This is a genomic window from Arthrobacter sp. NPDC090010, assembly GCF_044748305.1.
Taxonomy (GTDB): domain Bacteria; phylum Actinomycetota; class Actinomycetes; order Actinomycetales; family Micrococcaceae; genus Arthrobacter_E.
Window position 1 is genome coordinate 1 of sequence record NZ_JBIVFT010000001.1, and the last position, 57400, is coordinate 57400.

48 protein-coding genes (1 of these 48 cut by a window edge) are annotated in these 57400 nt (G+C 66.4%); 22 read left to right on the forward strand and 26 right to left on the reverse strand.

Features of this window, described 5'->3' with window-relative positions; translation table 11 throughout:
• Nucleotides 1-1168 (reverse strand): SdrD B-like domain-containing protein (locus ACIPXZ_RS00005; RefSeq protein WP_400589960.1); only part of this gene is annotated, 1168 nt, incomplete at its 3' end.
• A gap of 246 nt (nucleotides 1169-1414) precedes the next feature.
• Complete coding sequence (locus ACIPXZ_RS00010) at nucleotides 1415-1759, reverse strand: winged helix-turn-helix transcriptional regulator (protein WP_400589961.1); 345 nt, start codon at nucleotides 1757-1759, stop codon at nucleotides 1415-1417.
• Between the two features lie 83 nt (nucleotides 1760-1842).
• Between ACIPXZ_RS00010 and ACIPXZ_RS00015 the strand changes: the two genes are divergently transcribed.
• Nucleotides 1843-2703, forward strand: coding sequence for an SDR family oxidoreductase (locus tag ACIPXZ_RS00015; protein WP_400589962.1), 861 nt, complete (start codon nucleotides 1843-1845; stop codon nucleotides 2701-2703).
• Between the two features lie 19 nt (nucleotides 2704-2722).
• Here ACIPXZ_RS00015 and ACIPXZ_RS00020 read toward each other — a convergent pair whose 3' ends face one another.
• The 7 genes from ACIPXZ_RS00020 to ACIPXZ_RS00050 are packed head-to-tail and all read right to left on the reverse strand — an operon-like array spanning nucleotide 2723 to nucleotide 11194.
• Nucleotides 2723-3373 (reverse strand): HAD-IA family hydrolase, encoded by a 651-nt coding sequence (locus tag ACIPXZ_RS00020; RefSeq protein ID WP_400589963.1) that lies wholly within the window; start codon nucleotides 3371-3373, stop codon nucleotides 2723-2725.
• Between the two features lie 53 nt (nucleotides 3374-3426).
• Nucleotides 3427-4101: a response regulator gene (locus tag ACIPXZ_RS00025; RefSeq protein ID WP_400589964.1), complete on the reverse strand. Its 675-nt coding sequence runs from the start codon at nucleotides 4099-4101 to the stop codon at nucleotides 3427-3429.
• Complete coding sequence (locus ACIPXZ_RS00030) at nucleotides 4098-6644, reverse strand: DUF4118 domain-containing protein (RefSeq protein ID WP_400589965.1); 2547 nt, start codon at nucleotides 6642-6644, stop codon at nucleotides 4098-4100. Before ACIPXZ_RS00030 ends, ACIPXZ_RS00025 begins: the two co-directional genes overlap by 4 nt.
• Nucleotides 6645-6681: 37 nt before the next feature.
• Nucleotides 6682-7293 carry a potassium-transporting ATPase subunit KdpC gene (kdpC, locus tag ACIPXZ_RS00035; RefSeq protein ID WP_400589966.1) on the reverse strand — a complete coding sequence of 204 codons (612 nt, stop codon included), beginning with the start codon at nucleotides 7291-7293 and terminating at the stop codon, nucleotides 6682-6684.
• A 10-nt stretch (nucleotides 7294-7303) separates the two neighbouring features.
• Nucleotides 7304-9454, reverse strand: coding sequence for a potassium-transporting ATPase subunit KdpB (gene kdpB / locus ACIPXZ_RS00040; protein WP_400589967.1), 2151 nt, complete (start codon nucleotides 9452-9454; stop codon nucleotides 7304-7306).
• Nucleotides 9451-11091, reverse strand: a complete 1641-nt coding sequence (gene kdpA / locus ACIPXZ_RS00045; RefSeq protein ID WP_400589968.1) for a potassium-transporting ATPase subunit KdpA — start codon at nucleotides 11089-11091, stop codon at nucleotides 9451-9453. The genes kdpB and kdpA overlap by 4 nt, the downstream gene beginning before the upstream one ends.
• A 4-nt stretch (nucleotides 11092-11095) precedes the next feature.
• Complete coding sequence (locus ACIPXZ_RS00050; protein WP_400589969.1) at nucleotides 11096-11194, reverse strand: potassium-transporting ATPase subunit F; 99 nt, start codon at nucleotides 11192-11194, stop codon at nucleotides 11096-11098.
• Between the two features lie 331 nt (nucleotides 11195-11525).
• On the opposite strand from ACIPXZ_RS00050, the gene menD reads away from it, so the two are divergent.
• Nucleotides 11526-13184, forward strand: a complete 1659-nt coding sequence (gene menD, locus ACIPXZ_RS00055) for a 2-succinyl-5-enolpyruvyl-6-hydroxy-3-cyclohexene-1-carboxylic-acid synthase (RefSeq protein WP_400589970.1) — start codon at nucleotides 11526-11528, stop codon at nucleotides 13182-13184.
• Nucleotides 13185-13312: 128 nt separating this feature from the next.
• Here menD and ACIPXZ_RS00060 read toward each other — a convergent pair whose 3' ends face one another.
• The 4 genes from ACIPXZ_RS00060 to ACIPXZ_RS00075 all read right to left on the reverse strand — a co-directional run bounded on the left by ACIPXZ_RS00060 (nucleotide 13313) and on the right by ACIPXZ_RS00075 (nucleotide 17656).
• Complete coding sequence (locus tag ACIPXZ_RS00060; protein ID WP_400589971.1) at nucleotides 13313-14086, reverse strand: amino acid ABC transporter ATP-binding protein; 774 nt, start codon at nucleotides 14084-14086, stop codon at nucleotides 13313-13315.
• Between the two features lie 5 nt (nucleotides 14087-14091).
• Nucleotides 14092-15030 carry an amino acid ABC transporter permease gene (locus ACIPXZ_RS00065; protein ID WP_400589972.1) on the reverse strand — a complete coding sequence of 313 codons (939 nt, stop codon included), beginning with the start codon at nucleotides 15028-15030 and terminating at the stop codon, nucleotides 14092-14094.
• A 27-nt stretch (nucleotides 15031-15057) separates the two neighbouring features.
• On the reverse strand, nucleotides 15058-16014 hold the full coding sequence (locus ACIPXZ_RS00070; protein WP_400589973.1) for an ABC transporter substrate-binding protein: 957 nt from the start codon (nucleotides 16012-16014) through the stop codon (nucleotides 15058-15060).
• 283 nt (nucleotides 16015-16297) lie between these two features.
• The gene (locus ACIPXZ_RS00075; RefSeq protein ID WP_400589974.1) at nucleotides 16298-17656 is read right to left on the reverse strand and encodes an isochorismate synthase MenF; all 1359 of its coding nucleotides are present in this window, start codon (nucleotides 17654-17656) and stop codon (nucleotides 16298-16300) included.
• A 220-nt stretch (nucleotides 17657-17876) separates the two neighbouring features.
• Here ACIPXZ_RS00075 and ACIPXZ_RS00080 point away from each other — a divergent pair, with 220 nt between their 5' ends.
• Genes ACIPXZ_RS00080 through ACIPXZ_RS00090 form a run of 3 tightly spaced genes read left to right on the forward strand, consistent with a single transcriptional unit; the run spans nucleotide 17877 to nucleotide 21085 of the window.
• A complete protein-coding gene (locus ACIPXZ_RS00080; RefSeq protein ID WP_400589975.1) occupies nucleotides 17877-18620 on the forward strand; it encodes a demethylmenaquinone methyltransferase in 744 nt (247 codons plus the stop codon).
• 10 nt (nucleotides 18621-18630) lie between these two features.
• Complete coding sequence (locus ACIPXZ_RS00085) at nucleotides 18631-19971, forward strand: geranylgeranyl reductase family protein (protein ID WP_400589976.1); 1341 nt, start codon at nucleotides 18631-18633, stop codon at nucleotides 19969-19971.
• Nucleotides 19972-19981: 10 nt separating this feature from the next.
• Complete coding sequence (locus ACIPXZ_RS00090) at nucleotides 19982-21085, forward strand: polyprenyl synthetase family protein (RefSeq protein WP_400589977.1); 1104 nt, start codon at nucleotides 19982-19984, stop codon at nucleotides 21083-21085.
• A gap of 383 nt (nucleotides 21086-21468) precedes the next feature.
• Here ACIPXZ_RS00090 and ACIPXZ_RS00095 read toward each other — a convergent pair whose 3' ends face one another.
• From ACIPXZ_RS00095 to ACIPXZ_RS00105, 3 genes are all read right to left on the reverse strand, one after another.
• On the reverse strand, nucleotides 21469-21891 hold the full coding sequence (locus tag ACIPXZ_RS00095) for a hypothetical protein (protein ID WP_400589978.1): 423 nt from the start codon (nucleotides 21889-21891) through the stop codon (nucleotides 21469-21471).
• Between the two features lie 117 nt (nucleotides 21892-22008).
• Nucleotides 22009-22950: a hypothetical protein gene (locus ACIPXZ_RS00100; RefSeq protein ID WP_400589979.1), complete on the reverse strand. Its 942-nt coding sequence runs from the start codon at nucleotides 22948-22950 to the stop codon at nucleotides 22009-22011.
• Between the two features lie 190 nt (nucleotides 22951-23140).
• Nucleotides 23141-23779: a trimeric intracellular cation channel family protein gene (locus ACIPXZ_RS00105; RefSeq protein ID WP_400589980.1), complete on the reverse strand. Its 639-nt coding sequence runs from the start codon at nucleotides 23777-23779 to the stop codon at nucleotides 23141-23143.
• Between the two features lie 106 nt (nucleotides 23780-23885).
• Here ACIPXZ_RS00105 and ACIPXZ_RS00110 point away from each other — a divergent pair, with 106 nt between their 5' ends.
• From ACIPXZ_RS00110 to ACIPXZ_RS00135, 6 genes are all read left to right on the forward strand, one after another.
• Nucleotides 23886-24584, forward strand: coding sequence for a sirohydrochlorin chelatase (locus ACIPXZ_RS00110; protein ID WP_400589981.1), 699 nt, complete (start codon nucleotides 23886-23888; stop codon nucleotides 24582-24584).
• Nucleotides 24585-24659: 75 nt separating this feature from the next.
• On the forward strand, nucleotides 24660-26408 hold the full coding sequence (locus ACIPXZ_RS00115; RefSeq protein ID WP_400589982.1) for a nitrite/sulfite reductase: 1749 nt from the start codon (nucleotides 24660-24662) through the stop codon (nucleotides 26406-26408).
• A complete protein-coding gene (locus tag ACIPXZ_RS00120; RefSeq protein WP_400589983.1) occupies nucleotides 26405-27121 on the forward strand; it encodes a phosphoadenylyl-sulfate reductase in 717 nt (238 codons plus the stop codon). The genes ACIPXZ_RS00115 and ACIPXZ_RS00120 overlap by 4 nt, the downstream gene beginning before the upstream one ends.
• Nucleotides 27118-28188: a sulfate adenylyltransferase subunit CysD gene (gene cysD / locus ACIPXZ_RS00125; protein WP_400589984.1), complete on the forward strand. Its 1071-nt coding sequence runs from the start codon at nucleotides 27118-27120 to the stop codon at nucleotides 28186-28188. Before ACIPXZ_RS00120 ends, cysD begins: the two co-directional genes overlap by 4 nt.
• Nucleotides 28188-29570 (forward strand): sulfate adenylyltransferase subunit 1, encoded by a 1383-nt coding sequence (locus tag ACIPXZ_RS00130; protein WP_400589985.1) that lies wholly within the window; start codon nucleotides 28188-28190, stop codon nucleotides 29568-29570. Before cysD ends, ACIPXZ_RS00130 begins: the two co-directional genes overlap by 1 nt.
• 139 nt (nucleotides 29571-29709) lie before the next feature.
• Complete coding sequence (locus ACIPXZ_RS00135; protein WP_400589986.1) at nucleotides 29710-30969, forward strand: alpha-L-fucosidase; 1260 nt, start codon at nucleotides 29710-29712, stop codon at nucleotides 30967-30969.
• Nucleotides 30970-31095: 126 nt separating this feature from the next.
• Here ACIPXZ_RS00135 and ACIPXZ_RS00140 read toward each other — a convergent pair whose 3' ends face one another.
• A complete protein-coding gene (locus ACIPXZ_RS00140) occupies nucleotides 31096-33261 on the reverse strand; it encodes a hypothetical protein (protein WP_400589987.1) in 2166 nt (721 codons plus the stop codon).
• 240 nt (nucleotides 33262-33501) lie between these two features.
• Here ACIPXZ_RS00140 and ACIPXZ_RS00145 point away from each other — a divergent pair, with 240 nt between their 5' ends.
• The gene (locus tag ACIPXZ_RS00145; protein ID WP_400589988.1) at nucleotides 33502-34515 is read left to right on the forward strand and encodes an LLM class flavin-dependent oxidoreductase; all 1014 of its coding nucleotides are present in this window, start codon (nucleotides 33502-33504) and stop codon (nucleotides 34513-34515) included.
• A gap of 30 nt (nucleotides 34516-34545) precedes the next feature.
• Here the strand turns inward: ACIPXZ_RS00145 and ACIPXZ_RS00150 are convergent, their stop codons facing one another.
• Nucleotides 34546-35079, reverse strand: coding sequence for a hypothetical protein (locus ACIPXZ_RS00150; protein ID WP_400589989.1), 534 nt, complete (start codon nucleotides 35077-35079; stop codon nucleotides 34546-34548).
• Nucleotides 35080-35298: 219 nt separating this feature from the next.
• Here ACIPXZ_RS00150 and ACIPXZ_RS00155 point away from each other — a divergent pair, with 219 nt between their 5' ends.
• Nucleotides 35299-35583, forward strand: coding sequence for a pyrimidine/purine nucleoside phosphorylase (locus tag ACIPXZ_RS00155; protein WP_400589990.1), 285 nt, complete (start codon nucleotides 35299-35301; stop codon nucleotides 35581-35583).
• A 228-nt stretch (nucleotides 35584-35811) separates the two neighbouring features.
• On the opposite strand, the gene ACIPXZ_RS00160 is transcribed toward ACIPXZ_RS00155, so the two are convergent.
• Nucleotides 35812-36261 (reverse strand): SRPBCC family protein, encoded by a 450-nt coding sequence (locus ACIPXZ_RS00160; protein WP_400589991.1) that lies wholly within the window; start codon nucleotides 36259-36261, stop codon nucleotides 35812-35814.
• 105 nt (nucleotides 36262-36366) lie between these two features.
• On the opposite strand from ACIPXZ_RS00160, the gene cobA reads away from it, so the two are divergent.
• Together cobA and ACIPXZ_RS00170 are read left to right on the forward strand one after the other, a co-directional pair.
• The gene (cobA, locus tag ACIPXZ_RS00165; protein ID WP_400589992.1) at nucleotides 36367-37650 is read left to right on the forward strand and encodes a uroporphyrinogen-III C-methyltransferase; all 1284 of its coding nucleotides are present in this window, start codon (nucleotides 36367-36369) and stop codon (nucleotides 37648-37650) included.
• 84 nt (nucleotides 37651-37734) lie between these two features.
• Nucleotides 37735-39222, forward strand: a complete 1488-nt coding sequence (locus ACIPXZ_RS00170; protein ID WP_400589993.1) for an FAD-dependent oxidoreductase — start codon at nucleotides 37735-37737, stop codon at nucleotides 39220-39222.
• Between the two features lie 21 nt (nucleotides 39223-39243).
• Here the strand turns inward: ACIPXZ_RS00170 and ACIPXZ_RS00175 are convergent, their stop codons facing one another.
• From ACIPXZ_RS00175 to ACIPXZ_RS00185, 3 genes are read right to left on the reverse strand one after another with little or no spacing between them, the layout of a single operon-like run.
• Nucleotides 39244-39924 (reverse strand): FadR/GntR family transcriptional regulator, encoded by a 681-nt coding sequence (locus tag ACIPXZ_RS00175; protein ID WP_400589994.1) that lies wholly within the window; start codon nucleotides 39922-39924, stop codon nucleotides 39244-39246.
• A gap of 1 nt (nucleotide 39925) precedes the next feature.
• Complete coding sequence (locus ACIPXZ_RS00180) at nucleotides 39926-41242, reverse strand: CynX/NimT family MFS transporter (protein ID WP_400589995.1); 1317 nt, start codon at nucleotides 41240-41242, stop codon at nucleotides 39926-39928.
• 51 nt (nucleotides 41243-41293) lie between these two features.
• Nucleotides 41294-42742, reverse strand: a complete 1449-nt coding sequence (locus ACIPXZ_RS00185) for a PucR family transcriptional regulator (RefSeq protein WP_400589996.1) — start codon at nucleotides 42740-42742, stop codon at nucleotides 41294-41296.
• Nucleotides 42743-42882: 140 nt separating this feature from the next.
• Here ACIPXZ_RS00185 and gabT point away from each other — a divergent pair, with 140 nt between their 5' ends.
• A complete protein-coding gene (gene gabT, locus ACIPXZ_RS00190; RefSeq protein WP_400589997.1) occupies nucleotides 42883-44235 on the forward strand; it encodes a 4-aminobutyrate--2-oxoglutarate transaminase in 1353 nt (450 codons plus the stop codon).
• Between the two features lie 190 nt (nucleotides 44236-44425).
• On the opposite strand, the gene ACIPXZ_RS00195 is transcribed toward gabT, so the two are convergent.
• Together ACIPXZ_RS00195 and rarD are read right to left on the reverse strand one after the other, a co-directional pair.
• On the reverse strand, nucleotides 44426-46858 hold the full coding sequence (locus ACIPXZ_RS00195) for a polysaccharide lyase 8 family protein (protein WP_400589998.1): 2433 nt from the start codon (nucleotides 46856-46858) through the stop codon (nucleotides 44426-44428).
• Nucleotides 46859-46947: 89 nt separating this feature from the next.
• The gene (gene rarD / locus ACIPXZ_RS00200; RefSeq protein ID WP_400589999.1) at nucleotides 46948-47922 is read right to left on the reverse strand and encodes an EamA family transporter RarD; all 975 of its coding nucleotides are present in this window, start codon (nucleotides 47920-47922) and stop codon (nucleotides 46948-46950) included.
• Between the two features lie 97 nt (nucleotides 47923-48019).
• On the opposite strand from rarD, the gene ACIPXZ_RS00205 reads away from it, so the two are divergent.
• The 4 genes from ACIPXZ_RS00205 (at nucleotide 48020) to ACIPXZ_RS00220 (ending at nucleotide 52416) form a co-directional block, all read left to right on the forward strand.
• Nucleotides 48020-49465 (forward strand): FAD-dependent oxidoreductase, encoded by a 1446-nt coding sequence (locus ACIPXZ_RS00205; RefSeq protein ID WP_400590000.1) that lies wholly within the window; start codon nucleotides 48020-48022, stop codon nucleotides 49463-49465.
• 124 nt (nucleotides 49466-49589) lie between these two features.
• Entirely contained in the window at nucleotides 49590-51107 is a 1518-nt protein-coding gene (locus ACIPXZ_RS00210) for an amino acid permease (protein WP_400590001.1), read from the forward strand.
• A gap of 157 nt (nucleotides 51108-51264) precedes the next feature.
• On the forward strand, nucleotides 51265-51861 hold the full coding sequence (locus ACIPXZ_RS00215; RefSeq protein WP_400590002.1) for a TetR/AcrR family transcriptional regulator: 597 nt from the start codon (nucleotides 51265-51267) through the stop codon (nucleotides 51859-51861).
• Between the two features lie 129 nt (nucleotides 51862-51990).
• Nucleotides 51991-52416, forward strand: coding sequence for a hypothetical protein (locus ACIPXZ_RS00220; protein WP_400590003.1), 426 nt, complete (start codon nucleotides 51991-51993; stop codon nucleotides 52414-52416).
• 82 nt (nucleotides 52417-52498) lie between these two features.
• Here the strand turns inward: ACIPXZ_RS00220 and katG are convergent, their stop codons facing one another.
• A complete protein-coding gene (katG, locus tag ACIPXZ_RS00225; protein WP_400590004.1) occupies nucleotides 52499-54676 on the reverse strand; it encodes a catalase/peroxidase HPI in 2178 nt (725 codons plus the stop codon).
• A 62-nt stretch (nucleotides 54677-54738) separates the two neighbouring features.
• On the reverse strand, nucleotides 54739-55209 hold the full coding sequence (locus ACIPXZ_RS00230; RefSeq protein ID WP_400590005.1) for a Fur family transcriptional regulator: 471 nt from the start codon (nucleotides 55207-55209) through the stop codon (nucleotides 54739-54741).
• 97 nt (nucleotides 55210-55306) lie between these two features.
• On the opposite strand from ACIPXZ_RS00230, the gene ACIPXZ_RS00235 reads away from it, so the two are divergent.
• A complete protein-coding gene (locus ACIPXZ_RS00235) occupies nucleotides 55307-56578 on the forward strand; it encodes an MFS transporter (protein ID WP_400590593.1) in 1272 nt (423 codons plus the stop codon).
• Between the two features lie 63 nt (nucleotides 56579-56641).
• On the forward strand, nucleotides 56642-57400 hold the 5' portion of the coding sequence (gene htpX / locus ACIPXZ_RS00240) for a zinc metalloprotease HtpX (protein WP_400590006.1). Its footprint extends 114 nt past the window's final position; the window shows 759 of its 873 coding nt (coding positions 1-759); the start codon lies at nucleotides 56642-56644; the stop codon falls past the right edge of the window.

The window sequence follows — 57400 nt, forward strand, 5'->3', positions numbered from 1 at the left end:
ACAACTCAACCATCACACCCTGAATACCGGCCTCACCAGCATCCTGAACACCATTGCCATTAGCGTCATTCCACACCCGATCACCAATCGCACCCGTCTGCGGCAAACGGACCGAGAAGTGGGCCTGGTCGTTCTGGACACGCCAGGTGTTGTTCGGCAGCTTAGGTGTTTCGCCGTAAGTGGCATTCAGGCCGTTGATGCCGTCCATGTTCTTGCGGTTGTTGGCAAACCACTCGCTGCCGGTGCCGTATTCGGCAGTGGAGAAGGCGGTGAACGGGGCCACATCGTGGTCGATGCGGAACGTCACGGTGTCAAAGGTGCCGCGAAGAAGCACTGAGCCACAAGCTCCCGCAGCGCTGCGAGGGCTTGCGTTGGAAGCCCCGGCGTTGTCCTGCATCTCCGAGTAGCAAATGCCATTCGCATTCCGGGTGGATGGCTTGAAACTGGTGGACGTGATCGTCATATTAGACGGGTTCGTTCCCGTCGGCGCCTGGAGAGTGACGCCTCCGGTCAGGAGGTTCCATTGCTGCTGCAGGAAGCCGCCGCGGTAGGACCAAGGGTCGTTCGCGTTGTCACGGGCCCGGGCCCAGATGTAGCCGCCCAAGCCGCTGACATCGAGAATCGGGTCGGTCACCGTCTTGTCGAAGGTGATCGTCACATCGGCAGTGTCTTCGCAGATGCCGTTGAAGTTGGTCTTCTCAATCGAATTGAAAACACCGCAGTTCGAGGGGTTCGTCTCGAAGGCAACCGCCGGAAGGTTCGCCACAGTCGGCGAACCGAGGAAGGTGCTCGAGTTTGCCTGCCAGTAGTCCTGAGCGTTCACCGCATCGAGGTAGTTGGTGCCCTTGACGGTGTCAGCCGCTTCTGTCACATCCATGCGGATGCCGATATTGCCGGTGCGCATCGGCAACTGTGAGGTTGCCGAGTACGTCGCTACGCTGCGCGAGACTGGCAGAGTGTTGTCGGTTGCAGCAGACCCGGGATCGACCAAGGTCCACTGGTCATTGAAGACGTAGCCGTTCTCCTGCGCGGCGGAAGCCGCAGGCGCCGTGATCAGTGATGCACCCAGAGTGGTGCTGGCGACCACCGCCGTGGCGAGCACCGAAGCGCCGATCTTACGCGCCTCCTGGGCGCGCTTCCTCCGTCTCGGGAGGGTATGTTGTCCCATCTCATTCTCCTCAGGGTTACGGACATGAAAGCGACGAAATCCCAGGAGACGTGAGCTGTCTCCCGGCCCCCATCCGGGCTGGGCAAACACAACCGGCACGGATCGTAGCTACGGTCAGCGTAGCCTTTTAGCAAATGTAGGGCAATTAGTATGTCGGACATGAGCATCGTTCCTGGAAGATCCAAGAAAGGTGTGCTATTCGGTCGAGTGCCGGTGGAACCGACGACTATGGATTGTTCGTAGCAGTCAGCGAGGTACGGTCAGAGCCCAGTCACTCATGGACTCCAGGACCGTGCGGAGCCCCTGGCCCAGTGCGGTCAGTTCGTATTCGACCCGAGGAGGGTTTTCCGCAAAGCTGGTGCGGGTCACGATTCCGTGCTGTTCGAAGCGCCGGAGACGCGAGGTGAGCGTGTGTGCGCTGATGCCTGGCAAGGCATTCCTGAGTTCTCCGAAACGCCGGGGGCCGGGAAGAAGCTCCCTCACGATGAGAGTGGCCCATGGCCCTTCGAGGAGCACCAGAAATCTCGCTACGCCGCAGTCCGGCAGACCGCCGGAAGCATCTCGTCCCGCTCTGTCGTCGTGCACAGTCACTCTCAAAGTCCTTTCGTCACCCCCTGCGGATGATGTGCCGGTGCAGTTGATGTAACCGATGCATCGTGTGGACTAATGAAAATATGAGCTACCTCGTGCATGGCGCAAGCGGCGCCCAAGGTTCCCCCGTCGTTTCCGGCCTGCTGGCCGCACATCGAGAAGTCACGGCACTGGGCCGCGAGGCCTCGCAGCCGGCACCGATCAACCACCTGGCGGTCGATTACGGAGACGTCGACTCTCTCGCGGCGGCCTACCAGGGCGCCGAAGGCCTCTTCATCCATCTCCCGCTCGGCGCTCCGGACGTGATCGCAGGCTATGCGGCCAACATCACCGAGGCTGTGGTGCGAGCCCGGCCGGCGCGGATCGTGGTCTCCACCAGCGGTCAGATCATCGATGCGCCCGGGCATCCTTTGCAGCAACCGGCAGATTCTCCGTTGCCGCGTCTCATAGCAGCTCTCTCCGAGGCCGAGCTCTCGGCAGCGGTGACGGCTCCCAGGCTCTTCCTCGAGAACCTGTTGCTTCCGCCGGTGATCGACGGGGTGATGTCCGACGGCGTGCTGCGGTATCCCGTGCGCGAGGACTACCGGGTGTCCTGGGCCTCGCACCTCGACGTGGCCGATGCGGCGGTGGCACTGCTCCTGGATCCGCACGTCACAGGAGTGGTGGGCATCGGCGCGCCCACCGGCACGACGGGGCCTGAACTCGCGGCTGCTTTCGCGGCACACCTTGGGAAGGACGTCCGGTTCGAACAGATCACCCCGGCCGAGTTCGGGGCGATGATCACCCCGCTGTTCGGAGCCGCGGCGACAGCCGGCGTCGTCGCGCTTTATGAAGCGCAGTGGACCCTGCCGGACAGCCTGATCAACGCGGACACGAGTGAAACCGCACAGCTCGGCATCGCTGCCCGCAGCGCTGAGGAGTGGCTGCGGGACATCGCTCTCTAAAATGGGCGGCCGCGCAGGCTCAGTGGAAGGTGAGGAGCACGCCGTCCGACGTCGCGGTGCAGGACAGGGCGTTGAGATCCAGGACATGGTGGTCGGGATCGAAGGCGGAAGCGGCTTCCCCGACTCCCACCACGCGCATTCCAGCCGCCCGGGCAGCGGTGATCCCGGCCTGTGAGTCTTCGAAGACCACGCAGTCATGGGGTTTCGCGCTGAGGGCCGCGGCAGCCGCGAGGAAGCCCTCAGGGTCCGGTTTGCTGCGGGTGACGTCCTCGGCGCTGACCACCAGGGGAGGCATGGGCACCCCTCCCGCCGTCATCCTCGCGGTGGCGAGCGCGAGGGTCGCGGAGGTCACCAGTGCATGCCGCGTACCGGCGAGGCCTCCGAGAAGGGCCGGGGCTCCGGGAACGGCACGGACGCCGTCGAGTTCCTGGACCTCCCGGGCGAGCATCGCCTGGTTTTCGGCCACGTTGAGTTCCTGAGGGCGTTCCGGCAGGAGGATCGCCATGCTCTCCTGCCCCTGGCGGCCATGGATCACGCTCAGAACCCGCTCCGGGTCCAGGCCGTGCTCCCGTCCCCATTCGGTCCACAGCCGTTCGACGACGGCGGACGAATCCACGAGAGTGCCGTCCATGTCCAGCAGTACGGCCTTGGCGCTCAGGGTTTCGCTCATGGCCCCACCCTACCGGCGGGGCGGCTCCCGCGGTCCATGAGTCGATGCACCTCTCACGGCGCGAAGCGGTAACCCATGCCTTGTTCCGTGAGCAAGTAGACCGGGTGAGCCGGATCGGGCTCCAGTTTGCGACGCAGCTGTGCGAGGTAGACCCGCAGATATTGGGTCTCTTCCGTGTAGGCCGGCCCCCAGACGGACAACAGTAATTGCTGCTGACTCACCAGCTTCCCAGCGTTCTCAACCAGGAGTTGCAAGACAGCCCATTCCCGGGGCGTCAGATGGATCCGTTCGCCATTACGGCTCACGGATGAGGCGGCCAGATCGATCGTCAGGTCCCCGGCGTGGACTACGGCACCGTCCTGGTCCTTGACCCGTCGGCGCTCCACCGCCCGCAGACGAGCGAGGAGTTCGTCCAGGCCGAAGGGCTTGGTCACGTAGTCGTCGGCGCCGGCGTCCAGCGCTTCGACCTTGTCCGAGGAGCCGTGCCGCGCCGAGAGGACGATGATCGGGATGTCGGTCCATCCCCGGATTCCTTGGATGACCTCGGTGCCATCCATATCGGGAAGGCCCAGGTCCAGTACCACTGCGTGCGGCGGGGACTCGGCGGCTGCGCGGAGAGCCGACGCGCCGTCCTGGGCCACACTCACCTCGTAGCCTTCGGCCCTCAGATTGATCTGCAGGGCGCGCAGCAGCTGGGGCTCGTCATCCACCACCAGCACTTTCCTCATCGTGCCTCCTCCCCGCTTTCATCCTGTGGTCCGGCGTAGAGCGGGAGCCGGAGCACCATGGTCAAGCCGCCGCCGGGAGTTTCTTCCGCTGTCAGTTCGCCGTCCATGGCCTCTACGAAGCCGCGTGCGACGGCGAGGCCGAGCCCCAGCCCGCTGGTCTGCTCCTGCAGGCGCTGGAACGGGCGGAACATCTCCGCCAGGCGCTCCCGGGACACGCCTGAACCATGGTCCACCACGCGCAATTCACTGGCCGGACGGCCGTCAAGGGTCGGTCCGAGCATGCCGCCCGGAGTCGCCACCAGGACCACCTCGGAGCCGGGTGCGTGCTTCACGGCGTTCTCCACCACGTTCGCCAGAGCCCGCTCCAGCAGGCCACGGTCGGCATCGACCGGAGGAAGATTCGGGGTGAGCTCCACGCGCACCGATCCACCCGGGACACCGGAAAGGGCCTCGGGAACCACGTCCAGCCACGAGACCGGTTCATGCAGCACGGTGACGGCGTCCCCGGAGATCCGGGACATGTCCAGCAGGTTCGCGATGAGGGATTCCAAGCGGCGATTGGAGCTTTCAATGGTCTCCAGCATCTCCTCTTCCTCCTCCGCGGTGGTCTTGCCCCGTTGCCGTCGCAGTGCGGTCACAGCGAGCCCGATCCCGGCCAGCGGGGTCCGGAGATCGTGAGAGGCGGCCTGGAGCAAGGAGGTGCGGATCTTGTTCCCTTCGGCCAGCTTCACGGTGTCAGCCAAGGTCAAGGCGAGGCGTTCTCTCTCCAGAAGGGCCAGAAGATGAGATTCGAAGGCCTTCAGCAGGCGGCGTTCAGCACCGCTGAGGACCCGGCCCCTCCACGCGAGGAGAACGGTGGGGGCGAGGTGTTCACTCTCGTCGGCATCGTCCGGCCGGGTCGGTGCCGACGGCCCGGAAGAGGCGGCCGGCTCCCAGAAGGTGTGGCTCTCCACCGAAGAAGACTCCCGGACGAACAGGGCAGCGGACTGAAGACCGAACTCCTCCCGGATCTGAGCGAGGAACTGCTCCGGGCGCTGGTCGCTGGCCAGCGACGCGGCGGCGAGCTCGTTCAGGGTTGCGGCCTCCGAACGTGCCCGGCGAGCTTCCAGACTGCGCCGGGCCGACAGTCCCACCACGAGAGAGACGGCGATCGCGACACCCAGGAAGACCAGCAGCGCGAAGAAGTTCTGCGGATCGGAGATCGTGAACGCCCCCACCGGGGGTGTCACGAAGTAGTTGAGCAGGAGAGAGTCCAGCACTGCCGCCGGGACAGCGGGCTTGAGCCCTCCCACGAAGGCCACCGTGATGACCACGCACAGGTGCGCCAGGACATGGGTGGCGAGGCTCAGATGATGGAACGGCGAGAGCATGAGGGTGATCAGCGGCGGACCGACCAGGGCCAGCACGAAACCGAGCGTGAGCCGGAGCCTCCCCAGCGAAGGGGCGGACGGGAGCACTGCCTGTCGCCCCGTGAAGGGGTGGGTCACCAAGTGGACATCGATGTCGCCGGAACCCCTGCTGACGGCGTTGCTGACCCCGCCGCGGAGGATCTGACGGAACCGGCCGTGGCGCGAAATTCCGATGACGATCTGCGTCGCGTTCACCCCGCGGGCATAGTCCAGCAGGGACGTGGCGACGTCTTCCCCGGAAAGGTGGACGAAACGTCCGCCCAGGTCTTCGACGAGCCGTTGCTGGGCGGCGAGACTTCCGCCGTCGTCGTCGAGTCCATCGGCGCGCCGGACGTGTACCGCCAGCAGATCGCCGTCGTTGACCCGGGCGAGGATCCGTGCCGCGCGGCGCAGCAGCACTTCCCCCTCCGGGCCGCCCGTGAGACCCACGACGATCCGCTCCCGGGTGGGCCAGGTCCCGGCGATACCCTGCCGTTCCCGGTACTCGGCCAGGCCCTCGTCGACCCGGTCGGCGAGCCAGATCAGCGCGATCTCCCGCAACGCCGAGAGGTTGCCGAGGCGGAAGTAGTTGGCGAGCGCCGCGTCGATGTTCTCCGGCGGATAGACATCGCCTTGGCTGAGCCGCTGGCGCAGCAGTTCGGGGGCGATGTCGACCAGTTCGATCTGGTCTGCGGTGCGGACCACGGCGTCCGGGATGCGCTCCTGCTGGCTCGTCCCGGTGATCGCCTGGACGACGTCGTGCAGCGAGGCGAGATGCTGCACGTTCACGGTGGACAGCACGTCGATCCCGGCACCGAGGAGTTCCTCGACGTCTTCCCACCGCTTGGCGTGGCGGCTGCCGGGGGCGTTGCTGTGGGCGTATTCATCGACGACGGCGAGCTGCGGGCGCCGGGCGAGCACGGCATCGAGGTCCATCTCCTCCAGGACGGCACCCCGGTGGGCCACGGGCTTCAGGGGGATCGTTTCGAGGCCCTCGCGCAGCCGGGCTGTCTGGCGCCGGCCGTGATCGAGTGCGACAGCCACCACGACGTCATCGCCGGCGGCCTTCAATCGGTGGGCCTCCTCCAGCATGGCGTAGGTCTTGCCGACCCCTGGGGCCGCTCCCAGGAACACCCGCAGCCGCCCGCGTCTCATGGGCCGATCCTAACGTGTGCGGCGTCGCCTGGCAGCGTCATCGGCCGAGGTCACCGCTGGGGGAGAGGCCTTTCGCCAGGTGCCCGACGGCCAGGTTGAGCGTGGTGGTGTCGACCGATTCCTGTCCGAGCAGTGACTCGACCCCCGTGGTGGTGGATTCCTGCACGAGCCGCTCCACCTCCGCGACGCTCAGCCCATTGGCCCGTGCCACCCGTGGGATCTGCAGCCGGGCGTAGGCAGGAGAGATGTCCGGGTCCAGACCGGAGGCGGAGGCGGTCACGGCGTCCTGCGGGACGGAGGACGCCGTGACGCCCTCCCGTGCGGCGACGGCGGCACGTGCCTTGTCCGCAGCCTCCTTCAGCGCCGGGTCGCTGGGGCCGAGGTTGGAAGCTCCGGAGGCTGCCGGATCCCAGTGTGCAGCCGACGGCCGGGGGAAGAAGAAGCGCTTCTCACCTTCCGGCACGGCTTGCGCGATCAAGGATGAGGCCGCAGGCGCACCCGAGACCTTCTCCAGGGAACCATTCGCCTGGGCCGGCGCCACCGCCTGTCCAACGGCGAAGACTGCCACCGGGTAGACCCCGCCCAGCAGGACGGTCAGCAGGGCCAGCAGCACCAGGGCGGGGCGGAACTGGCGGAGATATGCGGTCATGAGGGTGCTCCTAGGACAGACCCGGCAGCAGAGCCACCAGCAGGTCGATGAGTTTGATTCCGATGAACGGGGCCACGAGTCCGCCCAGCCCGAACACCAGGAGGTTCCGGCGCAGGGCGTTCTGGGCGCTCACGGCGCGATACTTCACGCCCTTGAGCGCCAGCGGGACCAAAGCGACGATCACGAGGGCGTTGAAGATCACGGCCGAGAGGATCGCGGTCTGGGGGGAGTGCAGGCCCATGATGTTGAGCAGTCCCAGCCCCGGGTAGCTCGCGGTGAACAGCGCCGGGATGATCGCGAAGTACTTCGCGACGTCGTTGGCCACCGAGAAGGTGGTCAGCGAGCCGCGGGTGATCAGCAGCTGCTTGCCGATCGCCACGATGTCCAGCAGCTTCGTGGGGTCCGAATCCAGGTCCACCATGTTGGCGGCCTCCTTGGCCGCCTGGGTGCCGGAGTTCATGGCGACACCGACGTCGGCGGCCGCGAGGGCCGGGGCGTCATTGGTCCCGTCTCCGGTCATGGCGACGAGGCGTCCCGCCGCCTGTTCGGAGTGGATGCGTGCCAGCTTGTCCTCCGGAGTCGCCTCCGCAAGGTAGTCGTCAACGCCCGCTTGCCGGGCGATCGCCGCCGCTGTGAGCGGGTTGTCGCCCGTGATCATGACGGTACGGATGCCCATCTCGCGCAGCGTGGCGAAGCGTTCCGCGATCCCGGGCTTGACGACGTCGGCCAGCTCGACGGTGCCGAGCACCTCCACCCCGCCGAGGGAGGTGCGGCGGGCCACCACCAGCGGTGTGCTGCCGCGCCGCGAGAGCTCCTCGACCGTGGCTGCGACCTCGTCCGGCATCGCGGCACCGGCGTCGTCCGCCCAGGACTTCACGGCTCCGGCGGCACCCTTGCGGATGCTCACTCCGTCATGGTCCAGCCCGCTCATCCGGGTGGCAGCGGTGAATTCCACCGCTTCCGCCGGGGAGCCGCCGCGGAAGAGCTCTTCGAGAGTGGGCTGGCCCTGTGCCGGGGACGCGCCGAGGTTTTCGGCGAGTTCCACGATGGAGCGGCCTTCCGGAGTCTCGTCGGCCAGTGACGACAGCCGGGCGACCGCCATGAGCTCGTCCTCGGTCACTCCGGGGGCCGGGATGAACTCCACGGCACGCCGATTGCCGTAGGTGATGGTACCGGTCTTGTCCATCATGAGCGTGGTGATGTCACCGGCCGTCTCCACGGCGCGGCCGCTCGTGGCGAGGACATTGTGCTGGACCAAACGGTCCATGCCCGCGATGCCGATGGCCGGGACCAGTGCGCCGATGGTGGTGGGGATCAGACAGACCAGCAGGGCGACGAGGATGATCGCGCTCGGCACCGGTCCAGCCAAGTGGGAGAACGGGACCAACGCCGCCGTGACCACCAGGAAGGTGATGGTCAGTGCCACGAGAAGGACATGCAGAGCGATCTCGTTGGGCGTCTTCTTGCGCTCCGCGCCTTCCACCAAGGCGATCATCCGGTCCAGGAAGGTGGAGCCCGGCTCCGCTGTGATCCGCACGACGATCCGGTCCGAGAGCACGGTGGTGCCGCCGGTGACCGCCGAGCGGTCGCCACCGGATTCCCGGATCACAGGGGCGGATTCGCCCGTGATGGCAGACTCGTCCACCATCGCCAGGCCCTCGACGATCTCACCGTCGGAGGGGATCACGTCGCCGGCCTCGCAGACCACCAGGTCCTCCCGGTGAAGCTCGGACGCAGCGACCACCGTCTCTTGGACGCCGTGCAGGCGCCTGGCTTTCAACCCTTCGCGGCTCGCCCGGAGACTGTCTGCCTGGGCCTTTCCACGCCCTTCGGCGAGAGCCTCTGAGTAGTTGCCGAAGAGGACCGTCAGGGCCAGCCACACGGTGACGGCCACGCTGAAGCCCAGGTCATGGGAACCGTTCAATGCCTGGCCGACGCAGACCAGGAACGAGATGGCGGTGCCGACCAGGACCGTGAACATCACGGGGGAGTGAACCATCGAGCGCGGATTGAACTTCGCCAGGGCCAAAGGCAGGGCGCCCAGCAGGGTCTTCCGATCCCAGGAACTGCGGCGCTTGTAGGTGTGACCGGAGAATTCCTCCACCCGAGGAGCCGTGGCGCCGGCTACCGGCGTCGTACTGTCTTTCACTGCGGTTTTCATGTCAGCATGCCTTCTGCGAGCGGGCCCAGAGCGAGGGCCGGAAGATAGTTGAGCGCGGTCAGCAGGACCGCGACGCCGGCGAACATCGTGCCGAACAGGACGCCGTGGGTGGGGAGAGTCCCCGCGGATTCGGGGACTTTCGGCTGCCTGGCGAAGGCGCCGGCCAAAGCGAGAACCAGGATGATCCCGACGAAACGGCCCAGCCACATCGCGATGCCCAGCATGGTGGACAGCGCCGGGCCCGAGCTCGTCACTCCGCCGAATGCGGAGCCGTTGTTGTTCGCGCCGGAGGTGAAGGCGTACAGGAGCTCGCTGAACTGGTGCGGCCCCTGGGACGGCGCCTGGGAGAGCACTCCGGGGATCATCACGGAAACCCCTGTGAGAACCAGGACCAGGACCGGGACGGCCAGCAGGTAGAGGGCGGCCAGAGTCATGTGCCGGGCCTGAACCTTCTTGCCCAGGTACTCCGGCGTGCGGCCCACCATGAGGCCCGCCAAGAACACCGTGACCACGGCGAGCACCAGCATCCCGTACAGGCCGGAACCGACCCCGCCCGGCGCGACCTCGCCGAGCATCATGTCGAACAAGGCCATGCCGCCGGCCAGCGGAGGCAAGGAATCGTGCGCCGCATTCACCGCACCGGTGGACGTCAAGGTGGTGGCGGAAGCGAACACCCCGCTGGCGGCAGGGCCGAAGCGCTGCTCCAGACCTTCACCGAGTCCCGGGTAGGCGGCCAGCGCTCCAGCCAGCGCCGTCGTCGTCAGCAACCAGAGACCACCCATGACGCCGAGCACGGTGTAACCCTGCCGGGCATCGCGGGCCATCCGGCCGAATACCCACGGAAGCACCGAGGGGATGAGCAGAATCAGGAACACCTCGAAAAGGGAGGAGAAGGAGTTGGGGTTCTCGAAAGGATGTGCCGAGTTGGCGTTGAAGTAGCCACCTCCGTTGGTGCCCAGGAGCTTGATCGCCTCCTGACTCGCCACAGGACCGCCCGGGATCATCTGGGAGGCGCCCGTGAAGGGGTTGTGCACCGCGGTGGCCCAGAAGTTCTGGACCACGCCCGTCACCACGAGCAGCACTGCTGCGATCACGGACAGCGGAAGTAGGAAGCGCAGACTCAAGCGGACCAGGTCTGTCCAGAAATTGCCCAGACGGTCGGTTCCAGCCCGGGTCAGGCCCCGCATGAGTGCCACTGCCACGCAGATGCCGACAGCTGCGGAGAGGAAGTTCTGCACCGCGAGCAGGGCCATCTGGACGGCGATCCCGACCGTGGACTCCGGCACATAGACCTGCCAATTGGTGTTCGTGACGAAGGAGATCGCCGTGTTCATGGCGGTCCAAGGATCCACGGCGGCTGAACCGCCACCCGTGTAGAGCGCTTGCAGACGCAGGCACAGGTAGATCGCCAATACCGAGACGATCGAGAAGACCAGGACGCCCCGGGCGTAACCGAGCCAGTTCTGCTCGGCACCCGGGGAGACCCCGGACGCCCGGTACAGCAGGCGTTCGACGCGGGAGTGCTTTCCGCCCTCCAGCACCGAGTGAAGGTACATCCCCAGTGGGCGATGCAGCACCGCCAAGAGCAGGATCAGCACCGCGATCTGCGTCAGATAAGAGAACCAGGAGTACTGCATGGACCTACCCCTTATCGGAATGGATCAGGGAGACCAGCAAGTACCCCAACAGGGCCAGCGCCACCACTCCAAGGAGCGCCCAGACCAGAACTTCCCCGTTCATTTCCTGCCCACCACCTTGTCGACGGCAGTGGCCAGCCACACCATGGCGCCGGACAGGAGTATGAAGACTCCTACGGCGATCACGTCGTCCATCTCAGTCGTTCCTCTCAGACCGCAGCGCGGCCCGTCCACGGGAGATGCGGAACGATTCCGCACCCGCAACCCTCGGGCTGCATCTTCAGTGAAGTCCCCTTCCGGCGCGCTGACGCGGGCTTTTACGCATCCTTGATGCGGCGCAGGCGAACCTTTACGTTTCCTTGATGCCCATGCCGTGCATGGCCGATCGATCCGGCCCGTGCGCGGCGGGACGGTGGGATCTCTAAACTGAACGGGTGACTGAGCTTTCCGCCCTTGCCTCCGCCCGGATCGTCGTGGATGAACTGCTCGACGGCGGTGTGCGGCAGGTGGTGGTCTCTCCGGGTTCACGCTCAGCGCCTCTCGCCTATGCGCTCGCGGAGGCGGAGGCCGCCGGCCGGGTCCGGCTCCATGTCCGCATCGACGAGCGTTCCGCGGCGTTCACCGCCCTCGGAGTGATCCTCGGGAGCGGGGCACCGGCCGCCGTCGTCGTGACCTCCGGAACGGCGGTGGGCAATCTGCTGCCCGCGGTCATGGAGGCCAACCACGTCAGCGCGCCGCTTGTGGTCCTCTCCGCGGACCGGCCGGAGGAATTGCGGGGGACCGGGGCGAGCCAGACCACGGAACAGATGGACCTTTTCGGAGAGCATGCCCGCTTCGCTGTGGATGTGCCGGCCGGAACCGACCCTGCCCGGGCGGTTCGCACCGCACTCAGCGCCGCGACAGGGGCGTTCGAAGAGCTTCCGCCCGGGCCGGTGCAGCTCAACCTCGCTTTCCGGGACCCGCTGGTCCCCGCCTCCGGGGAGGTGTTCCCGCCGGATTCAGGCCGGCAACCCTTCCACTACGCGCCGGATCCTGTGCCCCTGGATCTTGAGATGCCCGAGGGACTCCTGGAACACCGCACCCTGGTGCTGGCCGGCCACGATGCCGGGCCGATCGCTGAGGCGTTCGCCCGGGCCCACGGACTGCCTCTTGCCGCGGAGCCGAGCTCCAACGCGCGGTTCGGGCCCAATGCCGTGGGGCCGTACCGGCTTCTGCTGGAGCTTTTCGGCCCCGAGGCCGCGCAGCCGATCGAGCGAGTCGTGTTGTTCGGCCGACCGACCCTCTCCCGGCCGGTCGCGGCGCTGCTGGCCCGTACCGATCTGCCGACGGCGCTCTATGAGCCCGTGCCCGTGGCCTGGTATCAGGAAGGCCGCCGTCGCGAGGTGCCGGTGGCGACCCTGGAGGAGCTTTCCGCGTTTGCCGGCCGTGCCCCCGAGGGCTGGCTGGACGCCTGGCTGCTGGCCGGTGAGGCCGCACAACACGCCGTCGAGCGTGTGCTGGCGTCGGAGGACGCTCTGAACGGGCCGTCCGTCGCCGCAGCGGTCTGGGCCGCGACCCGTGGACAACTGGTGCTCGGATCCTCCAACGGCATCCGGGACGCCGATCTTGCGGCGGTCCCCACCCTCGAACCACTCGCCACCGTGCAGGCGAATCGGGGAATCGCCGGGATCGACGGAACCACCTCGACGGCATTCGGTGTGGCACTCGGCTCCGGGCGTGAGACGACCCTGTTGTGCGGCGATGTGACCTTCCTGCACGACGCCGGAGGGCTCTTCCTCGGGGCGGGCGAAGCAGAACCGGACGTGCGGGTGGTGGTGCTCAACGACGCCGGCGGCGCGATTTTCGGCACCCTCGAACACGGCGCTCTGGCAGGCGGGTACGAGCCCGCCGTCGAACGTCTCTTCGGCACGCCTCACGCCGTGAATCTCGGGGCGCTGGCCGCCGCGTATGGAGTCCCGCACCATCTGGTGAGCAGTGCCGGCGAGCTGGCGGAGGCGCTCGCCGAGCCGGTGCGGGGTCGCAGCGTGATCGAGGTCCGTTGCTCCCGCGAGGGGCTGCGGGAACTCCACGCGAGGATCCGCCGGGCCGTGTGAGTATCCGTTGCTGGGGCCCTTAACCATCGATTGCTCCGTAGTTGTCGTTCTGGGGAGCCAAAACGACAACTACGGAGCAATGGATGAACGGAGCTCAGAGCACTGTGAAGCTCAGAGCACTGTCTGGCTCAGAGCACGCGGCTCAGGAACTCCTTGGTGCGGGCGTGCTGCGGATTGGCGATGATTTCGCGAGGATCGCCGGACTCCACCACGACGCCGCCGTCCATGAAGGTCAGCGTGTCGCCGACTTCGCGGGCGAAGCCGATTTCATGTGTCACGACGATCATGGTCATGCCGGAGCGGGCGAGGTCCTTCATCACGTTGAGCACATCACCCACGAGCTCGGGGTCCAGGGCGGAGGTCGGCTCGTCGAAGAGCATGACCTCCGGTTCCATGGCCAAGGCCCGGGCGATGGCGACGCGCTGCTGCTGACCGCCGGAGAGCTGTGAAGGATAGTGCTGGATCTTGTCGCCCAGACCCACCATTTTCAGCAGTTCGTGGGCGCGGTTCTTAGCCTGAGCCTTCTTCTCACCCTTCACCTGCACGGGCGCCTCGATGACGTTCTCCAGAGCGGTCATATGAGGGAAGAGGTTGAACTTCTGGAACACCATGCCGATGTTCCGGCGCTGAGCGGCGACTTCCTTGGTCTTCAGGTCGTGAAGACGTCCGTTGACCTCGCGGTAGCCGATCAGATCGTCGCCCACCGTGATGCGGCCGGCGCTGATCGTCTCCATGAGGTTCACACAACGCAGCATCGTGGATTTACCGGAACCGGACGGTCCGATCACCACGGCCACTTCACCTTTGTTGACGGTCATGTCGATGCCCTTGAGCACGTGATGGTGACCGTAGTACTTGTGCAGTCCCTCGATGCGGACGAGGGGTGTCTTCTCTTCAGTCATGGTCTTCACATACCTCCGCCGCCGGACATGTGCGGTGCCCCGAGACCGATCATCTGGGCCTTCGCCGCATCCGGGTTGATCACCTGCGGTGCACCGCCGTCGATGCCCTTGCCGTAGTACTTCTCGATGTAGTGCTGACCGACCATCAAAATGCTCGTGATGACCAGGTACCAGAGTGCCGCGACGATGAGCAGCGGGACCGGGAGGTACAGACGGTTGGCAAGAGCGTTGGTGACGAAGGTCAGGTCCAGGGTGAACGGCACGGCGAGCACCAGGGAGGTGGTCTTCAGCATGCCGATGGTCTCATTGCCCGTCGGCGGGACGATGATGCGCATGGCCTGAGGAAGGATGATCCGCCACATGATCTTGCCATTGGACATGCCGAGTGCCTGTGCGGCCTCCATCTGTCCCTTGTCCACTGACTTGAGGCCGGCGCGGAAGATTTCTGCCAGATAAGCGGATTCGTTCAATGCCAGACCGAGAATCGCCGCAACGGTCGCGGTGATGACGGTCGAGGTGTCGATGCTGAAGAGTTCTGGACCCCAGGGCACCCCAGCGGTGATCTTCGGATAGAGGACGGCAACCAGACCCCAGAAGATCAGCTGGGTGTACACCGGGGTTCCGCGGAAGAACCAGACCCAGACCCAGGAGGACCAACGGAGCACGGGGTTGTCGGACTGCCTCATGACGGCCAGCAGAATGGCGAGCACGATGGCGATGGCCATAGACGCGACGGTCAGCAGCAGTGTCCAGCCCACACCCTGAACGACCTTGACGTCCAGGATGTATTTGCCCACGACGTCCCAGTGGAAGTTGGGGTTGGTGAACACATTGATGAGAATGGCGAGAACAACGCCGATGATGATGACGGCGCTGATCCAGCGCCCGGGGTGCCGCACCGGTACTGAGCGATTCAGTACCGGTGCGTCTTCTTTGTGATGCATGACTTGCCTAGATCCTTGGGGAGTCGGTCAGGAGGCGGGCGTCGGGTTCAGCTCAGACTTCGTGACGGCGCCGTCACTGTTGCCCCAGCCGTCGAGGATCTTCTTGTAGTCGCCGTCGGCGATCAGCTTGTTGACGGTCTCCTGGATGAGCGAGGCCAGCGCGGTGTCCGACTTGGCGACGGCAATGCCTTCGGGAGCGGAGTCGTAGGTGTCACCGAACTTCTCCAGCTGGCCGTTGGTCTGCTGGAGCGCGTAAGCGATGATCGGTGAATCGGCAGCCATGGCGTCGATGGAACCGTTGACCAGGCGCGTGGTGACGTCCGTCTGGTTCTTGAGGGTCACGACGTCGATGGCCTTCTTGCCCGCATCGGTGCACTTCTTGCTGCGCGTCTTCAGATCGGGATCCTCTTGGGTGGTGCCCGTCTGGACTCCGATCGAGCGACCGCAGATGTCGTCCAGGCTGAAGTTCTTGGGGTTGCCCTTCTGAACGGCCCAGGAGGTTCCGGCGTTGAAGTAGCTCACCAGGTTGACGGCGGCGAGCCGGTCCTTGTTGATGGTGAAGGAGGAGATGCCCAGGTCGTACTTGGGGCCGAGCGCCGGCAGGATGCCGGTGAACTCCGCGGTCTGGACCTGGACCTTGAGGCCGAGGGTCGCGCCGATGGCCTTCGCGATGTCCACGTCGTAACCCACGGGGGTCTGGCCGTCGGCGCCGAGGAACTCGGCCGGGGCGTAGCTGGTGTCGGAACCCACCGTGAGGGTTCCCTTGGCCTTGATCGCGGCAGGCACCTTCGCGGCGAGGGCGTCGTCCTTCTGGACGCTGCTCGGGTCGAAGGACGGTGCGCTGGAGGATCCCGAGGACGCCTGGGCGCCATTGCCCGCGGTGTCGGACGCATTGGTGCACGCGGTGAGGGCCAGAGCGCCGATGGCCAGAACAGCCGCCGTCTTGACCTTGGTGCTTCCGAGGAGGGAGCGATTGAACATCATGTTTTTACCCTTTGTTGCGCTGGGACCTGGAGTTGAGTCCGCTTAAGTGTAGTCACGCCTCTGAGAGGTGCATCACAGTCAACTTGCAGTGACCATTGGACAACAGGGAGCCTTGTTTCACAAGCGTTCCGTGTTGCCTTCTGGTAAATTTTTCAGTCGGCCCTGGTGATGTGACTCCCATCACTAAACAGGAGATCTGGGCTCGATAGGGTGCGCAAAAGGGCGTTCTGTCCGGTATTCCGGACGTGAAATATGCGCTTCAGATGATGAAGAGCTGCCGTGGTCAGACGGAAACGCCCAGAGCTTCCAGCATCGGGCGGAACTTGGCCCATGTTTCGGCCAGTTCCGTCTCGGGAACGGAGCCCTCCACGACGCCGCAGCCGGCGAACAATCGCGCCGTCTCGCCGCCCAGCAGGCCCCCGCGCAGGCCGATGCCCCACTCTCCGTTGCCAGCGCCGTCGAGCCATCCCACGGGGCCGGCGTAGGGTCCACGGTCCAGATGTTCCAACTCCCGGATGATGGAGCCCGCGGGGAGGGTCGGCGTTCCGCAGACCGCCGCGGTGGGGTGCAGGGCGTTGACGAGCGCCAGCGACGACGGCACGTGTCCCTCGGCCTCCAGCAGTTCGGCCTTCACATCCGAGGCGAGGTGCCAGACGTTAGGAAGCTCCAGAATGAACGGCTCCTCATGAGCGTCAGTCACTGCGGAGAACGGCTCCAAAGCGTTGACCAGGGAGTCGATGGCGATCTGATGCTCGTGGCGCTGTTTGGCGGAACCCGCCAGCACACGCTCGGCGAAGTCCAGCTCTCCCTCGCTCTCGGGCCGGGTCGCGGCATCACGGCGGTCCAAAGTCCCGGCCAGAACCCTCGCCTGGGCGGTTCGCCCCACGACCTGGATGAGCATCTCCGGGGTGGCTCCCACGAAATCATCCACGCGATAGGTCCAGCACTCGCGGTAGCGGCTGCTCAGTCTCGCGAGGACCTGAGGGGCGCGGACCTCGGTGGGCAATTCCACGAGGACGTCCCGGGCCAGCACGATCTTCTCCACCGCACCCTGGCGGATGCGCTGCACGCCCTGCTCGACGGCGTCCATCCAGTCCTGCTCTCCCAGGGACCCGGGGCGCACGACGGCGTCGAGCGCCTCACCGTTTTCGTCGTCGGCGCCGGTCAGGGAAGCGTCGTCGAGCGCTCCGTTTCTCAGAAGCGCAGGGACGAAACGGCCGAGCGATTCGTCCAGTTGTGCCCGGGTGGGCGTTGAACCCGTGAGTGAAATAAGAGTCGCCCAGAGCAGGCCGTCACGCAGTCCGACGACGAGTTCCGGGACCACCAGCCGGGACGCGAACTCGGAGGTTTTGGAGAAAGCGAAGGAGCCGAAGGCCACCGGTCCTGTGCCGGGAAGCTGGAGTGGGTCGATGCTCGTCGCTTCCAGAATGAGGGATCGCCACCACTGCTCACCGAGCATGAAGCGGTCCGGTCCGGTCGCCTCGAAGCGTGCAGCCTCGCCGAAGCCGATCAGCCCCGAACCGCGCCGGATCCAGCAGAAGTCTGCGGAAGGGGTGCCGGGGGAGCCCAGGAGTGCCGCCAGTCCATCCTCGGAGGCGGTCTCGCCCAAGGGGACGGTGATGCTTGTCAGCGTGCTGCTCATGATGGGACAAGACTATCCCTGTCGCTACCCTAAGCTCGTACCTCGCTCAGCGGACCCTCGCTCCAGGGGCCCACCCAGCGCCTCCCTAAGCTCGTACCTCGCTCAGGGAACCCTCGGCGCCGGGGCCCACCTGTCGCCAGCGAAACCTCGCCTCGCTCAGCCCGGGGCCACCCTGTTGAAGCCCGATGAGGGCATTGAACCAACTCTTTGCGACAATGGGATGGTGAGCAGCACACCGATCCGAGCCTCGCTCGACAAGCGTCCTGATGAAGTAGCCACCATGTTCGACGATGTTGCGCCGAAATACGACGTGGTGAACGACGTGCTGTCGATGGGCCAGACCCGGCGCTGGCGCAAGATCGTGTTCGACGCGGTCGGTGCGGTCCCTGGTCAGCGAGTCCTCGACCTCGCAGCGGGCACGGGAACTTCCAGTGAGCCCTATGCGGACGCCGGCATCGACGTCGTCGCCTGCGACTTCTCCCTGGGCATGCTCAAGGTCGGCAAGCGCCGCCGTCCCGACATCGACTTCGTCGCCGGCGATGCCATGAACCTGCCGTTCGCTGATGACAGCTTCGATGCGAGCACGATCTCCTTCGGTCTCCGCAACGTGAACGAACCACGCAAGGCGCTGGAGGAGATGTTCCGGGTCACCAAGCCCGGCGGACGCATCGTGGTGGCGGAGTTCTCCCACCCCACCGTCCCGGTCTGGCGCACCATGTACACCGAATACCTAATGCGCGCGCTCCCCGCGATCGCGCGCAAGGTCTCTTCCAATCCGGACGCCTACGTCTATCTCGCCGAGTCGATCCGTGCTTGGCCGGCGCAGGACGAGCTGGCCCACTGGATGGAGGACGCCGGCTGGTCCGAACTGGCCTACCGCAACCTCAACGGAGGCATCGTGGCTGTGCACCGCGGAGTGAAGCCGCTGGCCGCCGGGGCTGACGCGCCGGCCTCTGCGCGCTAGAAGGAGCACCGTGAAGGTACTCATCGTCGGAGCCGGCCCGGCCGGATCCACAGCCGCTCATTACCTCGCCCAGTCGGGCGCCGAGGTCACCGTTCTGGAGAAGACCGCTTTCCCACGCGAGAAGGTCTGCGGCGACGGGCTGACGCCGCGCGCCGTCCGGGAGATCCAGAAGCTCGGTCTTCCCCATGAGGAGGCCGACGGATGGCGGCGGAACAAGGGCTTGCGGTTGATCGCCGGAGGCCGCCGGATGGAACTGGCCTGGCCGGAGGTCGGTGATTTCCCGCAGTACGGCCTGATCCGCACGCGCCTCGGTTTCGATGAGGCACTTGCCCGTCACGCCGAAACCTCGGGTGCCACCGTCCTCGAACGTCATTCCGTCACGGAGGCCCTGCGCGACGACGCCGGCCGCGTCGTCGGCGCCCGTGCCGCCGTCCTGGATGAGCGCGGACGCAAGACGGGCGAGGCACAGGACTTCCATGCCGACGTCGTTCTCGCCGCAGACGGCAACTCGACCCGCACTGCTGTGTCACTCGGTCTCGCCAAACGCGACGACCGCCCGCTGGGCGTCGCCGTGCGCGGTTACTACGCGAGCCCCCGGCACGAGGACGAATGGATGGAAGGCTGGCTCGAACTGCCCGGCAAGGACGGTAACCCGTTGCCCGGCTACGGCTGGATCTTCGGCGTCGGCGACGGCACCTCGAATGTCGGCCTCGGCATTCTGAACTCCTCCAAGGAGTTCGGGCGTCTGGACTACAAACAGGTCATGCGTGACTGGGTTGCGGGCATGCCCCAGGACTGGGAGTTCCGCGAGGACACCATGGTGGGGGAGATCCGTGGAGCCGCCCTGCCCATGGGCTTCAACCGGACGCCGCACCATGTGCCGGGGATGCTGCTGCTCGGCGATGCCGGAGGCATGGTCTCCCCGTTCAACGGTGAAGGCATCTCCTATGCGATGGAGTCCGCGCGCTTCGCGGCCGAGCACCTTCTCGACGCGGACCGCGCCGCTCGTCAGGCCTCATCCGCCGACGCCGCGCGCCGGGCGTTCGACGCCGGGATGGTCGCCTATGCGTCCCAGGTGCGGGACGAATGGGGCAGTCATTTCACTCTGGGACGTGTTTTCGCCCGCCTGATCGGCAACCCGCGCATCATGAAGCTTGCACTGCGCACCGGCATGTCGATCCCAGTGCTGATGCGCTTCGTGGTTCGCTTCCTGGCGAATCTGACCGACCCCCGATCCGGGCGTTTCGAGGACTCCGTGATCGCGGTCCTGGAGAAGCTCGTTCCCGCCACGTCCAACCTCGGCACCGCGCCTGCACCTGCTGCGGCGCGGACGGCCCCCGTCACTCGTTAGGCTTGATACCGTGAGCACACCTGCAGACCGCACCTGGACGCACGCCGGACACGGCCGCCCGGAGGTCACCGAGCCAGCCCCGAGCACCACGGCGATCGCCACCGGCCTCAGCCTGCCGCGTGGTTTCGCCACCATCTCCGAGGACGCTGTGATCGGCCCCGCGCTGACCACCAATCTGGCTCGCGTCGAAAAGATGCTGCGGGAGGCGATCTCCAACTCGGACCCGTTGGCGGACGCCACGTCCCGGCACCTGGTCGAGGCCGGTGGCAAGCGCATCAGGCCGCTGCTGGCGCTCCTCTGCTCGCACCTCGGTGACTACACCCGGCCCGAGGTCCTGCAGGCCGCCGTCGTGGTCGAGCTGACTCATCTGGCGACGCTGTACCACGACGACGTCATGGACTCCGCTCCGTTCCGGCGTGGAGCGCCCACCGCACATGAGGTGTGGGGCAACTCCGTCGCCGTGCTCACGGGCGATCTGATCTTCGCCCGGGCGTCCATTCTGGTCTCGGAACTCGGTACCAGGGCTCTCGGCATCCAGGCCCGCACCTTCGAACGACTGTGCCTCGGCCAGCTTCACGAGACCGTGGGGCCGCGCGAGGACGAAGATCCCCTGAACCACTACATCCAGGTACTGGCCGACAAGACCGGTTCCCTGGTGGCGGCGTCCGCGCAGCTGGGTGCGATCTTCGCAAACGTCGACGAGACCGTGGAGAACGTTCTTGTGGAGTACGGGGAGAAGCTGGGCGTCGCCTTCCAGCTCGCCGACGACGTCATCGATGTCACGAGCGCGCGGGTCAAGTCCGGCAAGACCCCGGGGACGGATCTGCGGGAGGGTGTTCCGACCCTGCCTGTGCTGCTCTTGCGTCAGGCCGCCCGCGACGGCGACGCATCCGCCGCCGAGGTCCTGGAACTCGTCGACGGCGACCTCAGCGGAGACGAGGCCCTGGCGGCCGCCGTTGCAGCTCTGGGTGCTCATCCGGTCACCGAGCAGTCCTGGGCCGTGGCCCGGAAGTGGGCCGATGAGGCGCGCGAGGCGCTGGCCCCCCTGCCCGACGGCGTGGTCAAGGAGTCCCTGGACAACTTCGCACTGGCCGTGGTGGAGCGTAACGCCTGAGCTTTTACGTGATGTGACAACATCCCGGCCGCGTCGAAGACACGGCCGGGATGTTTTGTCTCAGGACGGGGTTTCCGGGCCGGCGCATCTCGCGGACAGGCTGGGAATTTGCAGAGGATAGGCCGGGAAACAGCCGGTGACGGGAGCGGTGGCCCGGGTCAAGGGATTAATCGCTTAAACGCAGAACAGGCCCGACCGGACAGCTAGGGGGGTAGCTTAATTGTCCTGTGGGCCTGCTCCGTGCGAAATCAGGAGAACCTTTAGGAGGAGGTCTCCTTCAAGAATCACCTTAGGAGGGGGCGATTCCTCTCCTCAGCTTATGACGAAGCCTGTCATGAAGTCCAGCCGCCGGAGTAAGAATTCCTCCTGATGGGAGGTGGTTCTCAGTCCTCGTCCTCGAATGCCCAGGCGAGCATGTCGAATGTGAACTCGGAGAACGTACCGTCTTCGCTCTTCCACTCGCCTCGCGCGTTGTTCTTGCGCCAGACGATAGGATCCGGGACGGTCAGGTCGCCCATCCGGATGCCCCAGGTGTAGCTCTCCTCTTCGTCCTCCAGGAACATCAGGAAGCCTTCATCGTCGACTTCGAGCTCTTCCGGGTCCCAGAAGTAGTGGTACGCCTCCATGATGTCCACGCAGCCGCCGAGGGACAGGTAGAACTCCCGCATCGCGAGGGGGAGGTCCAGCTTCAAGGCGGCCAGCGCGGCGTTGAGCTCGTCCTCGGGGATGCCGTCCTCTTCCTGCCACTCGTCTTCGAGGTACTTCGGGACCAGGGCGCGGAACTTCTCCACGAACATTTCGCTCATGCATTCATCCTATCGAGTGGGGGCAAGCCCTCGCCGTGGCCTGGGACGAGGCTCACCTTGCGCTTTCTCGGGGTTGATGGGCCTTCATGCCCGAGAAAGTGCAAGGTGAACCCGGGATCAGGGGAGGTTACCGGGCCGCCAACCGGCACGGTGCAAGGCCTGCCCGACTCGCAAGGCCGCGCGGGGTGGCGTGCCGTGCAGGTCGGATGCGCCGAGCCGTACCTCGGTCCATCCCAGCGACTCGGTCACGGCGGCGCGATCAATGTCCCGGCGATACTGTCGGCTCCCGGCGTGCGGATCGCCGTCGTACTGCAATGAGATCCGGTGATTCCGGTACGCGCCGTCCGGCCACAGGACCGGCTGTCCGAATTCGCCCCTGAGCATGACGTTCAGCTCGGGTTCCGGCAATCCGGCGGCCACGATGGCCAGTCGCATCTTCGTCTCCCGGGGCGAATCGGCACCCACCCGGATCAGATCCAGGGCCTGTCTGGCCCGGATGATGCCCCGGGCACGGGGATGACGGACGAGCATCACCCGCAACGCGTCCGGTGTGGTCCAAGGGAGCCGGGGTGCCGGGAAGCCCTGGGGATGTGCGCAGACCAAGTGGTCTCCCGCGATGACCAGGTCCTCGATGCCCAGGACACGGGCCAGATCCAGCCAGGTCCGTGCCGGGGTGGTGACCCGGAGCCCGTCCAGAAACCGGATCTCGTCCTCCCACAGCTCCAAGCTGAGACCGACTACATTCCGGCGGCGGGACGGCGCGGTGCCAGGTGGACTGCTCAGATGCACGGGCCACGGCCTTTCGTACTCCCGAGGGAGTGGGACGCCCTGCAGAAGGGCCGCCGTGAACTGGGCAAAGGTGTCTTTCGGTCTCAGAACGGCGAGGGCCCGGATCTCATCGGCCGGCCGCAGAACTCCGTGGACCGGGCGCCGGAAGCCGTTGGTGGTGATCTCCAGGTCCCGGGCGTACAGACGGTTGCGGGCGGCTCCCCGGCGCAACGCCTCACGGTAGGTGAAGGACGTGTTCCTCAACTCGGAAGGCAGTCTGCTGGGGCGCATGCTCCAGTGTGAGCCAGTCGCGCAGTGCAGCGCAGGAGTTATCCACAGCGCTGGTGGAGGCCGGGTTTGTGGTCTTCAGAAGCCACGGTTGACCTTGCGATTTCTCTGGGATTCGGGGCCTCCAACCCCGAGAAAGTGCAAGGTGAACGGGAGGGGAAGGCGAATGAGAGGGCAAGGTGAACGGGACGGTTCAGGTGCCTGGGCGGTGCCAGCCGTGCACGGCGAGCGGGACGTACCAATGCCGCCGCCAGGCCGTCACCCGGAAGGCGAACACCAGGGTCGCGATGAGCGGCCCCGTCACGATGTTGAACCAGCCCAGATGCCAGACGAGGGCCGTCAGCACGGCGCCGCAGAGCGCCGGAAGGGCATAGAGGTCCCGGGCGTCGAACAGCGCGGGGACCTCATTGGCGGTGATGTCGCGCAGTACCCCGCCTCCCACCGCCGTCGTGACGCCCAGAAGAACAGCAGCCACCGGGTTCGCGCCGAGCGAGATGGCCTTCAGCGTGCCGGAGATGCAGAAGAGCGCCAGGCCGCCGGCGTCGAACAGGGTCAGCAGCGAGGTGAAGCGCTGCACGCTGTTGAACAGCACGTACACCAGGGCTGCCGCGAGGAACGGCGGGACCAGGTAGATCGGCTGACCGAAGGCGGAGGGCAGATGGACGCCCAGGATCACATCGCGCACCACGCCGCCACCGAGGCTGACCAAGCAGGCGAGGAGCACGGAGCCCACCACATCGAAGCGTTTCCGGGCAGCCAGAAGGGAGCCGGACACAGCGAAGAAGAAGACCCCCAGCAGATCCAGGGTCAAGAGTCCCGCGTCAAAAGACATTGTGCTCCCTTCGGGCGCCGGAGGACTGGCCCCGGGACAGGGGACTCGACATGCTTCGCAATCAAGGTTAAGGCACCGCGCCCCCGCACGCGTTAAGCTCCGTCCCATGACCGAGAACCCTGTCCTGATCGCCTGTTCGCACGGAACCAGTAACGCCACGGGCGACGCCGAGGTGCGAGGGTTGCGTGCTGCGGTGTCCACGCTGCGACCCGGGCTCAAGGTGCTGGAAGCATATGTGGACGTGCAGGAGCCGGAACTCCCCGGCGTCGTCGATGGGCTGCCGGACAGCGGTCCGGCCGTGATCGTCCCGTTGTTGCTCAGTGTGGGTTACCACGTACAGGTCGACATCGCCCGGGCGGCCGCGACGCGGCCCGGGACCATTGCCGCTGCGCCGCTCGGACCGGACCCGCTGCTCGTCGGGGTCCTGCATGAGCGGCTCACGGAAGCCGGGCTGAAGGATGACGACGTCGTCATCCTCGCGGCGGCGGGTTCGTCCCGGGAGGAGGCGAGCCAGGCGGTCGAGGAGACGGCGAGGCAGCTCGCCGTCCTGATCGGGCGGCCGGTGCGCTGTGCCTACGGGAGCGCCGCGGAACCGAAGGTCCCCGATGCCGTCGCGACGGCGCAGGCGGAGGGTGCGCCGCGCGTCGTCGTCGCTTCCTATCTATTGGCCCACGGCTGGTTCCACGACCAGCTGTTCAAGGCTGGTGCGGACGTGGTGACGGAACCTCTGCTGCCGTCGGAGTCCCTGGCCGCCCTGGTCCTGAAACGCTTCGACGAGGCCGTGGAGACCATGCCCGGCGCGTGACGATTTGTTGCTCCAGGTGTCGTCACGTGTCCGGTGACCTTGGGTGGCCAAAGTGGCCCACCCTACATTTTTTCTATGACAGAGACAGCTCTAGCCGGAGCTCAGCCCACGCCCGAAGCCCGTCCTGCGCGTACACCGCGTGCCGGCCGCCCGGCGGCCAAGCCGCACGGCCAGTGGAAAGTGGACGGCACCACTCCGCTCAACGCCAACGAGGTGTGGAAGCAGGAGGACGGCGGCCTCTCCGTCCGTGAACGGATCGAGACCATCTACTCCAAGGGCGGCTTCGACTCGATCGACGGTACCGATCTGCACGGTCGCTTCCGCTGGTGGGGCCTCTACACGCAGCGCAAGCCCGGCATCGACGGCGGGAAGACCGCCACGCTGGAGCCGCACGAGCTGGAAGACAAGTACTTCATGCTCCGCGTCCGGATCGACGGCGGGGCGCTCAGTACTGAGCAGCTGCGTGTCATCGGACAGATCTCCGTCGATTTCGCCCGTGGCTCGGCGGATGTCACCGACCGCCAGAACATCCAGCTGCACTGGATCCGCGTCGAGGATGTTCCGGAGATCTGGAGCCGTCTGGAGGCCGTTGGACTGTCCACGACGGAGGCCTGCGGCGATGTGCCCCGTGTCATCCTCGGCTCGCCCGTGGCGGGCATCGCCAAGGACGAGATCCTCGACCCCACCCCGCTGATCGAGGAGATCGCGGAGAAATTCATCGGGGACCCGGAGCTGGCGAATCTGCCACGCAAGTACAAGACCGCCATCACGGGCCATCCGTCGCAGGACGTGGTCCACGAGATCAACGACTGCGCCTTCGTGGGTGTGGTCCACCCCGAGCTGGGCGTCGGATACGACCTCTGGGTGGGCGGCGCACTGTCCACGAACCCGATGCTCGGCAAGCGTCTGGGCACCTTCGTGACCCCCGAACAGGGAGCCGAAGTGTGGCACGGGGTCACCCGGATCTTCCGCGACTACGGCTACCGGCGGATGCGCACCAAAGCCCGCCTGAAGTTCCTGCTGGCCGATTGGGGCACCGAGAAGTTCCGTCAGGTCCTGGAGGACGAGTACCTCGGTTACAAGCTGGCCGACGGTCCCGCCGCACCCAAGCCGTCCATGCCCGGTGATCACGTCGGTGTCCACGAGCAGAAGGACGGCCAGTTCTTCATCGGTGTCTCGCCGACGGTGGGCCGGCTCTCCGGCGAATCGATCGTCCGCCTGGCGGATGTCCTGGAGGCACACGGCTCCCGGCGGCTGCGGACCACGCCGCATCAGAAGCTGGTGGTTCTGGACGTGCCCGGTGATCAGGTCGAACCGCTCATCGCGGAGCTTGACGCCTTGGGGCTCTCCGCCCGGCCGAGCGTGTTCAAGCGTGGAACCATCGCCTGCACGGGCATCGAATACTGCAAGCTGGCCATCGTGGAGACCAAGGTGACCGCGGCGACCGCGATCGCGGAACTGGAGCGTCGCCTCGCTGACCTGGTCGACGCCGGTACGCTGCCTGACGCACTGAGCCTGCACATCAACGGCTGCCCGAACTCCTGCGCCCGCATTCAGACGGCGGACATCGGCCTCAAAGGGATGATGCTGCCCGTCGACGGCGGAGACCCGGCCCCCGGCTTCCAGGTGCACCTGGGAGGTGGACTCGCGTCCACTTCGCGCGAGGAGGCTGGGCTCGGGCGCACCGTCCGGGGCCTGAAGGTCTACGTGGCGGATCTGGCTGACTACGTCGAGCGAGTGGTCCGCCGTTTCGTCGCAGACCGCACGGAAGGGCAGTCATTCGCCGAATGGGCGCATGCCGCAGATGAGGAGGCACTGCAATGAGCACTGTTCAAGGGCTCCGCAGCCATGAAGAGCTCAAAGCCATCGCCGAAGCCGGCGCGGCCGAGCTGGACTGGGATGCCTCCGCAGAGGAGATCATCGCCTGGGTGAAGCGGAACTTCGCCACGTCCGCCGTCACGGTGGCGTGCTCCATGGCGGACAGTGTGCTTCCGGCCCTTGTCGCAGATCAGCTGCCCGGCGTCGACGTGCTGTTCCTCGACACCGGCTACCACTTCCCGGAGACCTACCAGACCCGTGATCTCGTGGCCAAGACCCTCCGTGTGAACGTGGTGGACGTCCTCCCGGAGAACACCGTGGAGCAGCAGGACCGGCTGTTCGGCAAGAACCTGTTCGCCCGGGACGCAGCCTCCTGCTGCAATATGCGCAAAGTGATCCCGCTCCAGCGGACACTGGCCGGCTACGAACTGTGGTTCACCGGGGTACGCCGCGACGAGGCGCCCACCCGGACCAACACCCCGTTGGTGACCTGGGATGAGAAGAACGGCCTGGTCAAGGTCAACCCGGTCGCCCCGTGGACCTTCGAGCAGCTCACCGAGTACTCGGACGAACACCTGCTGCCGTCCAACCCGCTCCTGAATCAGGGCTACCCGTCCATCGGCTGCCAGCCCTGCACCAACAAGGTCGCGCCTGGCGCCGACCCTCGCTCCGGCCGTTGGGCCGGATCCGACAAGACCGAATGCGGGCTCCACACATGAGCGCCCAGACTTTTTCCGAAGAACTCGAGGTGGACGACGTGACGCAGACCCGTGACACGCTGGAAGCAGGCCTTCAGACCGATTCCCCGAAAGCGGCGCATCGCGCGAGCGAGGAACGAGCGAGTGTGTCTAAGCCGCGTGGGGAAGCGGCCGGAAGGCCGGACGTAGCTGACAACAGGCTCGGCACGCTTGACGCCCTCGAGGCGGAGGCCATTCACATCATCCGTGAGGTCGTCGCCGAGTTCGAACGGCCCGCACTGCTGTTCTCCGGCGGCAAGGACTCCGTGGTCATGCTGCATCTGGCCACCAAGGCGTTCTGGCCCGGCAAGGTCCCGTTCCCGGTGCTGCACGTGGACACGGGGCACAACTTCCCCGAGGTGATCGAGTTCCGGGACCGTACCGTGGAGCGGCTTGGTCTGAAGCTCGTGGTCGGTTCGGTGCAGGAGTTCATCGACCGGGGCGAGCTCCAGGAGCGCGCGGACGGGACCCGCAATCCGTTGCAGACCGTGCCGCTGCTGGACGCCATCCAGCGGAACAAGTTCGACGCCGTTTTCGGCGGCGGCCGCCGTGATGAGGACAAGGCCCGCGCCAAGGAGCGCATCCTGTCCCTGCGGGACGAGTTCGGCCAGTGGGACCCCCGCAACCAGCGCCCCGAACTGTGGAACCTGTACAACGGCCGCCACACGGTGGGCCAGCATGTAAGGGCCTTCCCCATCAGCAACTGGACCGAGCTGGACATCTGGCGGTACATCGAACGCGAGAACATCGAGCTGCCCGGCTTGTACTACGCCCACGAACGTCAGGTGTTCCGCCGCGACGGCATGTGGCGCGGTGTGGGCGAGGTGTCCCTGCCCGAACCGGGTGAAGAGGTCGTGACCAAGCTGGTCCGCTACCGCACCGTGGGCGACATGTCCTGCACCGGCGCGGTGGAGAGCGATGCGGCCGATGTGGCCGCCGTCGTCGTCGAAGTCGCGGCGTCGACCCTGACCGAGCGTGGCGCGACCCGCGCCGATGACCGCATCTCCGAGGCGGCCATGGAAGACCGTAAGAAGGACGGGTATTTCTGATGAGCACCGCACTCGCGTCCAGCACGCTGTTCCGTTTCGCGACGGCCGGCAGCGTCGACGACGGCAAGTCCACTCTGGTGGGCCGGCTCCTGCACGACTCCAAGGCGATCCTGGCGGACACCCTCGACGCCGTCGCCCGCACCAGCGCGGACCGCGGCTTCGGCGGGGAGAAGGGCGGCCTGGACCTGGCGCTGCTGACCGACGGCCTGCGCGCCGAACGGGAGCAGGGCATCACCATCGACGTGGCCTACCGCTACTTCGCCACGGATCGTCGCAGCTTCATCCTGGCGGACTGCCCCGGGCACGTGCAGTACACCAAGAACACGGTGACCGGCGCGTCCACGGCGGATGCCGTCGTCGTGCTGATCGATGCCCGCAAGGGCGTCCTGGAGCAGACCCGACGGCACCTCTCCGTGCTGCACCTGCTGCGTGTTCCGCATGTGGTGGTGGCCGTGAACAAGGTGGATCTGGTGGACTTCTCCGAGTCCGTGTTCCGGGACATCGAGGCGGATATCCGCCGCGTCTCCAAGGAGCTCGGGATCGGAACCGCACCGGACCACGCGGATATCCGGGTCATCCCGGTCTCCGCCCTGGACGGCGACAATGTGGTGGACCGCTCGCCGCGGACCCCCTGGTATGAGGGCCCGTCGCTGCTGGAGGTCCTCGAGACGCTGCCCGCCGCGGACGAGCTGGAAGACGCGGAGGAGGCCTTCCGGTTTCCCGTGCAGCTGGCCGTCCGGCCGCAGGGCGCCCTGGCTCCGGACGCCGTCGAGCGCGGTCTGGACGTCGAAGCCTACCGCGACTACCGCGCCTACGCGGGTCAGGTCGCCGAAGGCACGGTGAGCGTGGGCGACTCCGTGGTGGTCCTCTCACCGGGGCATGAGCCGCGTACGACGACGGTCACCGGCATCGATTTCGCCGGCACCTCCCTGGACACGGCCTTCGCCCCGCAATCGGTGGCGCTGCGGCTCGCTGATGAGATCGACATCGCCCGCGGTGACACGATCGCCGCGGCGGGCACCGTGGGGGAGAGCTCTGCGGACCTGTACGGCTCCGTGGCGTGGCTGTCCTCCAAGCCGCTGCGCGAAGGCGCCCGGGTGTTCGTCAAGCACGGGACCCAGACGGTGAAGGCGATCGTCCGGACCGTCTCCGGCAAGCTCGATCTGGACACGTTCGAGGTGCAGCCGGCATCTGGACTCGAATTGAACGACATCGGCGAGGTCCAGATCCGCCTGGCCGCCGAGCTGCCCCTGGAGCCGTACGCCACGCACCGCCGGACGGGCGCGTTCCTGGTGATCGACCCAGCCGACGGGAACACTCTCGCCGCGGGCATGGTCAAGGAGCACCCGGGTGATTCCGAGGACGAGCGGTACTGGATCTAGGGTTTCTCCTTTTCCCCGCGAAGTTACAGCTTGCGCCCCTAAAACCGCGTTTTAGGGGCGCAAGCTGTAACTTCGCGTGTCTGTGCGGGGGTGTTCGGATGGTTCCATCGGGCGGGCGCCTGTCTTTAAGGTGGACCGCATGACTTCGGCTCCACTGCGCCCGACACCCGGGCAATTGGCGTGGCAGCACGACCGGATGGGCGTGTTCTTCCACTTCGGCATCAACACCTTTCACGGCAAGGAATGGAGTGACGGCACTTTGCCGGCGTCGAGCTTCGATCCCACGGAGCTGGATGCCCGACAATGGGTCCGCGCGGCGCAGCTCGCCGGGGCGAGGTACGTGGTCCTGACGGCCAAGCATCACGACGGGTTCTGTCTCTGGCCGACCGCCACGACGGACTACTCCGTGGCTTCCTCGCCGTGGCGGGACGGAGCGGGCGATGTCGTGGCGGAAATGGCACAGGCGTGCCAGGAAGCCGGGCTGAGGTTCGGTCTGTACCTCTCGCCCTGGGACCGGAATGCCGCCTGCTACGAGGACCCGGCCGCCTATGACGAGTTCTATCTCACTCAGCTGCGGGAACTGTGCACCCGTTATGGCACGCTCCACGAGCTGTGGTTCGACGGCGCTGGATCCGAGGGACGGGTCTACGACTGGGAACGGATCGGCGGCCTGATCGCTGAACTCCAGCCGGAGGCCATGGTCTTCAACATGGGTCCTGCAACCATCCGCTGGGTGGGGAACGAAGACGGCCTGGCGGAGGATCCTGTCGAGTACGTGGTCTCCTCCACCGCGGTGTCCAACTACGTCAGCGACTCCGCCGTGCTCGGGCAGGAGGCGTATCTGCCGCCCGAATGTGATGTCTCGATCCGCCCCGGGTGGTTCTGGCAGCCATCGGAGGAACCGAAGTCCCTCGATCATCTGCTCGCCATCCACTATCGCTCGATCGGCATGGGCGCGAATCTCCTGCTGAACCTTCCGCCCGACCAACGCGGCCTCATCCCCGACGAAGACCTGGCACGGCTGGCGGAGTTCCGTTCCGAGCTGGGCAGGCGTTTCGGGAAGCCGGTCGAGGCGCGGCTGACGGACCTCGGCGCGGGGGAATGGGAGCTCGACTTCGGCGCCACGGTGACCGTCGACCATGTCGAGTTGGGGGAGGACCTCACCCAGGGGCAGCGCGTGACCCGGCACAGCCTCGTGGGCGACGACGGCGAAGTCCTGGCCACCGGCCTGACCGTCGGCTCCCAGCGGCTGCACGCCGTCGTGCCCGTCACCGCGCGTCGCTTGCGGGTGAAGGCGGACGACGTCGCGCACCTCGCGTTCGCGCGCGTCTACGACACAGGCGGCGCACCGGTCCCGGTGATCGAGTATGCGGCCCCGACCCACCGTCCCGAGGACTGAGGTTCCGCCCGTCCGTAGCTTGCGTGCTCACTTGTGGCGGGTCGCTCGCGGAAACACCCGCCACAAGTGAGCACGCAACACCGGGGAAGGAATCGGGGAAGCTGGAACGTCCCCCGCCCCGGAGGCTCAGTACCGCGTCAGAATGCCGCAGTTCCTGACCTCGAGAGCGGTGATCCAGCTCGGAACGGTCGCAATCACGTCGGCATGACCGTAGTAGTTCTGCGCGATGTCATCCATGGTGCCGCTGAAGCCGGTCAGGGCGGCCAGATAGCAGCCGTCATGGGAGCTGCTGCCGTAGTAGGTTCCCGGCAGGATGTCGATACCCACCCGGTAGATGCCGTCGGTCGTGATCTGGGTGGCTTTTGGCCCGCTCGGGGTCACCGTGGTCCAGGAGCCGCAGCCATAGGACTGGAATCCGACATCGCCTGCATTGATCTGGACATAGGTTCTGGCGGACCCGTAGTAGTTGGCCTTGATGTCGGCGACACGGCCGCCGAACCCGCTGAGACGTGCCCAGTAGCAGCCGACTCCGGAGCCCGTCGCCTTGTACAGGCCCGGCTTGATCTGGGTGCCCACACGGTAAACACCGTCTCCGCGGAGCACGGTCACGGGCCACAGTGGGAGTTTCACGGCCGCACTGGTGGTGGCGCGGGACTCGTAGTAGCCGCGGGTGGCGACCACTCGCACGGACAGTGAGCGGCCGTTGTCGGCAGCTGCCACGCGATAGCTGCGGGCCCGGGCCCCCGGAATCGCGGCTCCGTTCCGGTACCACTGGTACGCGAAGCTGGTCGGCACGGGGGTGTAACTGCCGGTGTAGGCCGTGAGGACTGAGCCCAGCGCGAGCCGTCCCGTGACGTGGGGTGCGGTCTTCAGCGTGATGAGACCTCTCCCCACTCCGACGGGGGTGGTGGTCACCGAGCGTGTGAGATACCCCGGCTTGGAGACCGCGACCTTCACGTTCAGGCGGGTGCCGATGTACGCCGGGTTCAGGAAGAGAGCGTTGCCGGTCGCTCCCTTGACGGCGGCGCCGTTGCGGTACCACTGGTACCGGACGGTGGTTCCGGCGGGCCACGCCTGGGAAACCTTGAGTGTGTTCCCGTAGCGATGCGTCCCGGTCACCGCTGGCGACTTCGTGGCGACGAGGAGGCCGACGGCGATCGTCCGGGCTGCGGAGAACCGGTCCACGGAGGTGTAGCCGGGTTTGGATGAGCGGACACGGACCTTGAGCGTTTTCCCGTTGTCCGCCGCGGTGGTGGTGTAGCTGCGTCCCACAGCTCCGGGGATCACGGCGGTTCCGCGGTACCACTGATAGCTGAAGGAACCGGCGGCCGGGGCGGAGGCGCCAGGGTTCGCGGTCTGCACCTGGCCCACACGCGCCGTCCCACCGATAGTGGGTATGGCAACCGAGGTGAAGGCCGCGCTGGCGGCGGTGAGCTGCGCAGAGCGGAACTCGTGGTCCGTGAAGCCCGGGGCGGAGAGCGTGATGGCGGCCCACAGCGGGCGGGAGACGTCCGCCGCGCCGACCAGATAACGCTCCGTGGTGGCGCCGGGGATCTGTTCCATCCCGCGGTACCACTGGTAGCTCAAGGTGCCGTGCGAGGCTGAGTCATCCCATGCGGGCCGGGCGAGCGACAGTGATTGGCCGACGACGGCCCGCCCCGTCAGGGCGTTGCTCCAGACGAGCCCGGTGAACTCGGCGCTCCGCACTACCACCGGCGTGGCTGCGGCTTCGGTGCTGGGGGACTGTTCGTCACCGGACGCCGTCACCGTGAGCTGAACGGTCTTCCCCGCCATCCCAGGCGACAGGAGTAAGGAATCGCTCTCGCCCACCACATGGTCCGACGTCTGGACTGCGGTGCCATCGACCGTCCAGACGAAGCGGAGCCGGCTCGCCGCTTCCCAGCCGCCTCCTGTGGAGGAAAGGGTCCCCCCGACCACCGCTTCGCCGTCGACGACGGGAGGCGCGGTGTTCACGGGCGCGGGCGCAGCGGTGGGCTGCTGTGTGGGTTCTTGCGTCGGTTCTGCCGTGGCGCTCGGTTCACCACTCGGCAGATCCGTCGGGTGGACCGACGGCAGACCGCTCGGTTCCTGTGTGGGTTCCTGTGTCGGTTCCGTGGTCGAGGACGGCTCCGGCCCCGGCGATTCGGTGCTGGTGCCGGATCCCGGCGATTCGGCGTGGGCGGCAGGTGCCGCGAGCAGTCCGGCCGACAGCGCGACGCTGCCGACGATGGAGACGAGCCTGGCGAGACCGCCGCGCCGCGTCCGAGTGGTGAGTGAATTAAATGGAGACAATGAGTCCCTCCCCCGAGTGACGTGATCAGATGTGATCTGGATCATCGTAGGGCTGCCGTCCTGATCGCCGCAAAGGGTGCCGTGCCGGGGCCGGGTGTGACCATGGCCCCGGTATACGCCCTTCCTCCCTTGCGTGCTCATTTCCTGCGGGCTGCTCGCGGAAACACCCGCCACAAGTGAGCACGCAACGCAAGGAGAAGAGGGTCGGAATTTTTCATGCAAACGCATGGTTCCCCTCGTGTGAACAGCAAAAAGATCGGATTCCTGTCCTTCGGGCACTACGGTCGCTCGGCGGGATCCCACACCCAGGACGCCGGCGAATCGCTGCGGCAGGCCATCGAGCTCTCGGTCGCTGCGGAGGAACAGGGCGTCGCCGGAGCCTTCTTCAGAGTGCACCACTTCGCGCGTCAAGGTGCGGCGCCCTTCCCACTTCTGGCGGCCATTGCGGCCAGCACCAGCACCATCGAAATGGGCACCGGCGTCATCGACATGCGCTATGAGAACCCCCTCTACATGGCAGAGGAGGCCGCCGCCACTGACCTCATCAGCCAGGGCAGGCTCCAGCTCGGCGTCAGCCGTGGTTCACCCGAGCCGGCGCTCAACGGCGCGGAGAATTTCGGGTACGTGCCGCGCGACGGGGAAGACACCGCGGCCATGGCGCGCCGGCACACCGAGCTCTTCCGCAAAGCCATCACCGGTACCGGAATCGCACCGGCAGACCCGGGTCATGGCCGGCAGAGCAGCCTGCTGCTCCCGGTCGAGCCGCAGTCGCCAGGCCTCGATCGTCGCATCTGGTGGGGCGCAGGCACTCGTGCGACGGCGGTCTGGGCGGCGGAGCAGGGCATGAACCTGATGAGTTCCACACTCCTCACGGAGGACACCGGCGTGCCGTTCGACCAGTTGCAGGCTGAACAGATCCGGGTCTATCGCCAGGCATGGAAGGACGCCGGTCATGACTGGGAACCGCGGGTTTCCGTCAGCCGCAGCATCATCCCCCTCGTCTCGGAGGAGGACCACTACTACTTCGGACTGCGTGGGCAGGTCGAAGGGCAGGACCAAGTGGGCTGGCTGGACGGTGCGATCTCGCGTTTCGGGCGCTCCTACATCGGGGAGCCGGACAAGCTCGCGGAGGAACTCGCACGTGACGAGGCCGTCCAGGAGGCGGATACCGTCCTGGTCACGGTGCCGAATCAGTTGGGCGTGGACTACAACGCAGCACTGCTGGGGAACATCGTCAAGCACGTCTTCGGCTGAACGACGACGGCGGCCCGCGTGCCGCCGTCGTCAGCGCGTACGTGACACCAGCGGGGCGGCTGCGCGCGTCAGTAGGGGGCTGATTCCGATCATTCCGAGCAGCAGTATGAACCCGCCCCAACCGGGTGAATCCGATTGATGCGCCCCGGCGGCTCTCAGCGTGAACCCGAGCAGTACGAGCGCCCCGATCACACCGAGCGTCATCAGCAGCCAGCTGATCCGGCGCATCGGCGTCGTGAGGGCTCTGCAAGCCGCGAAGACCAGCACGATGACGACCAGCAGCGCAACGACGAGGAGACCGATGAAGCCTGTCATGAAAAGCGCCGATGTGGTCGGGTCATCGCCGGCTTCCGCGCTCGGCGCGATTCCTCGACGGAAGATGACCACGAGGACGGAGACAGGCGTGTCGACGTGTGAGTCGCCTCGGGTGTCCCGGATGGTGAAGAAGGATGTGCCGAGACCGGCGAGCACGAGCACTGCGACGAACAGCGCATAGGCGCCGGTCGCCAGCCGCCACAGCCGGAAGGAGTCTCCTCCCGGTGTCGGGTCATCCTGATTGTTCATGTCATCTCCTCGCCAGGGGGACTTCTTGATATGGCCGTCCCGATGCGTCGCCTTCCAGCTTGCTGTCTCACCGCAGGGCTGACAATGGGGAGAAGTCCCCGAAACTCTTCCTCCCGCAACAAACCGTGCGGTGATTGGAGAGGCGGGCGGGCGGCTTTAACGTGGTGGGAACGATGCCGGGAGAAGCCTCCTGGCGCTGAGAACCCGAGGAGCCCCGACATGATCAGCCAGAACGAGTACTTCGACGGAAACGTCCGCAGCCTGGGGTCCGGGGACGAGCAGGGGAAATTCACGGTGGGCGTGATCGCGCCCGGTGAGTGGACCTTCGGCACCTCAGCCCCGGAGCGCATGCAACTGGTCAGGGGCTCCTGGGACGTCAAACTGCCCGCCGAGTCGGGGGAGTGGGTTCGTTACGAGGAGGGATCGGCGTTCGAGATCGAAGCCGGGGTGTCCTTCACGGTCATGACGAGTGAGCCGGTGGCCTACATCTGTTCCTACGACTGATGTTCCTACGACTGAATCCCGACTGCGTCCGGGCGCTGGGTTGACCGGGGTTGATGACTGCTTCGCTTGAGTTCGCTGGTTTCGCCGATGTGGCCTGCTGAACTCGCTAGCGAGGTGCGAAATCGCTGTTTCTTGGAGCGAGTTCGCACGCTACCAGCGAGTTCGGCCTGGGCGCGTCACCGTGCGACGGGATGCACCATACGTTTGGCGCCGGTCCTGCAACGTCACTCAGCCCTCGGCCAGTTGCTTGAGAAACAGGTTTCGTTGCCGGATCAGTTTCGGCATGTACCAGCGCAGCACCGTCAATTCCGCGATCCGTCCGAGCGGACCCAGCGGGGCCGAAAAGGTGACGTCGTCCCTCATGCGAGTGCCTCCGTCGTCGAGCGTGAAACGGTGCTCGTGCCGCCAGCGTCTGAACGGTCCGCTGAGCTGTTCGTCCACGAAAAAGGACGACTCCCGGTACTCCGAGATCCGTGATGTCATCCGTATCCGGACCCCGAAATGCCGGGCCTCCCACGTGACGGTCTCGCCCGGGCCCAGCCGCCCCGTCGTCACACCCGCCACCGCGCGCTCGCCGGATGCCGCCATGGAGCCGGTATGAGCATCCACGTCCAGGGACAAGGCGAAGAGCAGTTCCGGCGGGGCCTTGATCCAGAGCTCATCAGCGAAGGTGATCACGGGAGCAAGCCTAGGACCACCCGCAATGTTTCCTCCCATGACCTTCCATGACCTGCCGTTGCTGCAACTTTGATGGGTGTTACGGGCCACACCTACAGTTTTTTCATGGCTCTGATGGACATTTATCCCACGGCACTGCGGCTGCTCGGCCGCCCCGTGCTGGTGGTCGGCGGCGGCAAGGTCGCCGCGCGCCGGGCCAAGGGACTGCTCGACGCCGGCGCGCTGGTCACCGTGGTGGCCCCCGATGCCGTCGACGCCGTGCGTCAGCTCGCGGACTCAGGTCTGCTGCGTTGGGAGCCTCGCGAATACCGGACCCAGGACCTGGAAACCCCCTGGTTCGTTCAGACGGCGACCGGCGTCGCCGTCGTGGACGCGAAGGTCTCAGCGGAGGCCGAGGAGCGTCGCATCTGGTGCGTGAATGCCTCCGACCACGAGAATTCCGCCGCCTGGACGCCCGCCGTAGCGAGCGTCGCGGATGTGAAAATCGCCGTCAACGCGGGCGCCGACCCGCGCCGCGCCATGGCCGTGCGGGATGCCGTCGCCGCCGCCCTGGATGAAGGCAGCCTCCCGCTGCGCCATCACCGCCGTGCCTCAACGAAAGGCACCGTCGCCCTGGTGGGCGGCGGCCCCGGCGACCCCGGACTCATGACCGTCCATGCCCGTCGCCTCCTCGCTGAGGCCGACGTCGTCGTCGCGGACCGCCTCGGCCCGCGCTCCGTGCTGGACGACCTCCCGGAGGGGGTCCGCGTGATCGAGGTGGGCAAGACCCCTGGTCATCATCCGGTCCCTCAGGACGAGATCAACCGGATCCTGGTCCGCGAGGCGCTCGCCGGGAACCGGGTGGTCCGCCTCAAGGGCGGTGATCCCTATGTCCTGGGCCGCGGCGGCGAGGAGCTTGCCTTCTGCCGGGAGCACGACGTCGACGTTCAGGTCGTTTCCGGAGTCACCTCCGCGATCTCGGTTCCGGCGGCCGCGGGCATCCCGGTCACGCACCGCGGGCTCGCGACCGGTTTCTCGGTGGTCACCGGGCACGACGAATTGGGCAATCTGCCGGCACGGCCTGACCACACGGTCATCCTGCTCATGGGGGTGAAGTCCCTGGCCCGTTCCATGGCGACGTTGGCCGCATCGGGGCTGCCGGCGGACACCCCGGTGGCGATCGTGGAACGAGGCTATGCCGCGGACCAGCGCGTCACCATCTCCACCGCGGAAGGCATCGCCTCGCGCGCTGCCGAAGTCGGGGTGGAGAACCCCGCCGTGATCGTGGTGGGCGACGTCGTCCGCCTGAGCCCGTACGCCCCCGAACATCTCCGAGTCACCCCGAACCTCTCATCGACTGTCCCCGTCAGCTCCCCGGGCTCGTACCTCGCACCGGGGACCCCTCGCTGACGGGGCCCCACCGTAAGTGTCGTTTTGAGCCCTCAAAACGACACTTACGGAGCAATCGATCATCCAGAACAAAGGAACACAGCCGTGTCAGAACTCCCCACTCCCTCCAGCGCAGCCGTCGGCTCAGCAGATCGCCCGTTGCGCGTGGCCGTCATCGGCTCCGGTCCGGCCGGCGTCTACGCTGCGGACATCCTCACCAAGAGTGATGAGGTCAAGAGCGGGGAGCTCACGGTCAGCATCGACCTCTTCGACCGCTACCCGGCGCCCTATGGCCTGATCCGCTACGGCGTCGCGCCTGACCACCCGCGCATCAAGGGCATCGTGAACGCCCTGCACAAGGTGCTGGACCGGGGCGACATCCGCTTCTTCGGCAACGTGGACTACGGCACGGACCTCACCCTGGCAGACCTGCAGCAGCACTACGACGCGGTCGTCTTCGCCACCGGCGCCATCAAGGACGCAGACCTCAACATCCCCGGTGTGGAACTGGACGGCTCCTACGGCGGTGCGGACTTCGTGTCCTGGTACGACGGTCACCCTGACGTCTCCCGCGAGTGGCCGCTGGAGGCGAAGGAGATCGCCGTCATCGGCAACGGCAATGTCGCGCTGGACGTGGCCCGGGTCCTGTCCAAGCACGCGGACGATCTGTTGGTCACCGAGATCCCCGAGAACGTCTACGCGGGCCTGAAATCCAGCCCGGTCACGGACGTGCACGTCTTCGGCCGCCGCGGCCCCGCCCAGATCAAGTTCACACCTCTGGAACTGCGCGAGCTGTCTCACTCCAAGGATGTGGACATCATCCTTTACGCCGAGGACTTCGAATTCGACGAAGCCTCCGATGAGGCGATCCAGAGCAACAACCAGATCAAGACCATGGTCGGCACCCTGACCAACTGGTTCGCCGAGCAGCCCGAGGACCGCTCCGAGCTGACCGCATCCCGCCGCCTGCACCTGCACTTCCTGCATTCCCCAGTGGAGATCACCGATTCCCCGGAGACGCCCGGCAAGGTGGCGGGCATCCGCTTCGAGCGCACCGAACTGGACGGCACAGGCAACGCCCGCGGCACCGGTGAGTTCGTGGATTACCCCGTTCAGGCCGTCTACCGCACCATCGGTTACTTCGGATCGCCCCTTCCGGGCGTCGAGTTCGATCACAAGAGGGGCGTCGTGACCAACGACGGCGGCCGGGTCCTGAGCACGGACGGAGCGCCGGTGCCGGGCGTCTACGCCACGGGCTGGATCAAGCGCGGACCGGTGGGCCTCATCGGCCACACCAAGGGCGACGCCTTGGAGACCATCACCCACCTCTTGGCCGACCGGGCGGATCTTCCCGTGGCCGAAGCCCCTGCCGAAGATGCGATCACCTCATTGCTGAGCGGGCGCGGGGTCGAGTTCACCAGCTGGGAAGGCTGGAACCGTCTGGACGCCCACGAACGTACCCTCGGTGCCGAAGCCACCGCGAACGGCGGGTCCCACGGGGTGACCGTCGAGCGTGAGCGCATCAAGGTCGTCTCGCGTGAGGAGATGGTGAGCATCTCCCGCAAGGAGGCGGACGCCGTCGTCGGCTCCTGAGCACTCAACTGTTTGAACGGTTCAGCTGCGGGATTCGGCGATCTCCAGGCCGCAGCGGACGCTGTGCTCCGCGGTCTCCGGGTCGCCGGAGGCGATGGCTGCGATCAGGTCCTGATGACCTGGTTGCAGACTCGGGTCGAAGTCCGGGTGCACCGATTGGTTCATCAGATCTCGCTTGAACGCCCCGGCGAAACCGGAATACAGCTCCTCAAGCAGGGGATTGTCGCTCAACCGGGCCACGCCGCGATGGAACTCCCAGTCCAGGTCCGCCCAGGCTTCGACGTCTCCGGCGTTCCACGCGGCGAGGGCTGCATCCAGGAGCCGCTGCAATTCGTGTACCCCGTCCGCGGTGGCGCGTTCGGAGGCCAGGCGTGCCGCCTGGGTGTCCAGGACCTGACGGACTTCGAAAACGTGCGCCGCGGTGTGCTCGCGGACGCTGCGCCGCGCCGTGCCCTCGAGTTCGCTGCGGGCCCGCACGTAGGTGCCGTCGCCCTGCCGGACCTCGAGCATCCCCGCGTGGGCGAGTGCTTTGACGCCTTCCCTCAAGGTGCCGCGGGAAACGCCCAGCAGTTCCATGAGCTCGGCCTCCTTCGGGATGCGCTCGCCGACGGCCCAGTCGCCGCCGCTGACCTTCTCGCGCAGGCGCTGTACGACGACGGCGGCGCGGGGCTGCCGGGAAGCGTGTCCTTCTGAGCCGCTCATCTCAGGCCTGCCGTTCGTTAGCGGACTCGTGGCTCGCCACCACCACGCGGGGGCCATGCCCTCGGTGCAGCTTGCCCAGCCGGAAGCCGGTCACCATGAGCAGCAGGGCCACGACGATCGCCACGCACAGCGGCACGATCCACTGCCCGGTGAGTCCGTGGAGGAGCCCGATGCCGAGCGGACCGAGCGCCGAGAAGAGGTAGCCGACGGACTGCGAGGCCGTGGAAAGCGCCGTGGTCTCGGCAGCGCTGGCACCACTCTGGCTGATGATGGCCAGAATCGGCGGGAAGACCCCGAGGCCAAGACCGATCAGGATCGCGGAGAGCAGGGCCGCCTCGACGGGGGCCACCATGAGCAGGGCGAGTCCGGCAGCGAAGCTGGCCGCGGGGATGGCCAATGCCCAGGGCCGGGCACCGTTGCGCGAGCCGAGAGCGAGGAAGAACATTCCGGTGAACATGGACACGAACTGCATGATGCCGAACATCAGGCCGCTCTGGGCCGGGTCCATGCCGTTGTCGCTGAGGATGTAGGCGAACCAGCTCATCGAGGCGTAGGCCAGGAAACCCTGGGCGGAGAAGACCACTGCGATGAGAGTGCCCTTGCGCCCCTTCAGGGAGCCCCAGATGCTGTGCCGTTCCTGGACCGCGCCGTCGGTGTTGTTCCGCGCGCGGGCACCCCGGCTGACCAGGGCGAGCGGGATGAAACCGAGCAAACCGAGGACGGCGACACCGGACCAGGCCGCCAGACCGGCCGAGGGGGAGCCGAGCGCCTGGGCCAGAGGAACGCTGACCGTGGCTGCCGTGGTGGCGCCGACCGTCATCATCACGGTGTACATGCCGGTGATGACGGAGGTCCGGTGGGCGTGGTCCTGGCGGATCAGGACGGGCATGGCGATATTGCAGATCGCCAGACCGCTCATGGCCACCACGGTGCCGATCAGGAGCGCTGCGGTACTGGGAATGCCGCGCAGTGCGAGGCCACCCGACAGCAGGACCAGGGCCAGGACGAGGGTGTTCTCCACGCCCAGGCGCCGGATCAGGGAGTTGGCCGCCAGGCCGGCGACGGCGAAGCAGAGGGTGGGGATGGTGGGCAGAAGCGAGGCGATGAAGGCGCCGTAGCCGAGCACCTGCTGGAGCTCGTGGAACAGTGCTGCGGCGCTCGTGATGCCGACTCTGAGGTTGAGGCCCACCAGGATGACGCCGGCCAGGGCCAGGATGGCGCGGCGGCGCACAGCCCGGGAGCCGCCGTCGGGCGTCGGTTCCGGGGCGGGCGGGGTCGTCACGGGCAGGGCGGAATCGGGTGAGAGGGTGCCTGGCATGTTTAAAGGTTAGACCTTTACGGGCCGGGGTCGGTCATTCCGTGATGGAGGTCACCGAGCCCCGAGTCGCGCGATCGCCAGGGCGAGCCAGAGCTGGACGCGGTCCGCCGTCGTCGACGGGTCGTAGCCGCTCAGTTCCGTGATCTGAGCGAGGCGGTAGCGCACGGTGTTGCGGTGCAGGGTCAGCGCCTGCGCGACGGCGGCGACGGATCCGTCGTGTTCCAGGTAGCTTTCCAGGGTGCTGACAAGCCCCGCGCCGTGCGCTGCGTCGAAGTCGTAGAGCGGCTTCAGAGTCTCCTGTGCCATGTCCGCGAGGGGCACGTCCTCGCTCGCCAGGAGCAGGGAGGTGAGGCTGAGCCTTTCCGGCTCGTTGACCGGCAGACCGCGGGCGACGGCGTCGCGCGCTTCGAAATAGCTCCAGCGCAGGCCGTTCGACTTGGCGTAGTGCCCCCCGATGCCGAGGGTCGCCTTCAGTCCCGCTTCTGCGAGAAGGGCATGCACCGCGTTGGCGGCTGCCGCTGCGGTCTTGTCCTCCGGTGTGATGATCAGCAGCTCGGACTCGACGACGGCGGTGGGCGTGCCGTCGAGTTCGGGCGGGAGGGGGGTGGACATGATCGCTTTGTTCTGGGCGGGCGTGTTTCCCGGAGCGGGACGGACGAGGATCACCACGTGTCGCTTGGCTGCCGTGACGCCGATGGTGGCCAGACGGTTTCCGGCATCCTTCGGTTCGAGGACGCCGCGGATGACGTCCTGCATCACCTGCCCCGCCAGTTTGCGGGAAGCGTCCCGCTGATGCTTCTGGTTGTTCAGTTCCAGGCTGACGAGACTCTTGGCGTAGTCCAGGATCCCGGCGTCCTGGAAAGGCTCCCTGACCTGGAGGGTGGTGGCGTCGCGCTGCCCGGTGGAGATGGCGACGTCCAGCCATTGCCCCGATTCCGGGGCCCCGTGGGCTCCCGCCGTGGTGCTGAAGATCTCCCTGCCATAGCGCCGCAGTCTCAGATCGGTGCGGAGCAGTCCGGCCAGCTGCCGCAGGAGGGCCGGGAGACCGCCGCCGGAAAGGAGCGAACGTGCCAGGACCTGGTGGCCTGAGAGCATGCGTTCCAGCTTGGCCAGGTGGTCGGCATTCTGCGCCTCGGCCACGAGCTTGCCGAGGGCGATGAACGGCGTCTCGTAGGGTACTTCCACCACCGGGATGTCCCAGCGATTCGCTTCAGCGACCAGCGCCTCGGGGACGGTTTCCAGCGCGAGCCCCGTCCCGAAACCGATGCCGACGGCGCCGGAACGGCGCACCATGCGAACGAAATGCCGCTGTGAGGCAGCGGTCTTCAGCCGGAGTCCCGTCGTGAGGACCAGCTCGCCGCCGCTGAGGAATCGTTGCGGATTCTCCTGCTCCGTGACGGCCACCCATTGAATGGGTGTGGAAAGTGTCGACTCCGCGGCTCCGAGCTTGCGCAGTTTGAGCGACGGGACGGCCAGCAGCGCGGCCAGGGTGATGGACATGGAACCATCATAAGATCCCACTTGGGCGGCCGAACAGTGTGCGAGGTGATTGGCTGTGCACTCGCCCATACTCGGACGCGGGACGTCATCTTATGCTCGAAGTCACACCCGTCGCAGGCGACTAAGAAGGAAAGAGTCCCATGACTGCAACCAGCACCGAACTCAGCTACCGCCTCGAGCAGAAGCGCAACGTCGGCGAGTTCCCCGGCCCCAAGTCCCGCGAGCTCTCCGCCCGCCGTGACGCCGTCGTCGCCGGCGGCGTCGCCTCCTCCGTCCCCGTCTACATCGCCGATGGCGACGGCGGCATCATCAAGGACGTGGACGGCAACTCCTTCATCGACCTCGGCTCCGGCATCGCCGTGACCAGCGTGGGCGCGTCTGCTCCGGCCGTCGTCGCCGCGGTCCAGGAAGCCGTGCAGCACTTCACGCACACCTGCTTCATGGTGACGCCTTACGAGGGCTACATCGCCGTCGCTGAGAAGCTCAACGAGCTGACCCCGGGCGACCACGAGAAGCGCTCCGTGCTCTTCAACTCCGGCGCCGAGGCCGTCGAGAACGCCATCAAGATCGCCCGCAAGGCCACCGGCCGCAACGCCGTCGTCGCGTTCGACCACGCCTACCACGGCCGCACCAACCTGACCATGGCGCTGACCGCCAAGGCCATGCCGTACAAGAGCGGCTTCGGCCCGTTCGCCTCGGACATCTACCGCATGCCGATGAGCTACCCGTTCCGCGAGGAGAACCCGGAGATCACGGGCACCGAGGCCGCCAAGCGCGCGATCCTCGCCATCGAGAAGCAGATCGGCGGCACGGAGGTCGCCGCGATCATCATCGAGCCCATCCAGGGTGAGGGCGGCTTCATCGTCCCCGCCGAGGGCTTCCTCCCGACCCTGGCCGCCTGGGCCAAGGAGAACGGTGTGGTCTTCATCGCCGATGAGGTCCAGGCCGGCTTCTGCCGCACCGGCAAGTGGTTCGCCGTCGATCACGAGGGCGTCGTCCCCGACCTGATCACCATGGCCAAGGGCATCGCGGGCGGTATGCCGCTCTCCGCGGTCACCGGCCGCGCCGAACTGCTCAACGCCGTCCACGGTGGTGGCCTGGGTGGCACCTACGGTGGCAACCCGGTGGCCTGTGCCGCTGCACTCGCCGCGATCGAGACCATGGAGCAGTTCGACCTGAACGCCCGCGCGGAGCGCATCGGTCAGCTCATCCAGGACCGCATGAACAAGCTGGCCGGCGAACTCTCCGTGATCGGTGACGTGCGTGGCCGTGGCGCCATGCAGGCCATCGAGCTGGTGGTGGCCGGTTCCAAGGAGCCGAACGCCGCGCTGACCAAGGCGATCGCCGACCACTGCCTGGCCCAGGGTGTCATCATCCTGACCTGCGGCACCTACGGCAACGTGATCCGTCTCCTGCCGCCGCTGACGATCGGTGAGGATCTCCTCAACGACGCGCTGGACGTCCTCGAGGCCGCCATCCGCGCCAACGCCTGAGGCTCGGCGCCACAGGCCCGGGACGTCTGAGACGCCCCGCCTGAACCTGGCCGCCCCCGGACCCGATCACCTGCCCGCGATCGGTACCGGGGGTGGCCTTGCTCTTTAAACGCGCTTCGCCAGGTGTGCGTCAGTGGCCAATGAGGGAGTCCCGCATTGGCCACTGACGCACACCTGGCGAAGGGATGACTCAGCGGGCGAGGACCACCCGCTTGGAGTGCCCGTGGCCGTCAAGCGCGAATTCCAGCGTGAACGGCGCGGTGCTCACCACCTTGACGCCGGCATCGGCCTCGACGACGACGTCGGTGACGGAGAAACCGTCCAGGCTCAGCCGGGCGGTGGACTGAGTCCGGCTGGGATCGGAGAGCGCCACCGTCACGCGGGTGTCCTCCTGCCGGATCGCCACAGAACAGGGGCCGCTCGCCGTCACTCCGTGGGGTGCGGGCGCATCCGTCGGGGTGGGCGCGAAGAAGTTGGCCAGCACGAGGTTCCGGGTGCGGTCCTCGATCATCTGGACGCCGGCATTGTTTGCCGTCACCGTGACCGAGGGGTTGCCGGACTCCTTGAAAGTGTCCGAGTGCTCCGCGCCCGGCAGAACCAGGTAGGCATAGCCGCCGCCCTGCGGGTCTTTGCCGTGGTGGTGGGTGATGGTGACGTAGTCGCGGCTCTTCGGATCTGCGGTTCCGCCGGTGTCCGAACCCGAGTTGATGGTCTTCCAATCGCCGGTCCGGGGCACCAGCTGAACGTCGATGTCCCCGCTGACGTTCTCCCCGCTCAGGAACACATAGCCTCCATGGCCCATGATGTGGGCGTTCCGGGTGAGCCGGACGGGCGCGGCCCCTGCGGTCAGGGCCCGGTTGCGGTTATCGGTCCGGACGTTCGGCGCCGCCCCGGCCGGGAAAGCGCGGTTCTCCACGGTGGTGAAGACATCGTGCCCGGAGGAACCGGTGATGCCGGCGCCCAGGCAGACCACTTTGTCGTCCAGGAAGAACCAGGATTTGCGGGCGCTCAGGCTCTTGTCGAAGTTCAGGTGGTCCATGCCCTGGATGCCCCAGCGGCCGTCAAGGTCGAGGCCGCCGGCGAAGGCCTGGAACGCGCGGGGGATGCCTGTTCCGTTGACGGCGCCACTGTCGCGGGTCACGGAGGAGACGGTGGTTCCGGGCAGCCGGTAGGGGTCCACCGTGGGCCAGAAGTCGGCGCTGTACTGAGCGGGGTCCGAGGCCACGTAGAAGAACGTCAGCCCGTCGCCCTGGTACCAGCCCAGGTTGTTTTCGAAGTTGCCCCATTCGTAGCGGCCGATGCGCTTCGAGGAGATGTTGACCACCGAGCTGAAGCGGGGCCTGTGGTGTACCAGCCGGTCCTGGTCGCCGAACGCCTTGGTGTAGACGGGTGCCGGTGCCGGAGTGACGGAGTCGTCGGCCAGGACCGAGGTGACCAGGAGGGACTTGGCGATGCTCTGACTCGGCAGTCCGTACAGGGTTGCATCGGTGCAGCGCTGAAGCCAGCCTTTGACCAGCGCGAGGTAGCGGCTGCGGTACGGCTCTCCCGCTCCTTGTGCGAGGAGCAGGATGGCGGTCAGGGCCCCCGCGCCGTCGACATAGTCGGGGCTGTTCTGGCGCGAGACCGCGCGTCCGCGGACGCCGTCCATCATCCGCCCGTTCCAGATGAACGGCGCGTAGCTGGCCTCCACGGCGTCGAGCACCACCGACTTCTTCGGATCGGTGACATCCCAGTCGCTGCCGCCCAGCAGTCCGAGGATCTCGGCGATGCCGCCCAGGGTCACCACGCCATAAGTGCCCACATAGGGGAGATACGTGTGCTGGACGAAGGAACCGTCCTGATAGAAGCCGTCTCCGCTGGTGACGTAACCGAAGACGCTGTTCTTGCCCGCACGAACGGTGTCACTGAGGGCATCGCGCGCCATGGCGATCTCGTCCGGGCGGTCGTCGAGAATGCCGCGCAGCGCGCAGGAGAGGGCCTTGTCGGTACGGTTGGCGCCGGTCTCCGCCAGGCTCGTGGCGCGGCCTCGCCAATTGGGGTCAGGCGTGAAGTAACGGACGGCGGCCAGGAGGGAGGTGCGGAGGGCGTCCGGCATGACGTCGTGCAAGAGGATCAGCGCATCGGCTGCTTTGCGAGGCACTCCGATCTCCCAGAACCACCAATTGCCGGCGGCCTTCATACCCACCTTGTAGGCGGTGTTGCTCAGGTACTGCAGCGCGGAGACGAGATCAGTGGCCAGAGCCGCGTCGCCGTACTGCGTGGTGCCGGCGGTCGCGTGAGCGAGGGCGAGGGCGTAGATCCTGTCGAAGCTCACCCCCATGTTCCCCGTGGCGTCGGCGCCGCTGCCGATGCCCGTGAGGGGAAGATCAGCCCAGAGGCCGGAGGTCCCGCTGGGTGCGATCATGCTCGTCCAGCTGGCGGTGGCGGCCTCGCTCATGGACTTCAGCGCGCCGGCGAGCTGGGGGACGGTCGTCGCGGTTCCGTCGCCCGCGAGCATGGTGCGACGTCGGGTGATGAGGTCTGCGAGAGGGTCACCCGGTGCGGCTCCTGCCACCTGGGCCGTGCTCCCCAGCAAGGCTGCGGCGCCGGCGAGGGCGAAAAGTGTTCTGCGGTTCAGCTCCATAGGGGACAACGGTGGCCTCCGGGGTTCGGGGTAAGGAGATACTCCGAGCCTAGAACTGAGTGTTCTTGATCACAATAGATGTAAAGAGTTCATTTGCGTTCACCTTTGCGTGGACGCAAGGTGTGCTTGACAGCATCGATGGTGAGGAAGATGAGACCGAGCCAGACCATGGCGAAGCCGACCCAGCGTTCGGGGGCCATGTGTTCGCCCAGGACCAGGGTGGCGACGAGCAATTGGAGTGTCGGGGCCAGGTACTGGAGCATGCCGATGGTCGTGAGGGGGAGCCGGGCCGCGGAGGCGCCGAAGAAGACCAGCGGGACGGCCGTGACAGCGCCGGAAGCCGCCATGAGCCAGAAATGGCCGGAGCCGTAGCCCGTGAGCGTGGCGGCCTGGTTCATCGACAGGGCCACCATGGTCACTGCGGCGAACGGCGCCAGCACGAGCGTCTCGACGCTCAGGCTGGTCACGGAATCGACGCCGGAGCCCACCTTCTTCTTCACGAGGCCGTAGAAGCCGAAGCTGAAAGCCAGGGTCAGGGCGATCCACGGCAGCTTTCCGTAGGCCACGGTGAGGACCACGACCGCCAGCAGGCCGATTCCCACGGCGGTCCACTGCAGCGGGCGCAGTCGTTCCTTGAGAATGAGGACTCCGAGCAGTACCGAGATGAGTGGGTTGATGTAGTAGCCGAGCGAGGCCTCGACGGCTTGCCCGCTCATGACGCCGAAGGTGTAGGCCAGCCAGTTCACGGCGATCAGGACGGCGGCTATGGCGAGCATCCCGAGGGTCCGGGGGCGGCGCAGCACCTCGGCCAGGGAGCGCCAGGAACGGGTGGCGGTCATGAGGATGGCGCAGAACAGCAGGGACCAGAGGACTCGGTTGGCCACGATCTCCACCGGACCGGCCGGAAGCAGAAGCATGAAGTAGAGGGGCAGCAGACCCCAGAGGACGTAGGCGCCTACTCCGAAGGCGAGTCCCTGGCGTTGCCGCAAGGAATCCTGGGCCGCGGTGCCGTTCGTGGCGGCAGCTGCGGAGGGGGCGAGCGTTCCGGTGCGTGGATCTGTCACGTGGGCACAACTGGGCGCATCCAGGCGTTATTCCAAGCAATTAGAATAGTTCCGTCTGTGCTAAATGCGCGGACGTACCGATCTGGAAGGTCAGCTCTTGTCTGTCGAGTCAGTGCACACATCCGCCCGTCCTCTCCGCGTGGCCATCATCGGCTCCGGCCCGGCCGGCGTCTACGCGGCGGACATCCTCACGAAGTCCCAGGACGTCAAGGATGGCAACGTTCACGTCTCGATCGATCTTTTCGAGCGGTATCCGGCCCCCTATGGTCTGATCCGCTACGGCGTGGCCCCGGATCACCCCCGTATCAAGGGCATCGTCAATGCCCTCCACAAGGTCCTGGACCGTGGCGACATCCGCTTCTTCGGCAATGTCCACTTCGGTGAGGATCTCAGCCTGGAGGATCTGCGGCGCCACTATGACGCGATCATCTTCGCCACGGGTGCCATCAAGGACGCCGCGCTGAACATCCCGGGCATCGAACTCGAAGGGTCCTATGGCGGCGCGGACTTCGTCTCCTGGTACGACGGCCACCCCGATGTGCCGCGTGAATGGCCCCTGGAGGCCAAGGAGATCGCCGTGATCGGCAACGGCAACGTCGCGTTGGACGTGGCGCGAGTGCTGTCCAAGCACGCGGACGACCTCCTGGTCACGGAGATCCCGGAGAACGTCTACGAAGGGCTGAAGAAGTCTCCCGTCACCGACGTCCACGTTTACGGCCGCCGCGGACCGGCCCAGGTGAAGTTCACTCCGCTGGAGCTCCGCGAGCTCTCTCATTCCCGCGACGTGGACATTGTGCTGTACCCGGAGGATTTTGAGTTCGACGAGGCCTCCGACGAGGCGATCAAGACGAACAACCAGGTCAAGACCATGGTGAACACGCTCACCAACTGGCTGGTGGAAGAGGCTCACGAGGGCGAGGACGCCTCCTCCCGCCGTCTGCATCTGCACTTCCTGCACTCGCCGGTGGAGATTCTGGAGGATCCGGAGCGCCCGGGGCATGTGGGCGGCATCCGCTTCGAGCGGATGGAGCTGGACGGCACGGGCAACGCGCGCGGCACCGGTGAGTTCGTCGACTACCCCGTCCAGGCCGTCTACCGTGCCATCGGCTATCACGGCTCGCCCTTGCCGGGCGTCGGGTTCGATGAGCGCCGCGGCGTCATCACCAACGACGGCGGCCGCGTGCTGGGCGCGGAAGGCGCGCATGTGCCGGGCTTGTACGCCACGGGCTGGATCAAGCGTGGACCGGTCGGCCTCATCGGGCACACCAAGGGGGATGCGCTGGAGACGATCGGCTACCTCCTGGAGGACCGCCTCAACCTGCCTGCCGCGGAGAACCCGGACGAATCCGCCGTCGTCGGTCTCCTCGAGAGCCGCGGCGTGCAGTTCACCACCTGGGAGGGCTGGAACCGGCTCGATGCTCATGAGCTGGCGCTCGGCGCCGACGCGACCGCACAGGGCGGTTCACATGGGGTTTCGGTGGAGCGTGAACGCATCAAGGTGGTGCCGCGCGAGGAGATGGTGCGCATCTCCCGCGGGGAGTGACACTGACCCGCCAAAAACGAAAGAGATGCTTCTGAATCTCACATGATGGACGAGTGGGGATGGTCCGAAGGGTGGACATTACTCTTTATGACGATCCTTTACACGACATGGAATGTGGACCCAGATGAACATTCTCCGAACGAAGTCCATCGAGCAGGCGATCGCCGACGCCGATGAGCCGGGACGTAAACTCAAGCGCTCACTGAGCGCCTGGGATCTCATGATCATGGGTGTCGCCGTGGCCGTCGGCGCCGGCATCTTCTCCGTCGGAGCGAGGGCTGCGGCCAGCTTCGCGGGCCCCGCCGTGACGCTGTCCTTCATCATCGCGGCCGTCACCTGCGCCCTGGCCATCATGTGCTACGCGGAGTTCGCGACCGCCATCCCGGTGGCCGGCTCCGCCTACCTCTTCACTTATGCCACCCTCGGCGAAGTGGTGGCCTGGCTGGTGGGCTGGAACCTCATTCTCGAGATGTTCACCGCCGGTGCGGTCATCGCGAAGTACTGGGGCATCTATCTGAACAAGGTCTTCGAACTCATCGGCCTGAAGCTGCCGGACGCGATCAACATCGCGGGCGTGGATGTGTACTGGGGAGCCTTCCTCATCGTGGCGATCTTCACCGTGCTCCTGGTGCTCGGCACCAAGCTTTCGGCACGCGTGGGCAATGTGTTCACAGTGGTCAAGATCTGCGTCGTCCTCTTCGTGATCGTCGCCGGCTTCGCATATCTGAACGTGAAGAACTACACGCCGTTCGTCCCGGAGTCGGTTCCCACGAGCGTCGACTCGGGTCAGGGCGTCATGACGCAGTCCCTGTTCGCGTTCATGACGGGTGCAGCGCCCGCGCAGTACGGCATCCTCGGCGTCTTCGCCGGTGCCGCGCTGGTGTTCTTCGCCTTCATCGGATTCGACGTCGTGGCCACCTCCGCCGAAGAGGTCAAGAACCCGCAGAAGACCCTGCCCCGGGGCATCTTCGGCGGCCTGGCGCTGACCACGGTGCTCTACGTCCTGGTCTCCCTGGCCTTGACCGGCATGGTCTCCTACACCGATCTGGCCAAGAGCAAGAGCCCGACGCTGACCACGGCATTCGAACTGGTCGGCAACACGGACGCCGCCAAGATCATCGCCTTCGGCTCCCTCATCGGCCTGACCACGGTCATCATGGTGCTGCTGATGGGTCTGGCGCGCGTGGTCCTGGCCATGAGCCGTGACGGTCTGCTGCCCCGCTCGCTCTCCCGGACGAGCGACAAGCGCTCGACCCCGGCGCGTACCCAGATCATCTGCGGTGTCGCAGTGGCCCTGGTGGCGGGTCTGACCCAGGTGGAGGTGCTTGAGGAGATGATCAACATCGGCACCCTGTGCGCCTTCGTCCTGGTCTCGGTGGGCGTCCTGTTCCTCCGGAAGCGCCGCCCGGATCTGAAGCCGAGCTTCCGCATCCCGTTCGGCCCGGTCATCCCGGTCCTGTCCGCAGTCCTCTGCGTCTACCTGATGCTGAACCTGGCGGTGCAGACCTGGATCTTCTTCGTGGGGTGGGTCGTGGTCGGATTCCTGATCTACTTCGCTTACGGGCAGCGGCACTCCCGCCTGAACCCGAGTTCACCGGATCATCGTGAGGATCTCGTTCCGGAGGAAGTCTCCGCCGAGTGACGGACCTGGCCTGAGGCCGGGAAGACTCTTCTGAACCACGACGACGGCGCCGCACCCCGCTCAGGGGCGCGGCGCCGTCGTCGTTCCCGGGATCCCTCCCATCGCCATACGGGGCGGCCTCCCAGGCTGCACACAGCTCGAGACCTAAACTAAAGGAATGGCGCGTCCTCCCCGGCCGGAACGAAAATCCGAGCTCATGCATGACATCCTGCTCTACCTGCAGGACAAATCGATCGCGGATCTGACGTTCAGAACCCTGGCCGATGGATTGGGGATCAGCAGCTACGTGCTGGTCTACCACTTCGGTTCCCGCGAAGAACTCATCTCACAGATCGTGCACGCCATCGAGACGCGGCCCGCGGAGATTGTCGACACGAAGCTCGTGGGTGCGGGGCGCGACGAATTCGAAGCCTGGATCCGGCACGCCTGGAAGGTGAGCATCCGAGAGTACGGCCTGCAATTGCAGCGGCTGCACTTCGAAGCGGCGATGCAGGACACCGTGCTGGACACTCCGCGCGGGCACAGTGGGCAGCTTTTCCTAGACTGGGTGTCGGTGATGAAGGACTGGCTGAAGAACCAGGGACTGAACGAGGAGGCCTCGGCCCGGATCGGCAGGCTGTTCGTGGCCACGCTGACCGGCCTGCGCTACGACGTGGTGGTCACGGGTGATCGCGAAGCCGCCAGCGCGGCCTTCGACCGACTGGTGAAATCGTTCTTCCTGACCATCGACGCCGAACTCCGTCAGCAGGGCTGAACTCACGGGCTCCCGACGCCGTCCTCTGCGTCTGAGGCCCGTGTTACTCTAACGATCGTAGTTGGAACCGGTGGGGTACATCACTCGAACCCGCAGACGCCGGCTGAAGAAATGAATCAGGGGACAAACATGAGCAAGACCATTTTCAAACGCTCTCTGGCGGTCGCGGCGGTTCCGCTGTTCGCACTCACGCTGGGCGCCTGTGGCGGTACGCAGAGCGCCGCTGACGCCTGCGCCAAGCTGGACAGCGACATGAGCGGCGTCGCCACCGAGCTGCAGTCCAATATGAGCAAGTTCGCCACCGACCCTAAGGCGGCTGCGGAGGGTCTGAGCAAGTTCTCCGACAAGTTCAAGGAGAGCGTCAAGGGCGTCACCAACCCGGACGTGAAGAGCAAGGCTGAAGCGGCCAGCACGGCCTACGCCGATTTCACAGCCAAGATCAAGAGCGCTTCCGAGGATCCGGCGACCGCGGCAACCAAGCTGACCGACCTTTCGGGCGCGAGCACCAAGGTTCAGGAGAGCTTCACCGAGCTGGGCAAGGTCTGCAAGAAGTAGAGGCGTTCGACCTCAGGCACGATGAAGGGGCCTTGGTCCACCGCGAGCGGTGGACCAAGGCCCCTTCATCTGTCCGGGCTGCTTACTTCTTCAGCTCGAAGCGGTCATTGTCCATGACCTTGGCCCATGCCTTGGCGAAGTCCGCGACGAACTTCTCCTGGGCGTCGTCCGAGGCGTAGACCTCGGCGAGGGCACGGAGCTCGGAGTTGGCGCCGAAGACCAGGTCGACGCGGCTGCCGGTCCAGCGGCCGTCGGCCGTGGTGTAGCTCTGCTCGTCATCGGCCGGGATCCAGGTCTGGCCGAGGTCCAGCAGGTTCACGAAGAAGTCGTTGCTGAGTGCACCCGGGCGATCCGTGAACACGCCGGTGTTGGAGCCGTCCCAGTTGTTGCCCAGCACGCGCAGGCCGCCGAGGAGGACCGTCAGCTCGGGAGCGGACAGGTTCAGCAGGTTCGCGCGGTCGATCAGCAGGTACTCGGCGGGCAGGTTGATGAAGCCGCTGTTGTAGTTGCGGAAGCCATCGGCGACCGGCTGCAGCCAGGCGAACTGCTCGGGGCTGGTCTGCTCCTGGGTGGCGTCGACACGGCCCGGCGTGAACGGAACGGTGACGTCCTGACCTGCGGCCAGGGCGGCCTGCTCGACACCGACGTTGCCGGCGAGGACCACGACGTCGGCGAAGGAGACCTTCACCTCGGAAGAGGAGTTGAAATCGGCGACGATCGTCTCCAGGACCGAGATGATCGGCTTGAGCTTGTCGGGCTGGTTCACGGGCCAGTTGACCTGCGGTTCCAGGCGGATGCGGCCACCGTTCGCACCGCCGCGCTTGTCGGAGCCACGGAACGAGGCCGCGGCCTTCCAAGCCGTCGAGACCAGATCCTCGACGGAGAGGCCGGATGCGGCGATCTTCTCCTTCAGGGTGGCGATCTCGGCGTCGCCGATGGTCTGCGCCGGAGCGGCGGGCAGCGGATCCTGCCAGATGAGATCCTCGGACGGGACCTCCTTGCCGAGGTAGCGGACCTTCGGGCCCATGTCACGGTGGGTCAGCTTGAACCAAGCACGGGCGAAGGCTTCCTCGAACTCGGCCGGGTTCTCCTTGAAGCGGATGGAGATCGGTCCGTAGATCGGGTCCTCACGCAGGGCCAGGTCGCTCGTGAGCATGCGGGGCTCGCGGCGGACGGCCGGGTTGTGGGCCATCGGGACCATGTCGGCGCCGGCGCCGTTCTTCGGACGCCACTGCTTCGCGCCGGCGGGGGACTCCATGAGCTCCCATTCGTATGCGTAGAGGATGTGGAAGAACTCGTTGTCCCAGCGGGTCGGGTGGTAGGTCCAGGTGACCTCCAGGCCCGAGCCGACGGTGTCGTCACCGGAACCGGTGCCGTAGCCGTTCTTCCAGCCGAAGCCCTGGTTCTCCAGCGGAGCAGCCTCCGGGTCCGGGCCGATCTGGTCGTCCTTGTGGGCGCCGTGGGTCTTGCCGAAGGTGTGACCACCGGCCACGAGGGCGACGGTTTCCTCGTCGTCCATGCCCATCCGGCGGAAGGTCTCACGGATGTCGATGGCGGAGGCCAGCGGGTCCGGCTTGCCGTCCGGGCCTTCCGGGTTCACGTAGATGAGGCCCATCTGCACTGCGGCGAGGGGAGCTTCCAGGTCGCGGACACCGGTGTAGCGCTCGTTGTCCAGCCAGACCTTCTCCGGGCCCCAGTAGACGTCGTCGTCCGCTTCCCAGACATCCGGACGGCCGCCGGCGTAGCCGAAGGTCTTCAGTCCCATGTCCTCGAGGGCCACGTTGCCGGCGAGGATGAACAGATCGGCCCAGGAGATCGCCTGGCCGTACTTCTTCTTGACCGGCCACAGCAGACGGCGGCACTTGTCCAGGCCGACGTTGTCCGGCCAGGAGTTCAGCGGGGCGAAGCGCTGCTGACCTGCGCCGCCGCCGCCGCGGCCGTCATGGGAGCGGTAGGTGCCGGCGGAGTGCCAGGCCATGCGGATCATGAACGGGCCGTAGTGCCCGAAGTCGGCCGGCCACCAGTCCTTGGAGTCCGTCATCAGGGCGGTGAGGTCGGCCTTGACAGCGTCGAGGTCGAGGGCGTTGAAGGCCTCGGTGTAGTTGAAGCCGGAATCGAGGGGGTTCGCCACCTCGGGGTTCTTGGCGAGAACCTTCAGGTTGAGCTTGTTGGGCCACCACTCACTGTTGGCGCTGCCCTTGGTGGGGTGTACACGGCCGCCGTGGGCGACGGGGCATTTCGAGACGGTGCTCTCAGACACGGTGTTCCTTCCGGGGGATGGGTTTGCAGAGGTGAAGCGAGGAATGGGATCCCCAGGACGGTTCAGGAACCGTCCTGGTGTTCAGCGGCCAGGCAGTCCTGGCAGATGCCCTGGTAGAGGACGTCGGCGATCTGGATGGTCATGGGACTTTGGGAGTCGTTCCAGTGCGGGTGCAGGCACGGGGCGTGTCCGACGGCGCAGTCCACGTCCTCGATACGGCCGCAGCGCGTGCAGATGGCGTGGTGGTGGTTGTCGCCGGTACGGGTCTCGTACAAGGCTGGGGACTGAGGGGGCTCGAAACGACGCAGCATGCCGAGCTCGGTCAGGTCTCCCAGGACGACGTACACGGACTGTGCGGACAGGCCGGGAAGCTCCCGGCGGGCCACGTCGAGGATGGTTTCGGCGGTGGAATGCGGGTGGGTGTGAATCGCGTCCAGCACGGCCAGGCGCTGCTTCGTCACCCGTCGCCCGGCGGAGCGCAATTGCTCGGACCAGGCCGGTCTGCGCTCGGAGAATGCCGTGTACTGGGACATGACCCCATTCAAACACTTATTTTGATCCGATCGCAATTACTTTTCGAAGCTCATCGTGACGACCGCTCCGCAAGGCTGCCCGGACTAGGCTGAGATGGTGCGGAAATTCCTGGCCGATCTGACTCCTCTGAAGGAGAGCCCACCTTTCAAGCGGCTCTGGATCGGCACTGCGGTCTCCAACGCCGGAAGCCAGCTCACGGTGGTGGCCTTGAGCCTCGAGGTTTACAAGATCACGCAGGAGAGTTCCTATGTGGGTCTGCTGAGTGCGTTCTCGCTGGTTCCGCTCGTGATCACGGGACTCTTCGGAGGCTCTGTGGCCGACGTCCACGACCGCCGTTCGGTGGCGATCTTCGCGTCCGCCGGGCTCTGGATCAGTGCCGTGGTGCTGGCCGTGCAGGCGTGGATCCATCTGGACAACGTCTGGCTCCTCTTCGCCATGGCCGCGGTGCAGAGCGCGGCGCTCGGGTTCAACGCTCCGGCCCGTGCGGCCATGATCCCGCTGCTCGTACGGCCGGAACTCCTGGCCTCGGCCAACGCGTTGAACATGATCACCTTCGGCCTGGCGACCATGGTCGGTCCATTGCTGGGTGGTTTCCTCGTGGCCACCCTGGGCTTCGAATGGACCTATACGATCGACGCCGTCACCTACTTCGTCGTCATGTGGGCCCTGTTCCGGCTGCCCGCCATGCCGCCCGTGGGGGAGCCCCGGAAGGTGGGCGTGGCCAGTGTGCTGGAAGGCTTCCGTTTCCTCGGCACCCGGCCCAATGTGCGCATGACCTTCATCGTGGACCTGATCGCGATGATCACGAGTCAGCCCCGCGCTCTTCTCCCGGCCATCGGAGCGGTCATGCTCGGCGGCGGGGAGTCCACCGTGGGTATCCTGCTGGCCGCCTTCGCGCTCGGTTCCTTCCTGGCCGGACTGTTCAGCGGCCCTCTGAACCATGTACGACGGCAGGGGCTCGCCGTCGTCGTCTCCATCATGGGTTGGGGCGCCAGTCTGGCGGCCTTCGGATTGATGGTGGTGCTGGCGGGCGACGGCGGCCGTGCCGGAGTGACCGGCTGGCTGATTCCCGCAGCGCTCTTCTGTGCCTTCGCCGGCGTCGCGGATTCCATCAGTGCGGTCTTCCGCAGCACCATCCTGCAGGCGGCGACGCCCGACGAGTTCCGTGGCAGGCTGCAGGGTGTTTTCATCGTGGTCGTGGCCGGCGGGCCGAGGATCGGAGACATGCTGGCAGGCGGGGCGACCGCCTGGCTGCGGGAGGGCTGGGTGCTGCTCCTCGGTGGCGTGCTGTGCATCGTCGCCACCTGGGCGGTGTCGCGGATGCAGCGGGGTTTCCTGCTCTACGATGCCCGGAACCCCACGCCCTGACCAGGCGTTGGAGAATGAGAGGGCCCCGTCCACTCGCGGAGGCCAGGAACGTAAGGAGCGACCGTGCACGACCATCACAACGGCCTGAAGACCGCAGCCCTCTTCGGGGTGCTCTGGGCCGTGCTCCTGGGGCTCGGAGCCGTGATCGGGCTCTTCACCCGCAGCGCCACCCCGATCTGGATCATGGCGCTCATCGGTGTCGCCACCACGTTCTACGGGTATTGGAACAGCGACAAGATCGCCATCCGTTCCATGCAGGCCGTCGAGATTCCCGAGGCGCAGGCGCCCGGTCTGTACCAAGTGGTGCGGGAGCTGTCCCAGCGTGCCGGGCAGCCGATGCCGCGCATCTACCTCTCGCCGACCATGACCCCCAACGCCTTCGCCACGGGACGGAATCCGAAGAATGCCGCGGTCTGTGTGACCCAGGGGATTGTCCAGCTGCTCAATGACAGGGAACTCCGGGGCGTCTTGGGTCACGAGCTCATGCACGTGTACAACCGGGACATCCTCACCTCCTCCGTGGCGGCGGCGGTCGCCGGCGTGATCACCTCGGTGGGCCAGTTCATGATGTTCTTCGGCGGCGGCAGCCGGGACGGGGAACGGAATGTGAACCCCTTCGCCGCGATCGCGCTGGCGCTGCTGGCGCCGTTCGCCGCCTCGCTGATCCAGATGGCGATCTCCCGGACCCGGGAGTACGACGCCGACGAGGACGGCTCCAAGCTCACGGGAGATCCGCTCGCCCTGGCCTCGGCGCTCAGCAAGATCGAACGTGGCGTGAGCCAGTACCCGCTGCCGGCTGAGCAATCGCTCGTGAACACCTCG

Coding starts and splice junctions, on each gene's coding strand:
- ACIPXZ_RS00015 (WP_400589962.1), top strand. CDS start 1,843: ATGAGCTACCTCGTGCATGGCGCAAGCGGCGCCCAAGGTTCCCCCGTC.
- ACIPXZ_RS00020 (WP_400589963.1), bottom strand. CDS start 3,373: ATGAGCGAAACCCTGAGCGCCAAGGCCGTACTGCTGGACATGGACGGC.
- ACIPXZ_RS00025 (WP_400589964.1), bottom strand. CDS start 4,101: ATGAGGAAAGTGCTGGTGGTGGATGACGAGCCCCAGCTGCTGCGCGCC.
- ACIPXZ_RS00030 (WP_400589965.1), bottom strand. CDS start 6,644: ATGAGACGCGGGCGGCTGCGGGTGTTCCTGGGAGCGGCCCCAGGGGTC.
- kdpC (WP_400589966.1), bottom strand. CDS start 7,293: ATGACCGCATATCTCCGCCAGTTCCGCCCCGCCCTGGTGCTGCTGGCC.
- kdpB (WP_400589967.1), bottom strand. CDS start 9,454: ATGAAAACCGCAGTGAAAGACAGTACGACGCCGGTAGCCGGCGCCACG.
- kdpA (WP_400589968.1), bottom strand. CDS start 11,091: ATGCAGTACTCCTGGTTCTCTTATCTGACGCAGATCGCGGTGCTGATC.
- ACIPXZ_RS00050 (WP_400589969.1), bottom strand. CDS start 11,194: ATGAACGGGGAAGTTCTGGTCTGGGCGCTCCTTGGAGTGGTGGCGCTG.
- ACIPXZ_RS00060 (WP_400589971.1), bottom strand. CDS start 14,086: ATGACTGAAGAGAAGACACCCCTCGTCCGCATCGAGGGACTGCACAAG.
- ACIPXZ_RS00065 (WP_400589972.1), bottom strand. CDS start 15,030: ATGCATCACAAAGAAGACGCACCGGTACTGAATCGCTCAGTACCGGTG.
- ACIPXZ_RS00070 (WP_400589973.1), bottom strand. CDS start 16,014: ATGATGTTCAATCGCTCCCTCCTCGGAAGCACCAAGGTCAAGACGGCG.
- ACIPXZ_RS00075 (WP_400589974.1), bottom strand. CDS start 17,656: ATGAGCAGCACGCTGACAAGCATCACCGTCCCCTTGGGCGAGACCGCC.
- ACIPXZ_RS00080 (WP_400589975.1), top strand. CDS start 17,877: ATGGTGAGCAGCACACCGATCCGAGCCTCGCTCGACAAGCGTCCTGAT.
- ACIPXZ_RS00095 (WP_400589978.1), bottom strand. CDS start 21,891: ATGAGCGAAATGTTCGTGGAGAAGTTCCGCGCCCTGGTCCCGAAGTAC.
- ACIPXZ_RS00100 (WP_400589979.1), bottom strand. CDS start 22,950: ATGCGCCCCAGCAGACTGCCTTCCGAGTTGAGGAACACGTCCTTCACC.
- ACIPXZ_RS00105 (WP_400589980.1), bottom strand. CDS start 23,779: ATGTCTTTTGACGCGGGACTCTTGACCCTGGATCTGCTGGGGGTCTTC.
- ACIPXZ_RS00110 (WP_400589981.1), top strand. CDS start 23,886: ATGACCGAGAACCCTGTCCTGATCGCCTGTTCGCACGGAACCAGTAAC.
- ACIPXZ_RS00115 (WP_400589982.1), top strand. CDS start 24,660: ATGACAGAGACAGCTCTAGCCGGAGCTCAGCCCACGCCCGAAGCCCGT.
- ACIPXZ_RS00120 (WP_400589983.1), top strand. CDS start 26,405: ATGAGCACTGTTCAAGGGCTCCGCAGCCATGAAGAGCTCAAAGCCATC.
- cysD (WP_400589984.1), top strand. CDS start 27,118: ATGAGCGCCCAGACTTTTTCCGAAGAACTCGAGGTGGACGACGTGACG.
- ACIPXZ_RS00130 (WP_400589985.1), top strand. CDS start 28,188: ATGAGCACCGCACTCGCGTCCAGCACGCTGTTCCGTTTCGCGACGGCC.
- ACIPXZ_RS00135 (WP_400589986.1), top strand. CDS start 29,710: ATGACTTCGGCTCCACTGCGCCCGACACCCGGGCAATTGGCGTGGCAG.
- ACIPXZ_RS00150 (WP_400589989.1), bottom strand. CDS start 35,079: ATGAACAATCAGGATGACCCGACACCGGGAGGAGACTCCTTCCGGCTG.
- ACIPXZ_RS00155 (WP_400589990.1), top strand. CDS start 35,299: ATGATCAGCCAGAACGAGTACTTCGACGGAAACGTCCGCAGCCTGGGG.
- cobA (WP_400589992.1), top strand. CDS start 36,367: ATGGCTCTGATGGACATTTATCCCACGGCACTGCGGCTGCTCGGCCGC.
- ACIPXZ_RS00175 (WP_400589994.1), bottom strand. CDS start 39,924: ATGAGCGGCTCAGAAGGACACGCTTCCCGGCAGCCCCGCGCCGCCGTC.
- ACIPXZ_RS00180 (WP_400589995.1), bottom strand. CDS start 41,242: ATGCCAGGCACCCTCTCACCCGATTCCGCCCTGCCCGTGACGACCCCG.
- ACIPXZ_RS00185 (WP_400589996.1), bottom strand. CDS start 42,742: ATGTCCATCACCCTGGCCGCGCTGCTGGCCGTCCCGTCGCTCAAACTG.
- gabT (WP_400589997.1), top strand. CDS start 42,883: ATGACTGCAACCAGCACCGAACTCAGCTACCGCCTCGAGCAGAAGCGC.
- ACIPXZ_RS00195 (WP_400589998.1), bottom strand. CDS start 46,858: ATGGAGCTGAACCGCAGAACACTTTTCGCCCTCGCCGGCGCCGCAGCC.
- ACIPXZ_RS00210 (WP_400590001.1), top strand. CDS start 49,590: ATGAACATTCTCCGAACGAAGTCCATCGAGCAGGCGATCGCCGACGCC.
- ACIPXZ_RS00215 (WP_400590002.1), top strand. CDS start 51,265: ATGGCGCGTCCTCCCCGGCCGGAACGAAAATCCGAGCTCATGCATGAC.
- ACIPXZ_RS00220 (WP_400590003.1), top strand. CDS start 51,991: ATGAGCAAGACCATTTTCAAACGCTCTCTGGCGGTCGCGGCGGTTCCG.
- ACIPXZ_RS00230 (WP_400590005.1), bottom strand. CDS start 55,209: ATGTCCCAGTACACGGCATTCTCCGAGCGCAGACCGGCCTGGTCCGAG.